Source organism: Streptomyces sp. NPDC094032 (assembly GCF_040303965.1).
Taxonomy (GTDB): domain Bacteria; phylum Actinomycetota; class Actinomycetes; order Streptomycetales; family Streptomycetaceae; genus Streptomyces.
Genome location: NZ_JBEOUE010000029.1, coordinates 1 through 56,446 on the forward strand (window position 1 = coordinate 1; position 56,446 = coordinate 56,446).

A 56,446-nucleotide genomic window follows, 5' to 3' on the forward strand; every position below is an offset into this window, starting at 1 on the left:
GCTGAGGCTGCTTTGAATGTGTTGGTGGGGCGGCATGAGATGTTGCGTGCGGTGGTGCGGGGGGATGGCCGGCAGGAGATTTTGGAGTCGGTTCCGCCGGTGGTGATCGGTGTGGAGGATCTGTCGGGTCTTGAGGCTTCGGTTGCTTTGGGGCGGGTTGCTGAGGTGCGGGATGGGTTGTCGCATGAGGTGCGGGAGGCGGATCGGTGGCCGTTGTTTGAGGTGCGGGCGCAGGTGTTGGGGGGTGGTGTGTGGCGGGTGCATTTGAGTTTGGATTTGTTGGTGGCGGATGCGGGTTCGGTGCAGATTCTTCTTGAGGAGTGGGGTCTGTTGTATGCGGATTTGGGGGTGGTGTTGCCGGAGATTGGTTGTTCGTTCCGTGATTATGTGCGGGCGTTGGAGGGTGTGGAGGGGAGTGCGGGGTTTGAGCGTGCTCGGGAGTTTTGGCGTGGGCGGTTGGGTGGTATTGCTCCGGCGCCTGAGTTGCCGTTGGTTTCGGGTGGTGGGGGTTCGGGTTCGGGGTTTGTGCGTCGGTCGTTCGTTTTGGATGGGGGTGGTTGGGCGCGGTTGCGTGAGCGGGCTGCGGGTTGGGGTGTGACGCCTTCGGCGGTGTTGGCGGGTGTGTATGCCGAGGTGTTGGGGGTGTGGTCGAAGTCGTCGCGGTTCACGTTGAATTTCACGGTGGCGGATCGTTGGCCGTTGCATGGTGATGTGGGCCGGCTGGTGGGTGACTTCACGTCGGTGTTGTTGGTGGGTGCGGATGTGTCGGCTCCGGTGGGGTTCGTGGAGCGGGTGCGTGGATTGCAGCGTCAGGTGTGGGAGGGGCTGGAGCATCGGGCGTATGGGGGTGTGCGTGTTCTGCGTGATCTGGCGCGGGAGTTCGGTGCCGAGCGTGCGGTGATGCCGGTGGTGTTCACCAGCGCCATCGGCCGGACCGTCCCCGAGGACATCCCCGGACTCGGCCGGCAGGTGGAGGCGATCTCCCAGACCCCCCAGGTCTCCCTCGACCACCAGGTGTACGAGCGTGGCGACGGACTCGTCACCGCCTGGGACGCCCGCGCCGACCTCTTCGAACCCGGCCTCCTCGACGCCATGTTCACCGCCTACGAGCAGCTCGTCCGCCGCCTGGTCGACGGCGCCGACGAGGACTGGCAGGCCACCGACCTCGTCCCGCTGCCCGCCGCGCAGGTGGTGGTGCGTGACGAGGTGAACGACACGCGGGGTGTGGTCCCGGGCGGGCTGCTGCATGAGCGGGTGTTCGCGGCGGCGCGGCGGGTGCCGGAGCGGGATGCGGTGGTGTGGTCGGGCGGCGGCCGGATGTCGTTCGGCGAACTGGCGTCGCGTGCGCTGCGGGTCGGGCGACGGTTGCGCGAGGGCGGCGTCGGGGTCGGTGAGCCGGTCGTGGTCAGTGCGCGGAAGGGCTGGGAGCAGGTCGTCGCGGTGCTCGGTGTGCTGGCGGCGGGCGGAGCCTATGTCCCCGTCGACCCCGACCTGCCCGAGGAGCGGATTCAGAAGCTCTGCGCCCGTACCGGAACGCGATTCGTCCTGACCCAGAGCTCCCTGGCGCGGCGGATCGCCTGGCCGCAGGACGTCTCCGTGTGGTCGGTGGACGAGGAAGCGGAGTGGTCCGGGGTCTCGGATGAGCCGCTGGCGTGGGTGCAGGCGGCTTCGGACCTGGCGTATGTGATCTTCACGTCGGGTTCGACGGGTGAGCCGAAGGGCGTGATGATCGACCATCGGGGTGCCGTGAACACGGTCGTCGATGTGAACGAGCGGTTCCGGGTGGGTGAGGGCGACCGCGTCCTGGGACTCTCCTCCCTCAGCTTCGACCTGTCGGTGTGGGACATCTTCGGCGTCCTTGCCGCGGGTGGTGCGCTGGTCCTTCCGGACGCGGACAAGCTGCGCGAGCCCGCGCACTGGGTGGACCTCGTCCGCGACGAGCGGGTGACGGTGTGGAACTCGGTTCCGGCGCTGTTCGAGCTGTTCACCGAGTACGTGCATACCCGTGGCGCGGAGGGTGTGGGGCTGCGGTTGGCGCTGCTGTCGGGTGACTGGATTCCGCTGGGCCTGCCGGATCGTGCGCGGGACCTGGTGGACGGCCTGGCGGTCGTATCCCTGGGCGGTGCGACGGAGGCGTCGATCTGGTCGATCGCGTACCCGGTCGGGGAGGTGGATCCGTCGTGGCGGAGCATTCCGTACGGCCGGCCGATGGTGAACCAGACCTTCCACGTCCTCGACGAGTCGATGCGACCGAGGCCCGACCTCGTGCCCGGGGAGCTGTTCATCGGCGGAGTCGGTGTCGCGCTCGGGTACTGGGGTGATGAGGAGCGGACGGCGAAGTCGTTCGTCATCCACCCCGTCACGGGCGAACGCCTGTACCGGACCGGTGACTTGGGGCGGTACCTCCCGGACGGCACGATCGAGTTCCTTGGCCGCGAGGACTTCCAGGTCAAGATCGGCGGCTACCGGATCGAGCTCGGCGAGATCGAGGCCGCCCTGCTGCGCCAGCCCGGCGTGGAGACCGCGGTGGCGCATGCGCTCGGCACCCCGGGCGGACCGCGCCGCCTCGCGGCCTATGCCGTTCCCGCGCCCGACTCGGACACGGACCTGGACACCGACCTGCTGCGGGCCGAGCTGGCGAAGGTGCTTCCCGCCTACATGGTCCCGCCCACGATCACCGTCCTCGACTCCCTCCCCCTGACCGCCAACGGCAAGGTCGACCGTAAGGCTCTCCCCGACCCCGGTCAGGCCTCCGCCCGTCCCTTCGTCCCGCCCACCACCCCCGAGGAACACACCCTCACCACCATCTGGACCGACCTCCTGGCCCTGGAGAAGCTGGGCGTCCACGACAACGTGTTCGAGCTCGGCGCCGACTCCCTGCTCGCCCTCCGGGCCGTCGCCGCCATGGACTCCGCTGGGCTCGGCCTCGAACTCCGTACCGTGTTCGACCACCCGACCGTCGCCGAGCAGGCCCTCCGCACCACGCGGGGCAGGACCGTCGCCGACCAGGGCGTCGTCAGCGGACCCACCGGTATGACGCCCAACCAGCTCTGGTTCCTGTCCCAGGACCTCCCGGAGCGGCACCACTGGAACGACGCGTCCTTCCTGCTCTCGCTGCAACGGCCGCTCCAGGCGGACGCCCTGCGCAAGGCCACGGCCCGGATCCTGGAGCACCACGACGGACTGCGGCTGCGCTTCGCCCAGGACGGGCCGGCCGACGGATGGGCGGCCTCGGTCGCCGAGCCGGACCCGGACGGGGTGCCCCTGTCGTTCCACGCGTTCCCGGACCTCACCTCCCGCGAGCAGAAGGAGGCCGTCACCCGCACCGCGGACCGGTTGCAGCGGAGTCTGGACCTCGCCGAGGGCCCGATCGTCCGGCTGGCCTACTTCGACCTCGGGGAACGGCCGCACTGCCTGCTCGTGCTCGGACACTGGCTCGCCGTCGACCACTACTCGGCCCGGCTGCTCCTGGAGGACCTCCTCTCGGCGTACCTCCAGTACGAGGAAGGCGCCGACCGTGCCGTACTGCCGGCGAAGACGACGCCCTTCCCCGCGTGGACCGAGGCCCTGCGCCGGCACGCCGAGGACACGGCGACGCAGGCCGAGCTCACGTACTGGCGCGACCGCGACCCCGGGACGCGGCTGCGGTACGACCGTGAGGACGGGCCCAACCGCCTGGAGAGCCTGCGGACGCTCACCCTCCGGCTCGACCACGACCTCACCGACGCCGTCCTGAGGGAGATCCCCGCCGCCCGCGACACCGACATCCTCGACACGCTGCTCGTGGCGCTCGTTGGCGCGCTGCCGGTCGCGGACGGCCCGGGGTCGGGCGAGCGCGCCGTCCTCGTCGACCTCGAACGCCACGGCAGGGACATACCGCTGCCCGGTCTCTCCGTCGCCAGGACCGTCGGCCGGTTCTCCACGATCACCCCGACGCTCGTCACGGTCGACCCGGACGCCCCGGCGGCCGAACGGCTCGACGCGGTCCACGCCCAACTGGCCGCGGTGCCCCAACAGGGCGCGGGATACGGCCTGTTGCGCCATCTGCTGCGTGAGCCCGCGCTGGTGGAAGGACCGGCCGCCCCGGTCGGCCTCAACTACGTCGGCCAGGTCGACGAGGTGTTCCTCAGGTCCGACCTGCTCAGCGTGCCGCGGATGTCCTTCGGCGAGCAGCACTCGGCGACCGGCACCCGCTTCCGCGACCTCGACGTCCTGGGGTACGTGGTGGGCCGCAGGCTCACGTTCACCATCGGGTACAGCGCCCACCGCTTCGACGACAGCACCATGAGCGCCTTCGCCGAGGCCCTGGAGCGGAACCTCGCGGCCGTCGTCAAGGAGGTGTCCACGGAGACGGACGAGGACTGAGACGCCCATGGAGCCGCCCGGTGCCCGCCTGCCAAGGTGGGCACCGGGCGGTATGCGTCATGCGTCACGCGTCATGCGGACGGAAGGGCGGATGGAAGGGCGGAGGGTGTCGGCGGAATCCCACGGGATGCTCAGGCGCGGCGGCGCCCTCCTCGTGCTGCTGTCCCAGTACCTGGCGCTCGCCGAGATCCTGTGCTGGGACACCGTACGCGGCATCTGGCTGCTGCCCCGGATCGCCGCACTCGGCCTGTTCCTCAGCGGACCCATCGCCGGGGCGCTGGGAGCGGCCGCCCGCGCGCTGGACACCGCTCTGCGCCTGCGCCGGCGGCTCAGGGACGCGTCGTCGTCGCGGTGCGCGTGCTTCGAGGCGCTGATCCCGGTGGTGCGACGCGCCGGTCTCCTCGACCGGGTCACGCTCCTCCACGACGACCGGCCGGTCGCCCTCACCCTGGGGCTGGTGCGCACGTACGTCGTCGTCAGCACCGGTCTCGTCCGGCGGCTCTCGCCGCGCCAACTGGAAGCGGTGCTCCGGCACGAGCGCTGCCACGCGGAGCGCCGCGATCCGCTGCGCTACCTCTGCTTCTACCTGGCCCGCTCGATGTTCTTCCACGTACCGGTCGCCGAGCGGGTGCTCGGCAGCATGGCGCTGCACCGGGAGCTGGACGCCGACGCGGCGGCGGTACGGGCCTGCGGCGTGCCCGCCGTGGCCGGGGCCCTGCTCGTGACCCTCGGCGGCGGCCGGCTCGTCGGCCGCGGCTCGGAGCGCCTGTTCCCCTGGCTCGTCCCCGGCGGTGCGGGCTGCCTCCTGGAGCACCGGCTCACCCAGCTGGAGACGGGACTGCCGCCCGAGGTCGCCCCCGTGTCCTTCGCCCGGATCGTCTTCAGCCTCCCCGGACTCGCGGCCCTCGGCGCCTTCGCCCACGTCCTCACGCACCTGCTGCCCGCCGACGGGTTCCTGCCGGTCTGCTGAGCCCGGACACGCACCTGCCGCCGGCAGAGGGCGGGGGCGGCCCTCTGCCGGCGGCAGGAGATCAGTGCGCGGCGACGCGCGTCCCGGTCAGGGACGCTCGAACCACTTCTCGAACTTGGAGGCGTAGAACGTGTCTCCGGAGATCCGTACGCGTCCGGTCAGGAACGCCTGCATGCTGTGCAGCTTCCCGGTGACGAGCCGCAGGAAGTCGGGCACCTTGACCCGCATGGTCACCTTGGGCGCGGCGACCGTGCCCCGGCCCCACCGGCACGTGCCGTCGGCGACGGAGAGGAAGTACAGGTACTCCTCGTCGCCGCCCAGCCGCAGCACGTACTGGAAGTCGGCCCGCTCTCCCGCCGCCTTCTCCGGCAGGAAGGCGTTCGTCATGTTGGTGAAGACGTCGTCCAGCAGCCCCTCCGGGCCGCCGTCGTGCTCCCGGGCGTACGCGACGAGCCCGTCGCCCTTGCGGTCGGCGACCACTTCGGCGAGCCGGTCGAACGCGGTCCTGTCGATGGCCATGGCCCACTCTCCTCCGCGCTCACGCGTCGGCGCCGGCGCCCGCGCCGACGTCGATGGTCGTCTTCACCTGGGCGATCCGCTGCGCGTCGATGGCGTCCGCGGCCTCCTCGTCGTACGCCATCACCGCCTCCAGGTCGATGTCCTGGTAGCCGAGGACGTCCATCTCGGCGAAGGCCCGCTGCACCTTGGGCCCCATCATCCCGATGTCCTTCAGGGTCGGGACGATGCGGGTGAACAGCAGCGACCGGAACAGCTGGAACGCCTCGCTGCCGTTGATGTGGGCCACGGCCTCGGCCGGCGCGAGGTCCAGGTGCTCCCAGATCTCCTCGCCGAGGAACCGGTCCCGCAGCAGGTAGCAGGCCTCGACGCAGAACTCCTCCCGGTCCGCCAGCTCCGCCGAGGTGAGCTCCTTGTAGTACTCGCGCAGCGCCAGCCGGCCGAAGGCGACGTGCCGGGCCTCGTCCTGCATCACGTACGCGTTGAGCGCACGGGCAAGCGGCTCGCGCGTCTGGTCCCGGGTCACCCCGAACCCGGCCAGGGCGAGGCCCTCGATGAGCACCTGCATGCCCAGGTAGGTCAGGTCCCAGCGGCTGTCCTGGATGGTGTCGTCGAGGAGCGCCTGGAGACTGCGGTTGATCGGGTAGGCGAAGCCGACCTTCTCCCGCAGGTAGCGGGAGAAGACCTCGACGTGCCGCGCCTCGTCGACGACCTGCGTCGCCGCGTAGAACTTGGCGTCCAGGTCGGGGACGGTCTGCACGATCTTGGAGGCGCAGATCAGCGCGCCCTGCTCACCGTGCAGGAACTGCGAGAACTGCCAGGACGTCACATGCTGCTTGACCCGCTGGCGGTCCTCGGTGCCGAGCCGGTCCCACAGCCGGGACCCGAAGATGGGGACGTACTCGTCGGGCACGAGGTCGGGGCTGTCGAGGTCCACCTCGATCGACCAGTCGATGCGGTCGGAGGCGTTCCACTGCTTCGCCTTGCCCTTCTCGTACAGACTGAGGAGGCGGTCGCTGCCCTCGTCGTAGTCCCAGGTGAAGACGGTCGTGTTGCCGCTGGGCACCTTCCATTTCGTCTGTTCGATGGGCAGGGTGTAGATCCGGTCGCTCAAGGGGACTCCCAGGTGTCGTCGGACGGCGTCAGCGGACGGACGCGGTCCCGCTGGCCTGTCGGCAGAAGCTGTCGAGAAGTTCGGCGACGAGCGCGGGCTGCTCGCACTGCGGGGTGTGACCGCAGTGCGCGACCTCCACGAGCCGCGCCTGCGGCAGGAGCGGAGCCCAGGCCCTGGTGACTCCGATCCGGATGGGAATGTCGGAGGCCCCGTGCAGCACGAGGGCCGGGACGTCGATCTCGGCCAGCCGCCCGGAGATGTCCCCGCGCCCGAACACCGCGTCGCAGGCCTGCTCGATGTCCGCGCCGCACAGGGTGGTGAAGTGCTCCAGCCACCCGCGCCCGCGCGGTGTCGTGAGGAAGCCGGGGTGGAAGTTGAGCCGCCCGATGACCTCGGCGAGGTCCGCGTCGATGCCCCACGTGCGGGCCGCCTCCACCATCGCGTAGTACGGGCGGGCCGTGCGCTCCGGTTCCTCGTACGGCTGGGTGGAGACGAGCACGAGCGCCGAGACGAGCTCCGGGTGCCGCAGCGCGACCCGGAGCGCCTTCATCCCGCCCATGGAGTGCCCGGCCCAGACCATCGGTCCGGTCAGACCCAGCCCCGCCAGCGTCGTGGCGACGACGTCGGCCTCCTCCTCCAGGGTGTACGGCCCCGGCCGGGCGGGGCTGCCGCCGTGGCCGGGGGCGTCGACCAGGATCAGCCGGTACCGGTCGCGCAGCCGCGCCACGACCTCGTCCCAGGCGCGCGCGTCCGTCAGCAGCCCGTGCAGCAGGACGACCGGCGGGCCCTCGCCCTCGACGCGTACCCGCAGGTCCCACGGGCCGGCCGTCACCTCGGAGGAGACGGCCGGCGCGGGCGTACCGCCGCTCACGGGGCGGTCGTCCCGGCCGCCAGGCCCGCCCCCTGGGCCTCGTCCGCGAAGGACGTGGTGCCGGAGGCGGCCAGGTTCACCAGGGCGTTGGCGGCGCGTACGTAGCGCAGCAGGGTCGGCAGGTGTCCGGTGACCGCGAGGTCCCCGTCCAGCATGGACTCCATCGGATCGACCTCGCCGAGGATGATCTGCTTCCACAGCGAGTACGGCCCCTGGAGCACGAACTGCGACTCGCGGCCCTCCTCCGGTCCCACGTCGTACTTCCACCACAGGCACTTGCCGCCGCCCACGCCGGCGCGCGCCCAGACGTCCCGCTGGTGGCCGAGCTCCGGCTCGGCCTCGAACACGTAGGAGATGTCCGCTTCGAAGGTCCGTGCAGCATCCGCGAACTCGGGAGACGAGTTGATGCGCTCGACGTAGTCGTCGAGCCACTCGCCGCTCGGGAAGACCGCCATCATCACTCCCTTGACGTAATCGGTGAGGGCCAGCCAACTCCTCGGCGACGGTGCGGAAGAAGGTCCGTCGGACGGGCCGACCGGGCCGGGCGGGGCACTGCCCGTCCGGGTACTCCGAGCTGCCGGTCCGCTCCGGGGGCGTCCGCGGCGGCCGCCGGCGACACCCTGGGCGGACCATCCATCCACGGGAGGAACGATGAGGAACCCGACGGCCCTCAGGATCACCATGGCGGCGGCACTCGTCGTGGAGTTCGGCGGCTTTCTCTACGACAGCTTCTGGCACAACCAGCACCTGTCGGAGGTGGCGATCCCGCCGAGCGAACTGCTGACCGTCCACGGCGGCATCTACGTCGGCCAGTTGACCGTCCTCGCCATGGCGGTCATCGTGCTCGCGCGGCGCACGGCGGACAGCCCCACGGCCCGCGTGCTGTGGGCCGTGCTGTGTGGCGGTCTGCTCCAGACCCTGGGCGGCGCCCTCGACATGTGGAGCCATGGGCACGGGTACGAGAAGGATCTCTACCACAACATGATCTACGCGGGAGCGGCTGTGACCGTCATCGGGTATCTGCTCCTGGAGGTGGTCGGACGGCGGGCGGCGAACATCCGGGAGCCCCACACGACGGACGCGGGGGCGGCGACGGACAGGCAGGCTTCCGCCGAGCGGGCGGAATCCGCCTCGCACGTCGGCTGACCGGGTTGCCGACCCCGTGACGATCCTGGAGGGCACCGGCCAAGCGCCCCATCACGCACGGCTCTTCGGCTCCTTCGGGGCGCCCGTGCTGCCCGACGAGCTCGCGGCGGCGGCGGGACGGCAGCGGCACGGCGGGCGGGGCGGCACCGGTCTGCTGCACGGCGAGCGATGGGCGCTCGGCAGCAACCGGCTCGCCGCCGGCACCCCTTCGGCGGACTGCCGGCCCTGCCGGCTCCCCTCCGTGCCCGGTGTCGTGGCCGTCCTCGACGGCGAGATCTACAACCACCGCGAACTGCGGCGGCGGATGCGCGGCCGGGGCCACGTCGTGCCGGACACGGGAGCGGGCGCACTGCTCCCCGCGCTCTACGCCACGTACGGAACGGAGTTCGCGGCCGAACTGGACGGCATGTTCGCGGTCGCCGTCGTCGACCTCCGGGGCCCGGGCCGGCTGGTCCTCGCCACCGACGGGCAGGGCGCCAAGACCCTGTACCACCACTCGGCCCCGGACGGCGCCGTGCACTTCGCCTCCGAACTGCCGGGCCTGCTCGCCTTCTCCCACGTACCCGCCCGCCCGCGCGAGCTCTCCCTCGACGACGTCCTGACGCTCGGCCCACCGCGCGGCGACCGGACACACCTCGACGGCATCACCGCACTGCCGGCGGGCGCCGTCGCGGTGGCCACGGGGACGAGCGGGCTGCGGGTCCGGGTGGGGCGCCGGGGCGGCGGCGGGGCGGCGGATCCCGGGGAGGAGACGCGTCGCGTCCTGCCGGCCGACGGCAGGGTGTGCGTGATCGGTCCTGACGACGGGACCCCCGGCGACCTCGCGGTGTCGGCGGCCCGCCACCTGGCGGAGCTCGGCCATACCCGCCTGCACACCTTCCACTTGGTACGCAGAGGAGCCCGCAGGCCGTCGAGCGGCCCCCGCCCGCTCACCGACCGCAGGGTCCGTGTCGTCCGGCACCCGATCGTGGCCGACCCGAGGGAGCTGGCGGACCTGCTGCCGCGCACCATCTGGCACCTCGGCCAGCCGGACCCGGATCCCGCCGCCGTCGAGACCTCCCTCCTGCTGCGGGGCGCGGTGCGGGCGGGCTTCTCCGTCGCCCTCGCGGAGCGGACGCGACCGGGGCACGTGCGCCCCATGGGCGTCCCTGCCCGGCTCCGGGAATCCCTCTACACGCCGGAGTACGGCGCGTACGTGCGCGCGCACGCCGAGGGCCGTGAGCGGTCCGCGCCCCTCCGCGACGGGCAGCTACGACGACTCGACCACCTCGGCGCGGCCTGGGGGGTCGAGGTCCGCGTACCTCGGCGCGGCGCGCGGGACGCCCGGCCGCCGCTGGCACCTCCCGCTCCGGTACCGCTCCTCACGCGGGGCAGTCCGCTGACGGCCCTCGCCCGCGACGTCCTCGCTCCGTCCGACCTCACCCGGGACGGCCGCCTCGACCCCCGTTCGGTGGAGGCGTTCCTGACCGCGCAGCACCGCACCCCGACCCCGGAGGGGTCCCGGGCGGTCCTCTCCCTGCTGTCCCATGAGCTCTGGCTGCGGGAGCTGCGGGCCCTCCGTCCCGTCACGTCGCGGAGCGGGGTGCGCGACGCGGTGTTCGCCGCCTGACCTACGCCCCTTCGCCGCCGCCGGCGGCGTGCCGCCGCAGCCACGCCGCCTCCGTGGGCGTCAGGTTCGGGTCGCCCAGCTTCGCCTCGGCCACCTCGCGCAGGCGAGCCGCCGGATCGGTCCGGCAGCCGCCGCGCAGGCCGCGCAGCAACAGCCCCCGCCCGAGGCGGGCGGCGAGGCCCGGCACGTCCGCACCGCCCACGGTCACCATGGTCATCGCGACATCGGCGGCCGGATCACCGGCGCCCGCGTTGCACCAGTCGATGACGACCGGGCCCCGCCCGGTCAGCATGACGTTGCCCGGGTGCAGATCCAGATGCAGCACCCGGTCGTCACCCACCGTGCCGAACCGTTTCGGCAACCACTCCGGTGCCGGCAGCGCGTGCAGCCGCTCGTGCAGCCGCCCGAGCTCACGCCCGAGCGAGCCCACCTGCCACGGGCGCCGGGCCAGGGCGTCCATCATCGTCGGCCCGGCCAGCCGCTCAAGGACCATGTCGGTGCCGGTGACTTCGTACACCCGTGGCACCGGATAGCCGCATGCCGCGAGGTGCGTCATCAGCCGCGACTCCAGACCGGTGGGCCCCCCACGCCGGTACCGCCGCAGCACCCTGGACTCGTCCAGGGCGTACACATCGGCGTCCCGGCCCCGCGCGATCAACTCCATGCGGTGCAGTGTGCATGGCCGGCCCACCCGTCGCCAACAGGGAAAACGTCGTTCTGTTCGACGGTGGATCGATAAGCGGACTCCCGTGGGCGGTGCGCGGCCGGTCCGGTTCGACTGGGACGCGCCCGCGACCTGGGACGAGGCGCTCGACCACGCCGACCGTGTCTACCTCGTCCCGCCCATTGGCTCCTCGGACCCCGCCACGGTCATGCTGCCCTTCCTGCGCCAGGCCCGTGCCGCGGGTGTGCGCCGTGCCGTACTGCTCGGCTCGTCGGCGATCCCGGCGGGCGGTCCGGCGGTGGGGCAGGTGCACGCGGCGCTGCCCGGTCTGTTCGAGGAGTGGGCGGTGCTGCGGCCCTCGTGGTTCATGCAGAACTTCGTGGGCCGCACGCCCCACGCGCGCAGCATCCGCGAGGACGGTGCGATCCGGACCGCCACGGGGGAGGGGCGCGTCGGGTTCGTCGACGCGGACGACATCGCCGCCGTCGCCGTACGCGCCCTGACCGACGAGCGGGTGCCCGGCACCGACCTCGTCCTGACCGGGCCGCAGTCCCTGAGCTACGACGATGTCGCCGCGCTCATCGCCGAGGTCACCGGTCGGCCCGTCACCCACCGGCGGCTGACCTTCGAGCAACTGCGCGACCGCTGGGCCACCGAGATAACGCTGGAGTTCGCCACGATGCTGGCCGGCATGGACCGGGCCATCGCCAAGCGACAGCCCTCGTAGCGTGTCCATGGACGACATCGCCGCCGCCGTGGGGGTCGGCAAAGGCACCCTTTTCCGCCGCTTCGGCGACCGCGCCGGCCTGATCGCCGCCGTCATCGCCTCCCGTGACGAACCCCTGAAGCAAGCCGTACGGGACGCCACCGGGTCCTCACCACGGCAGCGGGTCCTCGACCTCCTCGATGCCGCGCTGCGCTTCAAGATCGAGAACCGGCATCTGATGTCGGCCGCGGAGGACGCCGGGCTCAGCAGCCCGTACGAGGCCGGGCACTACGGCTGGTGGCACGAGACCCTTCGCGCGGCACTGGACGACGTGCCCGGCGTCCATGTCGCGGACTTCACCGCCCATGCCCTGCTGGCCGCGATCCGCGCCGATCTCGTCGCGTATCTGATCGACGATCAGGGGATGACGGCGGAGGAGCTGCGATCGTCGCTCGCGGCGCACGTCGAAGCCGTCCTGGGCGACGGGCCGAAGGGCTGACGGCCCGAGCCGACGGCGCCCCACCGAAAGCCCCACCGCCACCGCGCCGACCGGCCGTCAGGGCGTCAGGGCGTCCGGCCGGGGTCGTTGGGGTGGGCTTCGAGCGCGGTCACGGTGATCGTCATCCAGGGGCGGAGCGGCAGCGTTCCCAGCACCTTGTCGTGGAGTTCGGCCTCGTCGGCGGCGCGCCAGACGCCGATGCTGCGCAACTCCCCGACGGGGCGCCACAGGCGGGCCAGATGACCCGTGGCGGCCAGTTCGCGGGCGCGTACCGCCTCGGCGGCGCGGCGGCGGTCGACCTCCTCGGCGGGGGTGCCTTCGGGGATGGTGGTGGTGATCTCGACCAGGTACTCGTTCTCGTTCATGGTGCTCCGCTCCCTTCGCGGGTCTACGTGCTGTGCCGGGCGGCGCCGGTACGGGGCGCTCCGCCGTGCTCCCATGGTGTGCCCGCCGCCGGGCCCGCGCCACGACCGGAGTCCTCCCTGCTGAGAGGCGGAGCCTCCTACCGGCCCTACCCTCGGGGGCGTGGAGCTTCGCCAGTTGCGGTACTTCGTCGCGGTCGCGGAAGAGCTGAACTTCGGCCGGGCGGCCGCCCGGCTGCTGATCGCGGGTCCTTCCCTGTCCCAGCAGATCAAGGCGCTCGAACGGGATCTCGGGGTCGCCCTGTTCGACCGTGACCGGCGTTCCGTGGCCCTGACCCCGGCGGGTACGGCCCTGCTGCCGCATGTACGGTCCCTGCTGGACCGCGCCGACGACCTCAAGCTGCGGGCGGGGCGGCTGGCGGGCTCGCAGCCGGTCCGGCTGGGCTACGTCAACTGGCTGCCCACCGATCTCGCCGCCCGTACGGCGGGGGCGGCCCGGGTCAACGTCGACGCGTGGGTCGCGCCGTCCCACACCCAGGCGGCCCGGGTCGCCGACGGCAGCCTCGACCTCGCGGTGTGCTGGGTCCGCCGGGAGGACCTGGAGCGGCTGGGCCTGACGGCGCGTCTGATCGGCGCGGACCGTCTGTACGCCGTTGCCCCCGGGTCCGCGACGGGGCCGGTGCGCGCCCAGGACACCGCCGTACTGCTGGACGGGGACGCCACGTCCTGGTCCTCGTGGAACGACTACGCGGAGGAGCTGGCGCGGGACACCGGTGCCGTGCCGGAACGGATCGCCGATGGTGGGGTGACCGGCCCCGCGTTCTTCGACCACGTCCGCCGCCTCGGCCGGCCGGTCCTGAACTCGCCGAAGGGCCAGACCGCCGCCCTCCCGCCGGACCTGGTGCACCGTCCGGTGGTGGCGCCGCAGGTGTACTGGACGTGGTCGCTGGTGCGGCGCGCGGACGAGGAGCGTCCGGGGTTGCTCGCCGTGGTCGACGCGCTCTGCGACGGGGTCGGCGACCTCGGGCTGCGGGCGCCGGACGTCTGGCTCCCGGCCGGGGACCCGTACGGGCCGGAGCCCGGCGAGCCGAGCTGACCCGCGGAGCAGGGGCGGAGGGGCTGACCAGGCCTGGAAGTCCAGGCCTTCCAGCAAGGAGGAATCCGGTCCCGGGGGAGGGCCCGTCCGGCGTTGCCCGGTGCCCGCCGCGCTGCCTACTGTCGAGGAGTCGACCGGAAGCCGGCGGCCGGAAACCCGGAGCCGACGTCGACGAATCCTCCCCCGAGCGCGTACCCGTGCTCGCCCACACCCAGGAGTCCTGTCATGAGCATGCTCACGCCACAGAAGGTCGCCGTCGTCACCGGAGCCTCGCAGGGCATCGGCGCCGGTCTGGTCGAGGCCTACCGCAAGCTGGGTCACGCCGTCGTCGCGACCTCGCGCACCATCGCTCCCGCCGACGACGCGGGCGTCCTGACCGTCCCCGGCGACATCGCCGACCCGGCCACCGCCGACCGCCTGGTCTCCGCCGCCGTCGAGCGCTTCGGCCGCATCGACACGCTGGTCAACAACGCCGGCGTCTTCGTCGCCAAGCCGTTCACCGACTACACCGAGGAGGACTACGCCGCCGTCCTCGGCGTGAACCTCACCGGCTTCTTCCGCCTCACCCAACTCGCCGTCGGCCAGATGCTCGCCCAGGGCGGCGGGCACATCGTCAACGTCACCACCAGCCTCGTCGACAACGCCGACGCCCGCGTCCCCTCTGTACTCGCCTCGCTGACCAAGGGCGGCCTCCAGTCGGCCACCAAGTCCCTCGCAATCGAGTACGCGGGTCGCGGCATCCGGGCCAACGCGGTCTCCCCGGGCACGATCCGCACCCCGATGCACGCCCCCGAGACCCACGCGTTCCTCGACGGACTGCACCCGGTCGGCCGCATGGGCGAGATCTCCGACATCGTCGACGCCGTCCTCTACCTGGAGAACGCGCCCTTCGTCACCGGCGAGATCCTCCACGTCGACGGCGGCATGAGCGCCGGCCACTGAACCCGCCCCCCACCCCAGGAGACCCGCCATGCACCGCGCCACCACGACCACCACGGACGACGAAAAGATCCTGCACAGCGTGCTCGACGGCTGGAAGACCGCCGTCGACCGCCACCAGCCGGACCAGGTCGCCGCGCACTTCACCGAGGAGGCCATCTTCCAGGGCCTGCACCCCTACACGGTCGGTCGCCCCGGCGTCGCCGCGTACTACGACGCGCAGCCCCTCGGCCTCACCGCCGACTACCGCATCCTGGAAACCCGGCGTCTGGCCGAGGACCTCCTCCTCGGCTACCTGACGGTCGACTTCTCCTTCACCGACCGCCCCACCCTCACCGTCAGCCTCGGCCTCCTCCTCCAGCACACGGACCACGGCTGGGCCATCGCCCACTACCAGGTGTCCCGCTGAGCCCCGCCCTTACGCCGTCCGGGTCAGGTGGGCGAGGGTCTGACGGGCACTGTCGGGGGCGAAGGCTCCGGCGATGCCCTCGGCGGCGCCTTCGGCGGCTTCGGCGGACCGGGGCAGGAGGATGTCCTCGTAGGCGGTGATCGCCTCGTCGACGGTGGGGTGTGCGAGGAGAGCGGCGGCGAGATCGGCGCCGTCGCGCATCGCGAGGTTGGCGCCCATGCCGGAGAACGGGGACATCAGGTGGGCGGCGTCGCCGAGGAGGGTGACGCCGGGGGTGTGGGGCCAGGTGTGCGGGACGGGCAGGGCGTACAGCGGGCGGTTGACGTAGCCGGTGTCCGTGTCGGTGATGAAGCGGAGCAGGTCGTCGCTCCAGCCGGTGAACGCCTTCAGCAGCGCTTCGCGGAGGGCGGGACCGTCGTCCCCCCGGTGCCAGTCCTCGCCGGTGCGCATGCCGATGTACGTACGGATGTGGCCGCCGCTGTTGCGCTGGGCGACGAAGCCTCGGCTGTCGTCGAGCGCCATCATCGTGCCGTCGCCGGTGAGGGCGGCGAGCCCCGGGTGGCGGTGGTCGGCGTCGTCGAAACCGGTCTCGACGAAGGTGACGCCGGTGTAGACGGGTGTCGCGTCGGACAGCAGGCGGCGGGTGCGGGACCAGGCGCCGTCGGCGCCCACGACGAGATCGACGTCGGCGGTGCAGCCGTCGGCGAAGCACAGGCGGTGGCCGCCCGCGCCGAGCGGTTCGGCGTCGGTGAGCTTGTGGCCCCAGCGCACGGTGCCGGGGGCGAGGGAGTCCAGGAGGAGGCCGCGGAGCTGCCCGCGATCGATCTCGGGGTTGCCCTGGCCGCCCTCGGCCGGCGCGGCGTCGAACACGATCCGCCCGTCGCGGCCGACGAGACGCATCCGCTCGCCCTCGGGGCGGGAGAGCGCGCTGAAGGCGTCCCACAACCCGGCCTCGCGCAGGGCGTGTTGGCCGGTGGCCGGGTGCATGTCGAGGGTGCCGCCCTGGTCGCGGGCGGCGGGGGAGGCGTCGAGGTCGTGGACGGTGACCGGGATGCCGTGCCGCTGGAGGCCCCGGGCGCAGGTCAGTCCGCCGGGCCTGGCTCCGATGACCGCGATGCGGGGGGTGGGGGCGCTCATGGTCGGTCTCCTTGGTTCGTCTCCCTGGTCGAGGCTGAGGCCGGGGCCAGGGCCGGGGCCGCCACTCGCCAGGCGCTGGCCGACACCGCCCTGGACCTGTTCCTGGAGCACGGCTACGACCGTGTCACCATCCGCGACATCGCGGACGCCGTGGACGTGTAGACCACGACGCTGCTCAAGTACTTCCCCACCAAGGAAGCCCTGGTCTTCGACGAGGACACCGCGCAGGAGGCCGCCCTCGTCGCCGCCGTCCGCGACCGGCCGGAAGGCCAGAGCATTCCCCAGGCCCTGTGCGCGCACATCAAGCGGACCCGCGTCGACGCCCGCGACTCCGACCCGCGCTTCGCCGCCTTCCGTCGTCTCGTGGCCGACACGCCCGCCTTGAGGCCACCGGTAGTCGGCCCGACGACTACACGCGTGCGGCCCTCGCCCATCGCGCCGACGATTCCGAGCGCGCCCTGGTCGCCGCGTTCGGCCTTCGGGAGTCCGGCTGGGGCGCCGCGTAACCCCTGCTACGGAGCGCGCCAGACGTTGTCGAATGCCGCCTGCTCGATCGTGCGCCGCTGCCGTACGGCCGCCAGCTCGGTGACCGCGTCCTCGACGGCGGCCAGGACGGTCCGCTCCGGGCCGTCCGTCCGACCGGGCTCTTCCGGCGCCGTCCCGACGGTGGGCCCCGCCTCGATCCCGGCGGCCGTCGCGAGGTCGACGAGGACCGGCTCGCCGGCGTCCAGGCGCTCCTGGGCGCGCCGGTGGTCCGGCGAATCCGACACGACGACCCGGCCCGTGGTGAGCGGTGCCCAGCGGCGCCGCTCCTGGATGAGCCGGCCCTCCATGGTGAAGGCGGCCACATAGGCCCCGGCCAGATCGCGCCCGCGCCGCCACAGCCAGTCGTCGACGTACTCGTACGGTGCCTCCCGGACGAGCGACGCCGCCCCCTGGGCCAGAAGCGCGTCGTCCAGGCCGATCGCGTCCGCCGGGACGATCACGTCGCGGTCGAGGGTGACCGCCCCCTCCGCGAGCAGGTCGACGAGCTCGGCACCGGCCAGCGCGAGCGACAACTCGCCCTGGCGCACCGACCCGTCCGGCGCCGCGTCCAACGCGATGGTCAGCAGATCGCGGGCGGTGCTCATCGGGCGGCTCCCCGTCATCGACGCTTCCTCGCGTACGAGTCTAGAAGGGCGGGCCCCGGATCGGCTGATTTTCGGGCGAGCGGAATACCCCCCTGGGGTATATGGTTGTGATCGTCGCCGGAACGGACGGCCGTCGGAAGACGCATCGGACGCATCACGCCAAGGGAGATGTCATGAACAACCACGCGGGCCACGACCACACCGGCCACGGAGGTCACGCCGGTCATGGCGACCACACCGGCCACACCGGCCACGCCGGTCACGATGCCCACGCCGGTCACGCCGCCCACGGCGGAGGCCGACCCGGTGGTCTCTCGGTCTCCGAGGACGGGTACACCCTTGAGCTCGACTCGACGATCCTCGCCGCGGGCGTGCAGCCGGTCCACTTCCGGGTGATCGGCTCCGACGGGCAGGTGGTGACCGAGTTCCAGCCGGAGCACGAGAAGGAACTGCACTTCATCGCCGTCCGCCGCGACACCGCGGGCTTCCAGCACGTGCACCCGGTGCGGGACGAGAAGGGCACCTGGAGCGTCGAGCTCGCCCTGGAGCCGGGGGACTGGCGCTTCTTCGCCGACGTCCACCCGGTCGGACACGAGGGGACCCTGACGCTGGGGATCGACGCGGCGGTCGCCGGATCGTACGACCCGAGGCCGCTCCCCGAGGTCACCGGGACCGCGCGGATCGGCGAGTACACCGTCGCGCTCGACGGCGCGCTCCTGCCCGGCGAGGCGAGCCGGCTGACCTTCACCGTCAGCCGCGACGGGCAGCCCGTCACCGACCTCCAGCCCTACCTGGCCGCCTACGGGCACCTGGTGGCCCTGCGCGTCGGCGACCTGGGCTACCTCCACGTCCACCCGGAGGGCGAGCCCGGTGACGGCACCACCGCGCCGGGCCCCGAGATCGCCTTCATGGCGGTCGCCCCCACGGCCGCCACCTACCGCCTGTACCTGGACTTCCAGCACGGCGGCGTCGTCCGGACGGCCGAGTTCACGGTGCCCACCACCACGCACCACTGACCCCGCAGTCACAGTCATCCGTATCCGAAGGAATGTCATGACCCGCCTGAACAGGGCCCGGCAGGAGTGTCGACGGTGTCGTCGCGACATCGCGCTCGCCCTCCCCGCCAGAGACACCCCCGCCTGTACTCGCGGGGCGCGGCCACCACCCCGGGGCCGCGCCCCGCCGCATGGATACGGAAGGAACCTGCCATGCGTCTGTTCGCCAACCGCGACTACCGGCACCTGTTCGGTGCCCAGGTGATCGCCCTGTTCGGTACCGGTCTGACCACCGTGGCCCTCGGACTGCTCGCGTACGACCTCGCGGGCGCCCGCGCCGGCATGGTCCTCGGCACCGCCCTGACCATCAAGATGGTCATGTACGTGGTCATAGCCCCGCTGGCCGCCGCGTACGTCGACCGCCTCCCCAGAAGGACCCTCCTGGTCGCCCTCGACGTGGTCCGCGGCGCGGTCGTCCTGGCACTGCCCCTGGTGAGCGAGGTCTGGCACATCTACGTGCTGATCGGCCTGCTCCAGGCCGCCTCGGCGGCGTTCACGCCGACGTTCCAGGCCGTCATCCCCGACATCGTGACCGACGAGTCCGACTACACCCGGGCCCTGTCCGCCTCCCAGGTCGCCTCCACCATGGAGAGCCTGCTCAGCCCCGTACTGGCGGCCGTCGCGCTGACGTTCATGAGCTTCAACTGGCTGTTCCTCGGCACCTCCGCCGGATTCCTCGTCTCCGCCCTGCTCGTCCTGTGGACACGTATCCCCAATGCCCGTCCCACCGCGCACACCAAGGCGTGGGACAAGGCGACGTCGGGGATCAGGACCTTCCTCAGGACACCGCGCCTGCGCGGCGTCATGGCGCTCAACCTCGTGGTCGCGGCGGCCGGATCCATCGTCGTCGTCAGCACCGTGAACTACGTCCGTGACGAGCTAGGCGGATCGCAGTCGGACGTCGCCTGGATGCTCGCCGCCTCCGGCGCCGGAACCCTCCTCGCCGCCCTCGCCCTGCCCCGCGTACTCGACCGGGTCGCCGCCCGCACCGTCATGACGACCGGCGCCGGAGTCCTCGTCGCCGGCACCACCGCCGCGGTGACGCTCATCGCGACCGGCCTCGCCACCTGGACCGGTACGGCGATCATCTGGACCGTGATCGGCATCGGCATGGCGCTGGTCATCACGCCGACCGGCAAGGTCCTGCGCGGCTCCGTCGGGCGGGACGAGATCCCCGGGGCGTTCGCGGCCCAGTTCTCCCTGTCGCACCTGGCCTGGCTGATCACCTACCCGGTCGCCGGATGGCTCGGCACCGAAGCGGGCTTCGTCGTCACCTGGTCCGTCCTCGCGGTCCTCGCCGGCGTCGGTGCCGTCAGCGCCCTCCTCCTGTGGCCGCGCCACGACGGAGGAGGCGCCGTGACCACCCTGCCGACGTCGCCCGTCGCCCAGGCACCCCGGACGGACCGGTCCACCCTGTCCAAGGCCGCGTGACGCGGTCCGGTCGGCTCCTTTCGCATCGGCTCCGCCGTCCGGCGGGGCCGATGCGACGTCGTTCAGAGGGTGATGGTCCGGGAGCTCGCCGTGGCGTGGACGCTGATCGTCCTGATCGCGGCCCTGGCCTGGGTGCTCACCGTCGACCAAGGCCCTTGGCGCGGGGGTCGGTCCCGGCACGATAGGGATGCCGCTGCCGCTGTTCCTCCTGCTGTGGCTCGCCATGATGGCGGCGATGATGCTGCCCTCCGTCGCCCCCGTCGCGGTGACCTGGGCCCGAGGGATCGCCCGGCAGTCCGGTGGTGTCACGCGGGCGCTGCGCACCGGTGAGTTCCTCGTCGGCCACCTGGTCGTATGGACGGCGTTCGGCCTGCTCGCGTACGGCGGGCTGGCGCTCACGGGCGGTCTTGTCGAGCGGCACCCGGACGCCGGGCGGTGGATCGGGGCGTCCGCCTTCGCGCTGGCCGGGCTGTACCAGCTCGGGCTCCTCAAGGACATCTGCCTGCGGCACTGCCGCGGCGCGATGGCCCAGCTGATCCGGTACACCGCGTACCGGCCGCCGCTGCGCGATCTGCGGGTGGGGCTGCACCACGGCGCGTACTGCGTCGGCCGCTGCTGGGCCCTGATGGTGGTGCTGATCCCCCTGGGCGTCATGAACATCGCGGCGATGGCGTGGCTGGCGGCCCTGATCTTCCTGGAGAAACTCTGGTACCGGGGGCCGCGGTTGGCCCAGGTCGCCGACGGCGCGTTCCTGCTGCTCGCGGTGTTGGCCGGTCTCGGGGTGTTCCCGGACTGGCTGCTGCCGGGTCTGCGGGGTTCGATGACGCCGATGTGACCCGGCCTCGCGGCCGCGCGCGCGGCTACGCCTGGGTGCGCCGGGCGTACGCGCGGGCGGCGCGGGCGCGGTCGCCGCAGCGGGTGGAGCACCAGTGGCGGCGGCCGTGGCGCAGCAGGTAGCGGTTGCAGGGGGAGGAGCCGCAGCCGGTGAGGCGGGCGGCCTCGGGACCGGTGAGGAGGTCGGCCGCGTCGGCCGCGAGGGTCGCCAGGGCGCGGCCGAGGATCTCGTCGGTGGGGCAGGGCGCCGCGCGGTACGGGCCGTTCTTCTCGTCCCAGTACAGCAGGGCGGCGGTCGGGGCCTTGCACAGCGCGTCGTTGACGGCGGACAGCGCCATGGGCAGGGCGGGCACCCCCGCGACCCGGGCGGCGAACAGCGACCTCAGGTGTTCGCGCAGCGAGCGCAGCTGTGCCACGCACATCTCCTGCACCGGCGTCCCGGCGGGCGCGAGGCCGTGCTCGAAGAGCCATCGGGCGGTGGCGCCCGGCGTGCCGAGGAGGTCGGCGAAGTGCCCTCCGGGCAGGGCGACGGCGCTGTTGACGAAGTCCAGCGCCAGGTGGTCCTCCGCTCCCGGAGCGGGCGGCGGCATGGACTCGACGGTCGGGGTCTCCCTCATGGTTGTCATGGTACGGCTTGCCTTCATCCGTGAGTCGTGCGCTAGGGTCTCTCACGGATAGCGCAGCACTTATTCGTGAGAACATTCGTGAGAATCAGAGGTTCTGATGACTGGCACCCGCATGCCCGCAGACCAGCGGCACTTTCCCGTCCGCGTCCTCGGCGGCCCCACCGCGCTCTTCGAGTACGGCGGCCTGCGATTCCTGACCGACCCCACCTTCGACGCGCCCCGCGACTACCCCGTGCCGGGCGCCCTGCTGACCAAGACGGCGCCCGCCTCCGCCGCGCCGGCCGACCTCGGGCGTATCGACGTGGTCCTGCTCTCCCACGACGAGCACCCCGACAACCTCGACGACTCCGGCCGGGCGCTGCTCGCCGACGTCGCCCTGACCCTGACCACCCCTGGGGGCGGGCAGCGCCTCGGCGCGGGCGCCAAGGGGCTGGCCGACTGGGAGTCGACAGCCCTGGACCGCCCCGGCGGCGGCACGATCACCGTCACGGGCGTGCCGGCCATCCACGGGCCGGGCGCCCGCGAGAACGTCGAGCCGTTCACCGGCCAGGTCGTCGGCTTCGTCCTGACCGGCGAGGGCCTGCCCACGGTCTACGTCAGCGGCGACAACGCCTCGCTCGACCTGGTCCGGGAGATCGCCGACCGGTTCGGCCCGGTGGACACCGCCATCCTGTTCGCCGGGGCGCCCCGCTTCCCCGTCCTGTTCGGCGGCGCGGTGATCGTCCTCGACAGCGCGCAGGCCGCCGAAGCCGCCCGGATCCTCGGCGCCCGCCGGGTGGTTCCCGTCCACTACGACAGCTGGGCGCACTTCACCGAGGGCCGTGACGACCTGGTCGCCGCCTTCACCGAGGCCGGGCTGCTCGACCGCCTGGACCTGGGGCACCGGGGCTGACCGCACCACCGGGCGGGCGGCGCGGGCCGGGCCGTGGGCGTGGCCGCCCGGCGGAGGGGACGTCCGGCGGAGGGGCGCCCGGCGGAGGGGACGGTTCCGCGTACGGCGGGGCGAGTTCGTGCCAACTCCTATGCGTTTACGCCGAGTTGGGCCATCCTGTTGCGTGTCCTGGGGCTCGTAGCGGTTCCTGGCCCGTCTCGGAGGTCCGATCGATGCGCAGACGCATCCGCCCCCTCGCCGGAGCATTGCGGCGCTCCCCGCTGCTCATCTCCTTCGCCCTCGGCTCGACGCTCGTCGGGCTCACCCCCTGGCTGGGCGTGGCGAGCACGGCGCCGGGCGGCCACGGCCCGGCGCCCCGGCCGGCCCCGGGGGCCTTCACGCAGCAGACGGCGAAGCAGTCGCCGCACCACGGCGTGGCCCCGGCGGAGGCCATGGAGCCGACGGCCCCCGTGCTCGACCGGACCGGGTGGACGGTCACGGCGAGCGACCAGGAGACCGTCGGCGAGAACGGGCGCGCAGCCAACGTCCTCGACGGCGACCCGGCCACCCTCTGGCACAGCAAGTGGACGGGCACCCCCGCCCCGCTGCCGCACAGCATCACCCTCGACATGCATCGCACGGCCGTGGTCTCCGCCCTCGTCTACCGGCCCCGCGCCACCGGTACCAACGGGCGCGTCGGCGAGTACAGCATCAGCGTCAGCGCCGACGGCACGCACTGGGGCAGTCCGGTCGCCACCGGCACCCTCGCGGACGACGGCAGCGCCAAGACCCTCGGATTCGCCCCGCAGGGCGCCCGGTTCGTCCGGCTCACCGCCGTCAGCGAGGCCGGCGGGCGCGGCCCGTGGAGCTCCGCGGCGGAGCTCGACCTGCTCGGCGACCCCGGCACCCCGGCGGCCACCGTCGACCTGCCCAGGACCGGATGGACGGCCACGGCGGGCGACGAGGAGACCGCCCGGGAGAACGGCCGCGCGGCCAACGTCCTCGACGGCGACGCCGCCACCATCTGGCACAGCAGGTGGTCCGGCACCCCGGCCCCGCTGCCGCACACCATCACCCTCGACCTGCACCGTACGACGGCCGTCTCCGCCCTCGTCTACCAGCCCCGCAAGGACGGCCCGAACGGGCGCGCGGGCACGTACTCCATCACCACCAGCACCGACGGCACCACCTTCGGCGCACCGGTCTCCACGGGCACCTGGCGTGACGACGACACCGTCAAGACCGCCACCTTCACCCGTACCGTCAACGCCCGCTCCGTACGCCTGACCGTGACCCGCGAGGCCGGCGACCGCGGGCCCTGGACCTCCGCCGCCGAGATGCGCCTGAGCGGACCGGCCGACCCGGCCGTCCACGGCTCCTGGAGCCGGATCACCGGCTTCCCCCTGGTGCCGGTGGCCACCGCCGTCCTGCCGGGCGACAAGCTGCTGGCCTGGTCGGCGTATGCGGTCGACCGCTTCGGCGGCAGCAACGGATACACCCAGACCGCGATCCTGGACCTGAAGACCGGCAAGGTCACCCAGCGCCGCATCGACAACACCGGCCACGACATGTTCTGCCCCGGCATCGCGATGCTCGCCGACGGCCGGGTCCTCGTCACCGGCGGCAGCAACGCCGAGAAGGCCAGTATCTACGACCCGGCCACCGACTCCTGGTCCGCCACCACCAGCATGAACATCGCCCGCGGCTACCAGGCCATGACCCTGCTCTCCACCGGCGACGCCTTCGTCCTCGGCGGATCCTGGAGCGGCGCCGCGGGCGACAAGGCCGGCGAGGTCTGGTCCCCGGACACCCGCACCTGGCGCAGGCTGCCGGGCGTCTCCGCCGTCCCCGCGATGACGGCCGACCCCCGTGGCGCCTACCGCGCCGACAACCACATGTGGCTGTACGCCACTTCGGGCGGCAAGGTGCTCCAACTGGGCCCGAGCAAGCAGATGAACTGGATCACGACCACCGGGGACGGGAGCATCACCTCCGCCGGCCCCCGGGCCGACAGCCAGGACGCCATGACCGGCAACGCCGTCGCGTACGACATCGGCAAGCTGCTCACCCTCGGCGGCTCGCCCGCGTACGAGAACACGCCCGCCACCCGGCGCGCGTACACCGTGGACATCGCCGGCGACCAGGTCCGCGCCGCGCGCACCGGCGACATGGACCACGCCCGCGCCTTCGGCAACAGCGTCGTCCTGCCCGACGGCAAGGTCGCCGTGTTCGGCGGCCAGGCCTACCCCGTACCGTTCAGCGACGCCACGTCCGTACTGACCCCCGAGATCTGGGACCCGGCGACCGGGCGCTTCACCCCGCTCGCCACCATGGCCATCCCGCGCAACTACCACAGCGTGGCGAACCTGCTGCCCGACGGCCGGATCTTCTCCGGCGGCGGCGGCCTCTGCGGCGACTGCGCCACCAACCACGCCGACGGGGCCGTCTTCACCCCGCCGTACCTGCTCAACACCGACGGCTCGGCCAAACCCCGCCCCGTCATCACCGACGGCGTACCACCCCGCGCCGCCGCCGGCACCACACTCACCATCAGCACCGAGAAACCGGTCACCTCCTTCGTCCTGATGCGAGCCGCCGCCGCGACCCACTCCACGGACAACGACCAGCGCCGGGTCCCCCTGACGTCCAGTCCGACGAGGGCCGGCACGTACAAGGTCACCATCCCGTCCGACAAGGGCGCGGCCCTGCCCGGCACTTACATGCTCTTCGCCCTGGACGCCCATGGGGTGCCGAGCGTGGCCCGGTTCATCACCGTGTACTGACGGCGTGCATCAAGAGGGCGCGGAGGTCGGCGGTCGCCAAAGCGGCATGGGCCGGGTGGTGCGGGGGCAGCTCGTCGATCAGCTGGTGCCAACGGGACGGCGTGACCCCTTCGTTGGCTGGGAGCGACGCGTCCCACTCCTCCCGGGGGACGCGGTCCAGGAAGCGCAGCGGCAGGGGCGGTGCGTCGAGGTCGACCTCGACGGTGACGTCGTCTTCCGGCACGGGCACCGCCACGAAGCCGTGCAGGGTCCTCGCGGAGGCTTCGAGGGCCATCCAGTACCGGGTGCCCGGGCCCGCCCGTACCACCACCGGCTGGCAGAGCGCGCCGTCCGTGAGACGGCGGGCCGGAGGGGCGGGGTGGTCCGCGATCTCCAGCTCGATCTCCAGCCGCCCGCCTCCGGCCACGGTGACGTCCAGGCGCCGCGTCAGGGCGACCGGTCCGACGGGGCGCAGCCCGGTCAGCCGCTGCGACGCCAGCCGCCCGGCGTGGTGCAGCGCCCGGTCCGCCTCACCGAGCGCGCCGGCGAGCCCTGCCAAGGCCTGCCGGGTGCGGACGGGCAGCCGTGCGGGCTCGGCGGCGAGGAGGCCGTTGAGCAGGTTTCCGGCCTCCCGGCCGAACCAGGGGCCGGGCCGCTCCGTGCGCAGACCGGCTTCGAGGACCTGGAGGGGCCCCGCGAGCGACGCCGCGGCCGGGGTGAACCAGTGGCGCAGCTCCCCGTCCGGTGCCGTGCCCGGAGTGTCGTGCCCGGCGTGCAGCAGGGCGGCGGCCGAGCGGGCCGCGGCGTCGACGCGCTCCCAGGGAAGGCAGTGGAAGAGCTCCGGCGGCGGAAGCGTCTCGCGGGCGAGCCGGTGGAGGAGGAAGTAGCGCAGGGCGAGGCTCTCGGCGCGCAGGGCGCCGACGGTCTCCGCGTCGGCCGGGGGCCCGGACCACTCCTCCTCCAGCCGGGCGACCAGAGCGGTGCCCGGCTCCGAGACGGCGACCGGCGCACCGTGGTCGTCGAGTTCGACGGCGACGCTCCCGTCGGGCGCCCGCAGCGCCAGGGCGCGGTACGGCTCGCCGGCCCGCTCGACGACCAGGCTGGTCCGCGTCCAGCGCTGGACGCGGAACCGTGGCAGCGTACGGGCGTCGGCCCGCTCGTCACCGTCGTTGACGGGCCCAAGCACGGGCGGCCGCCCCGGCGCGCCCGGCAGGACACGGGCGATCCAGTCGCTGAGCGGCCGGTGCGCGGGCACGGCGGCCTCCTCGGGGTCCGGCCCGGTCATCCGGCGGCCTCCTCGCACCGTGCGCGCAGCCGGACGGCGACGGGACCGAGCCGCCGGACGGCTGCCTCCAGGGCGGGGGAGCCAGGGTCGGGGACGCACTGCGCCCAGAGCCCCGCCAGCCGGTGCCAGGTCGCCCCGCCACGCCGGTCGAGCCGGTCGGGCAGATCGTCAGGCAGGGCCAGGGCCCACGCGCGCAAGGGGCCGTCGTCCAGGGCGAGTCCGTCCCAGCGCAGCAGGAACTTCAGCGCACGCAGGAGCACTTCGGCCTGCGCCAGCGGATCGGCCGAGGTGTCCACGGGGACGAGACGGCGTGTCCCCTCGGGGGTGGCGAGATCGTCGAGGGCCGCACCCAGCGGGTCGACGACCAGGTTCCGTACGGGGTCGTAGAGCAGCGTGTTGACGGTGAGGTCGCGCTGCCGGGCGTCCTGGAGCAGGTCGGTGCCGGTGGCCGGGAAGGGCATCCCGTCGCGCGCGAGGCCGAGCCCCCGGTAGTCCAGGCTCGGTCCGCCGCCACGGGCCACGGGGTCGAGGACCGAGCAGACGAGGGTGTCGGGGCTGAAGCGCTGGGGGTGCTCCGCACTCATGCCGTCCAGGTCGAGCACCTGACGGGCCGTCTCGGTGAAGGCCCCGGCGGGTGCGGTGCCGGTCAGGTCCAGGTCGTTGACCTCGTCGTAGGCGGCCCCGGACAGCAGGTCGCGCGGGGCGCCCCCGCTCAGCCAGACGTGGTGACCCGACGCGGCCAGGTGACCGATCAGCGCCGTGGTGAACAGGGGCGCGCGCGGGCCCTGGATCAACTCCCGGAAGCGGTCCGCCAGACCGGGGCCCAGGTCGTCGGGCCGATGGGTGCGGACCGGCTCGGTCCGCGTCTGCCGGCCGGGGCGCCGGCCGGTGCGGAGCAGGCTCGGCTGGTCCACGGGGTCGGAGCTCCGCAGGGGCGGCCCGCCGGCCCCCTCGTCGCCCCGGAGCACCAACTGGTCGTCGGCGGCGACCGGCGCCGCCCGTGCCGTACAGGCGAAGCCGAGGACCGGCCGGCCCTCGACGGTGTCGCCGGTCAGGATCGGCCCCGTGGCCCCGGTCTCCGGCGCCTGGCAGGGAACGAGCGGTGTGGCGGCGGGGCGGGTCACCTCTTGGCGGTCCTGGTCCATCGCGCGGTTCCTCCCTCGTTGCGCAGGGCGGGCGGTTCAGACACGACGTCTGCCACGGACACCCGGTCGCGGGCGCGGACGGCGGGAGTCGCCGCCCGAGGCGTCAGCAGCTGGTGCAGGGGCGTGTCCCCGCATCGTGGTCAGCAGGGCGGCGATGTCCGTGTCCACGGAAGGCCGTTCGGCCACTGCGTCCCCCCGCTCCCCCCGGCGTCAGCGCCGGGGCGGTCCCGTGGGCACATTGTGGCAAGGGGGGACCCCGATTTCATGCGGATCGGGAGATCCGGCCTCCGGCAGGGAGCCGGAGGGGTGTCACAGGCGCTTCTCCAGGAGGGTGAAGGACTTGGGGGCCGCGCCGGGCTGCGGCTTGGCCTCCTTGTGGCCCGTGACCTCGTAGCCGGCCGCCCGGTAGTAGGCGGTGAGCGGCGTGTTGGTGGTCAGGCAGTCCAGGCGGGCGTGGGTGCGGCCGGTCGCCGCCACCCGGGCTTCGGCGGCCTCCAGGAGGCGCCGTCCCGTGCCTGGTGCGGCGGTGGCCCGGTCGACCATCAGCCGGTGTACGTACCCCGCCACCGGCGGCTGGGGTCCCCACGCCGACTCGTCCTCCCACCACAGCTCCCAGGCGCCGACGACCGCCCCGGAGCTCTCCGCCAGCCACACCTCGTCCCGCTCCATGACGCGACGGAAGTGGTCCTCGCCCAGCTCCCCGGGGCGCCACTGGCCCGTCACGCCCCGGGCCAGCATCCAGCGGGCCGCCTCGTCGCGCAGGCGGACGAGGGTGGAGAGATCGGCCTCCTCGGCCGGACGTACGCGCAGATCATTCATGCCGGGATCCTCGCACGGGGCGTGGCGGGACCGGGAGTTCAGCGCGAGGGCGGGCGGAGCCTGCGGAGCAGGAGGGCGTTGAACGTGACGATGATGGTCGACGCGCTCATGAGGAGGGCCGCCCACTCCGGGCGGAGCTGGATCCCCCAGGCGGGGTACAGGACGCCCGCGGCCACCGGGATGGCCAGCAGGTTGTAGATCGCGGCCCAGAACAGGTTCTGCTTGATCTTGCGGCGGGTCGCGCGGGCCACGGTGACGGCGTACGCGACGTCGGCCGGGTCGTCGTGCACGAGCACCACGTCGGCGGTCTCCACGGCCACGTCGGTACCGGCTCCGATGGCGATGCCCACGTCCGCCTGGGCGAGGGCCGGAGCGTCGTTCACCCCGTCGCCGACCATCGCCACCCGCGCCCCGCCGTCCTGGAGCGCCGTGACGTTGGCGGCCTTGTCCTCGGGGAGCACCTCGGCGATCACCGTGTCGATGCCGGTCGCCGCCGCGACGGCCTCCGCCGTGCCCCGCTGGTCGCCGGTGAGCATCACGGTCCCGATGTCCTGCGCGCGCAGGCCGCTCACCGCGACCGGGGCGGACGCGCGGACCGGGTCCGCCACCGCGATCAGCCCGAGCGCCTTGCCGTCCGCCGCCACGTACATCGCCGTCTTCCCGGACGCGGCCAGCTCGGTCGCGGTGCCGGTCAGGGCCGAGGCGTCGACGTGCTCGCGCCGCATCAGGCGCAGGTTGCCCACGAGCACGGTCACACCCTCGACCAGCGCCGTCACTCCGTGACCCGGCACGGAGTCGAAGCCCGACGCCTCGGCCACGTCCAGGTCACGGGCCCGCGCCGCGCCCACGATCGCGTCGGCCAACGGGTGCTGGGACTGCCGGTCCACCGCCGCGGCCGCCGCGAGCACCCGCTCGTCCGACACCCCGGGCGAGGCCACGATGTCCGTGACCGCCGGCTTTCCCTCGGTCAGCGTGCCCGTCTTGTCGAACACGACCGAGGTGATCCCCGCCGTGTTCTCCAGCGCGGTCGCGTTCTTGAACAGCACACCCCCGCGCGCCCCCTGACCGATGCCGACCGTGATCGCGGTCGGCGTCGCCAGCGCCAGCGCGTCCGGACACGCGATCACGATCGCCGAGACCGCCGCCGTCACCGCGAAGCCGATGCCGTGGTCGCCGCCGAAGACGCTCCACGCCAGGAACGTCAGCACACCCGCCCCCAGCGCCACGAAGACGAGGTAGCGGCCCGCCTTGTCGGCCAGGCGCTGCGCCGGGGCCTTGGACGCCTGCGCGTTGCGGACCATCTGTACGATCCGGGCCAGCGCGGTGTCCGCGCCCACGGCCGTCGCCGTGAACGTGAACGCGCCGGTGGTGTTGATGGACCCGCCGACGACCCGGTCGCCCGCCGCCTTCGCCACGGGCACCGGCTCACCGGTGATCATCGACTCGTCGACGTAGCTGGTCCCGTCCCCGACCGTGCCGTCGACCGGGACCTTCTCCCCGGGCCGCACCAAGACCGCGTCACCCACCACGACCTCGTCCAGCGGCACCTCGCGCTCCGCCCCGTCGCGCCGTACGCGCGCGGTCGGCGGCGCCAGGGTCAGCAGCGCCTCCACGGCCCGGCCGGTGGCGAACCGGGACCGCATCTCCAGCCAGTGCCCGATCAGGCTCAGCGTGGTCAGCATCGCCGCGGCCTCGAAGTACACGTCCTCCTGCCCGGCGAAGGTCGCGAACACCGAGTACAGATATGCCACCAGCACGCCGACGGAGATCAGCGTCATCATCGTGACGTCGCCGTGGCGCAGCGACCGCGCCGCCGACGACAGGAACGGCCAGCCGCCCCAGAAGACCACCGGCGTGGCCAGGATCAGCCCGAACCACGCCATCGACATCCCCAGCGGCCGCTCCACGTCGACGCCGAGACTGTGGCCGATCGGCGAGAACACGACGATCGGGATCGTCAGCACCGCACAGACGACGAACCTGCGGAGCATGTCGTTGACGGCCGCCGCACCGTGGCCGGCGTGTTCGTCGTGACCGGAACCGTGCCCGGAGTGCTCTGTGTGGTCGCCGTGCTCCATGTGCTCGCCGTGCTCGCCGTGGTCCTCGTCCCCCACCCCCACCGCCGGATGTCCCGGCTGGCAGCAGGAGTCGGGGCAGTCCACGCAGTCGCAGGGGTAGCCCGCTTGCTCCAGGTCCCCGGCCAGGCGGTCCGCGCTGGTCACCGAAGGGTCGAAGGCGAGGTGGGCCGTCGCCGTGGTGCGGTCGATCGTCGCCGAGCGTACGCCCGGGCGGCCCGCGAGGTGCTGTTCCAGGCCGGCCATCTCGCCGGCGCAGAAGCACGCCCGCAGGGCGATCTCCGCCACCTGCGTGCCGGGTGTCTGTTCGCGCATGCCGCGTCCTCCTCGCAGTCCGGTCCAGTCCACACCGCCGGTACCGGGCGCGACCTGCTCACTTCGGCCGAACGGGTGACGGCCGGGTCAGGCCCCCGCCCCGCGCCGGTGGGCGCGCATCGGGAGGCGGCCGCAGGAGAGGGAGAACAGCGGGGTGGGGGCGACGGCGGCGGTGGTCAGGGGGCGCAGGCGCCAGCGGGCGGCCAGGGTGGCCAGGACGATGCTCATCTCCGTCCAGGCGAACCTCTCGCCGAGGCAGCCGTGCTGGCCGAGACCGAAGGGCAGGTACGCGGCGGGCGTCACCTCGGCCGCGCGCTCGGGCAGCCAGCGGTCGGGGAGGAAGCGGTCCGGTGCCGCGAAGAGCCGGGGATCGCGGTGGAGCGCGTACGGGGAGAAGAGCACCGTGGTTCCGGCGGGCACCGCGTAGGGGCCGAGCCGGGTGTCGCGGAGGGCGGCGCGGGAGAGCAGGTAGCCCGACGGGTAGAGCCGCATCGTCTCGGTGAGCACCCGCCGGGTGTACGGGAGGCGGGGCAGGTCGTCGAAGCCGGCGGCCTGTCCGGCGAGCACGGCGTCCACCTCGGCGTGCAGCCGCTCCTCGGCCTCGGGGTGCCGGGCCAGCAGGTACAGGCACCAGGAGAGGGTGCGGGAGGTCGTCTCGGCGCCGGCGGTCAGGAGGGTCATCACCTCGTCGTGGACCTGCCGGTCGGACATCCGCTCGCCGGTCTCGGCGTCGGTCGTGCCGAGCAGCCAGGTCAGCAGGTCGTCCGGGGCCCGCTCGCCCAGGCCGTGCCGGTGCGCGATGACGGCGTCCACCAGGGTGTGCAGCGTGTGCGCGGCACGGGCGAAGCGCCGGTTGACCCGGGTGGGCAGCTTCGCCAGGAACGGCAGCGGGTCCGATCCGCGCGCCCCGACCCAGGCCATGACGTCGGTCATGGCCTCGACCACGGACGCCGCCTCCTCCTCGGTGACGCCCTGGGTGAAGAGGCTGCGGACCACGAGGGAGGTGGCGAGGTGGCCGAACTCCTCGTCCACGGCCACGGTCCGCCCGTCGCCCAGGCCGTCCGTCCAGGTCCGGGCCAGCTCGGTCATGTGCGCCGCGTAGTGGCGGACCCGGGTGTGCCGGAAGGCCGGCCGGATGAGGCGGCGCTGACGCCGGTGGAAGGCGCCCTCGGACAGCAGCAGCCCTTGGCCGGTGACCGGCTCCATCAGCCGGTACTGCGGACTGGGGCCGAAGTCGTCGGCCCGCTGGACCAGGAGCTCGCGGACCAGCTGGTGGTCGGTCGCCATCAGCATCCGCTCCGGTCCCAGGCGGAGGGCTACGAGACCGTCGTCGAGCCGCTGGAGCCGCTCCAGGAGGGCGAGCCGGCGGCGCTGCATCGCGAGGCCGTGGCCCAGCAGCGGCACACCGCCCGGTGCCTGGCGGGGGACGAGGACGGCGGGCCGCGCGGTCACGCTCATCGCGCACCGCCCCGCGCGCCCGGGGCGCCGGTGGCGTGGGCCAGGGCCAGCAGGACGAAGACGTCCGCCAGGGCCGGCACGTCGTACAGCAAGGGCCTCGGTCCCGCCTGGTCGGGGCGGCTGCGGTAGCCGCCGTCGGGGTGCTGGCGCGCGATCAGGTAGGCCAGCGCCCGGTCGAGCGGCCCGCCGGGGCGGAGCGGCCCGCCGGAGGCCAGGGCGATGACGGCGTAGGCCGTGCTGATCGGGTCGCTCGGCTCGGTGTCGGCGTGGCCCCAGCCGCCGTCCGCGTGCTGGGTGGCGGCGAGATGGGCGAGCGACCGCTCGGCCGCGGCCGCCCGGGACGCCCGCTCGGGCCCGTACGCCTCGATGCCGTTCAGCGCCAGCACCGCGCGGAACACGGCGTTGGTCGCGTTGCGGCTCCAACTGCGCTCGAAGGTGCCGTCCGGCCGCTGGTTGCGCACCACGTAGCGCACGGCCTCGGCCACCACGTCCCGCAGGCCGGGGTGGGGTGCCAACGCGCTCGCCGCCGCGGCGGTCATCGCGATCTCGGAACTCGTACCGCGGGCGAAGGTGGGGAAGCCGCCGTCGGGATTGCGGACGCCGAGCAGATAGCCCTCGGCCTCCGCGACGGCCGCCCGGTGCCGGTCGGGCGCCGCGCGGCGGAGGAACTCCAGGACGTAGCAGGTGTCGTCGACGTCGCTCTGCGCGACGCCGGAGTGGAAGCCGTAACCGCCGTCGGGATTGCGGCGCAGCGCGAGGGCGTCGGCCATCGGCGTCACGCACGCCGGGGGCGCGGGCAGCAGCGAGAGGGCGAGGCCGGCGGCGGCGGTGGTGAAGACGGTCATCCCGTCGATGAACGGCACGCCGCCGTCGGGCCGCAGCCGGCCCGCGACGTGCTTGAGCACGTCGCCGAGGGCGCGGCGGTGGCGGGGGGAGTGGCGCAGGGCGAGCAGCGCGAGCAACTGCGCCAGGTTGTTGCGCTCCCACGCGGGGCCGGGGTCGAGGGCGGGCAGGAGGGCGTGCCAGTCCTCCGCGCGCACGACCTCGGGGCGGTGCGTGCCGTACGCGGCGAGCACCTTCAGCGCCTTCATCTCCATGTGCAGCCAGCTCTGTTGGGGCCGCGTGTCGTACGCCTCCCAGGGCACCGCGGGGAAGGCGCTCGCGCCGAGCGCGGCGAGCACCGTCCCGAACATCAGCCGCTTGCGCCCGGCGGTGAAGTGGTCGAAGCCGTCGAGACCGGCGTCGGGCGCCACGTCCGCGTCGCCGCCGCCACCGAGGACCGCACGGGCGACGGCGCGCTGGAAGGGGTCGGGCGGGCTGGTGCGCAGGGTGGTGCGCAGGTACGCGGTGAGGCGGGCGGTCGCGTCCCGCTCGGCCCCCTCCGCCGTCAGGAGGGCCAGGGCGAGGGCGGACTCCAGCACCCGGCTCTCGCACGGGGCGGGCAGCAGACCGTCCGGGCCGACTCCGGCGACGACCCGCCGGGCCAGCAGCGTCCGGCAGCGCACGACGGCGGGGACGGCGGAGGAGGCGGGGCCGGCGGGGGAGGGCAGATTCGTGGGGGCGGTGGCCGTCGGCGTCGGTGATGCGTTCGCGGTGTTCACGGTCTTCACGGTGTTGACGGTGGCCTTCTCACGTCGGACGGGCGGTGGGGGTGGTGGTGGGGAGGGGCCCGTTCAACAGCAGCCCCTGGTCGAGGAGTCGGGCCAGAACGCGGCGGCCTTCGGGGACGAACGGGGACGGCGGCCGGTCCAGGAGCTCCCGCGGCGGGACGAAGAAGTGGGCGGCGATCTCCCCCGGGTCGACGCTCGACGGCGCCGGGATCTCCGCCACGTGCACGGCGAGCCAGCAGCGCCCGACCGGGGACGGGCGCGGCTCGTGGAGCACCAGGCGGGGCGCGGCCGGCACGCCCAATTCCTCGCGCAGTTCACGGGCCGCGGCCTCCGCGTAGCCCTCGCCGGCCCGGGGGCAGCCGCCGATCAGGATGTCGTGGTGGGCCGGATAGACCGAGGCCCGGGCCGACCGGCGGTAGACCAGGAGGCGTCCGGCGGAGTCCGCGCAGACGGTCGCGGCCACCCGGTAGTACAGGCCGCGGGCCGCGGCCCCGCCGCGTGGTCCGCGCGTCACCGGACGGTCGTCCGCGTCGACGTAGTCCACCGTTTCGTGCGCCGTCACGCTTCCCCTCCTGGACCGGTGATCCTGCCGCCGAGGGAGACTACCGTACGTAACTGCCCGCGTTCGCACGGTAATATCCGGTCGGTTCGCACCGCGGTGCCGTACGCGCGGCAGCCGCCCTCCCGCACGATCCAGGAGCGCCATGACCTTCGACGAGCTCAAGAGCACCCTCATCGGCATGGGTATGCCGCCGGAGGAGTTGAAGCCGGACGCCCTGCGGGACGAGGCGGGCCTCGACTCGCTGTTCGCGGCCGAACTCGCCCTGATCCTGCGCCAGGAGAAGGGCATCAGGATCCCCGAGGAGGAGATCCTGTCCGCGGCCACCCTCGCCGACGTGGCCACGGCCGTGGGGCAGCACGCGGGAGCGGGGCGGTGACCGACGCCGCCATCACCGGGGTCGGACTGCTCACACCCGCGGGGGACGGGCGCGCGGACAGCTGGCGCCGGGTGTGCGCGGGGGAGCCCGCGGCGGCCCTCCACCGGAACGCGCACGGTGCGTTCGTGGTGGGCCGGGTGCCGGAGTTCGACCCCGCGCGTCTTGCCGGGGCCCGCCGCTGGAAGCCCGACCGGGCCGGTCAGTTCGCCCTGCTGGCCGCGCGGGAGGCGCTGGACGACGCCGGCCTCGACCCGGCGGCCTGGGACGGCGCCCGGGTCGCCGTCCTCGTCGGCTCGGGAACGGCCGGCGCGGAGACGTACGAGCACTATCTCCCGCTCCTCGACACCGCACCCGACGACGTCCCGCCGCTGGCGCTGCCCAGCAGCCTCTCCAACTCGCCCGCCGCGCTGGTGTCGATGGCCTTCGGCGCGCGCGGCACCAGCGCCGTCGTCAACACGGCCTGCGCCTCCGGCGCGACCGCCCTGGCGATGGCCTGCGACATGCTGGCGCTCGACCGCTGCGACATCGTCCTCGTCGGGGGTACGGAGGCCGGCCTCACCCCGTACCACCTGCGTGGCTTCGACCGGCTCGGCGCCCTGTCCCGCCGGTACGAGGACCCGCTCGGCGCCTCCCGTCCGTTCGACGCGCAGCGGGACGGCTTCCTCATCGCCGAGGGGGCCGGCTTCCTCGTCCTGGAGCGGCCGGGGCACGCCGCCGCCCGTGGGGCCAGGGTCAGGGCGCGGATCGTCGGGCACGGGTCCGCCTCCGACGCCCATCACGCCGTCGCCCCCCACCCGGAGGGCACCGGCATCGCCGCCGCCGTCGACGACGCTCTGCGCGACGCGGGTCTCCAGCGGCGCGACATCCAGCACGTCAACGCGCACGGCACGAGTACACCCCGCGGTGATGCGATCGAAAGCGCCGCGCTGGCCCGGGCGTTCACCCACCGCCCCTCCGTCACGTCCACCAAGGGGGTCACCGGGCATCTGATGGGGGCGGCGGGTGCGGTGGAGGCCGCGCTCACCGCGCTCTCCCTCCAGAAGGGGGTCGTGCCGCCGACCGCCAACCTCACCGTGCCCGGTCCTGGCATCGAGGTCGACGTGTCCGGCGCCGGGCGCGCGGCGCGCATCGACGCCGCCCTGTCGCTCTCCGTCGGGTTCGGCGGCCACAACGTGGCCCTCGTCCTCGCCGCCGCATGACCGCCCGCACCCGCGCGAGGGCCGTCCGCGTCCCCGCGCCGCGCGTCGGCCCGCCCCCGCCGCCCCGGATCGCCCTGACGGACCGGGACCGGATCACCCTAGAACTGGCCCGCCACGGCGGCGACATGATCCTCGGCGCCGTGCTGCGCCTGGACGGGCCGCCGCCCGCCGCGAGCGAGCTGGCCGAGCATCTGCGCGCGCGGATCCGGAGCGTGCCGGAACTGACGTACCGCCCCTACGGTCTCTCGGGCGGGCGCCCCTACTGGGCCCAGGACCCCGACTTCGACGTCGCCCGGCACGTGTACGAGGTGGCGCGCCCCGCGCGGCCCGCCCACGCGGCGGACGCCGACCTGGCGGCCGTGCTCGACCGCCCGCTCCCCGAGGACCGGCCGCTCTGGGGCGTGTGGCTCGTCCGGCCGAGCGGACCGGGGGAGACGGGGTACGCGCTCTGCTACCGCGTCCATCACGCGTTCCAGGACGGCCTCGCGGCGATGGCCGCCGTCGAGGCGCTCTTCGGGCCGGAGCCGGGTGCGGCACCGGTGCCGCTCGCCGAGGGGGACCCCGACTCCGAGCGGCGCGGTGCCCCCGAAGGCGACCCCGAAAGCGCCCCCGACGGCACCCCCGGCAGCCTCGTCACCCTCCGTCTCGACACCGCCGTCCTCTTCCGCGCCGCCCGCGCCGCCGGGGCCTCGCTGCACCAGCTGTGTCTCGCGCTCGCTACCGCCACGGCGCGGGAATGGGCCCCGCTCGCGGGCGTCGTGCCGCTCCGGGCCAACCTCGGGATCAGCCTGCGGCCGCCGGCGACGCCCGTCCGGCCGGTCGGCAACCAGGTCGGCGTGCTGAGTGTCGAACTCCCCGTCGACGAGCCCGATCCGCTCGCGCGGCTGCGGTGCCTGGTCCAGGGCGTGCCCGGGGAGCGGCTGGTCGGGCGCGGTCTGCGCGCGCACCGGCTGCGGGCGCGCTGGCCCCTGCTGGACCGGTTCGCCCTGCGACGCGCCATCGACCCGCGCACGGCGGCGCTGAGCGTTGCCGACGTCCGGCTGCGGCGGGTCCTGGAGTTCGCCGGGGCCCCGGTGCGCCGGGTGTACCCGATCCCCGTCCTCGTACCGGGGCAGCGTCTGTTCATCGCCTGGACCTCGTACCGGGGGCAGTTGCACGTCACCTTCCGCACCGACCGGCCGACGCCGGAGCTCGACCTGCTGCCCCGGCTGTGGCGGTCCGCCGTGGACGACCTGCGCCGAGCCCTCGACAGCTGAACCCCGCCCACCAGGAAGGCACTCGTGACCACCCTCGCCGTTCCCGGCCCCACCCCGCCCCCGGCCGCCCCCGGTGTCGTCGACCTCCTGCGGGAGGCGGCGCAGGCCGGGCCGCTGACCGCGCTGCGCATCGGCGACCGGCCCTTCGTCCTGGCGACGGGCCCCGACCAGACGCAGGAGATCCTGGCCAGGCGTCCGGAGGTGTACGTCAAGCACGGGCACCGCGCGCGTGCCCTGCTGGGCGACGGCCTCATCTCCGCATCGGGCGACGCGTGGAAGCGTCAACGCAAGCTGCTCCAGGCCCGGTTCACCGTCGCCGGGACCCGGCGCTGGGCCCACCACATCACGGCGGCGGCCGAGCGGATCGCCGCCCGCTGGGAGACGGCCTCGCTCGCCGGGGCGCCGGTCGACATCGGGCGGGACATGCGCTTCTTCGCGCTCGACACCATCTGGCGCACCCTGACCGGCACCGCCCTCGACGAGGCGACGGAGCGCGAGCTGTCGGCCGTCGACACCGTGGTGGCCTCGCTGCCCACGCTCGCCGGGGCCCGCCCCGATCCCGGGCTCGCCGTCGACGAGGCGCTGCGGCAGATCGATACCACCGCCCACCGCGTCATCGGCCTGGCCCGCGCCCGCCGCGCCGACGCGCGGCCCGACGGCCCGCCCCACCTGCTCGATCTGCTCCTGGACACCGCCGAGACGGAGCCCGCGTACACGGACCGGCTGATCCGCGACGAACTCGTCACGCTGCTCGTGGCCGGGCACGAGACGACCGCCCAGACCCTGTGCTGGCTCTTCGTCCTGCTCGACCGGCACCCCGACGTCCACGACCGGTTCCTCACCGCGTACGAGGCGGCCGACGGCCCCGCCGCTCGCGACGCGCTCGTTGGCGCCCTCGTGCAGGAGACGCTCCGGCTCTACCCGGCCGTCTGGCTCGTCCCCCGGCACGCCGCGCGCGACGACGTCCTCGACGGTGTGCCGATCGCCGCCGGCACCAGCGTCCTGGTCTGCCCCTATCTCACCCACCGCGTCCCCGAGCTGTGGCCGGACCCGGAGCGCTTCGATCCCGGGCGCTTCCTCCCGGGCGGGCACCGCCCGCACCACCCGGCCGCGTTCCAGCCCTTCGGCGTCGGGGCGCGCGCGTGCCTCGGACAGTACTTCGCGCTCCAGGAGACGCTCACCCTGCTGCGCCTCCTGCTCCCGGCGTACCGCCCGTCGCTGACCACCCCGCCGAGGGGCGCCGTCTTCGGCGCCAACCTGCGGCCCGACGGACCCGTACGGGGGATCCTCACCGCGCCCCGGCCGTAGCGCCCGTACGCACTCGGTAGCACCCCTCCTCGGCCGCGCGGCGGAGCCGGTCCGGCCCACCGGGCGATCCGGGGGCGGCGTCCCGTACGCGACCGTCGGGGGTGTGCGGGCCGTCCGGCCCGTCGGGACGGAGGGACCCTGATGAAATCGCCCGCGCACCCCGAGGAAGCCGCCGCCCGGCCCGGGCGGGTCCGTGCCGCGTGGCGGGCGGCGCACGAGCCCGTCGCGGGGGTGTCACGGCGGACCCGGCTGGCCGCGTACGGGGTGGTGCTCGCGGTGCTGCCGTCGAGCCTGTGGCGGCTGCCGGCCGCCTTCGACCGGGGCATCGGGGCCGGTGAACGGGTGTACGTGGTCTTCCTCTCGGTCCTGTCCGAGGCGCTCGCCCTCACCTTCCTGTGGACGCTGCTGACCCCCGCCACCCAGATCACCGGGAGGACGATCAGGGGCGACGCGCTCCCCGCCGACTTCCCGAGCGAGGCCGGTGGCTGGGAGGCGGCCTGGTTCTATGTCTGCTATTCGCCACTCGTTCTGTGGGGACCGCTGCTCGCCGTGTTGACGGTGGCGTACGCGCGGCGCCGCCGTGCGGCGGAAACGACGGCCGCGACGGGCTGACAGCCTGTCAAGTCCTTTTCGGGCGGCGAGGAAAACCCTTGGACGGCGCCGGCGTCCGCGCGGAACACTCCCCAACCTGTCCACTCAAGGTCCGACAAAGCAGGGTTGGGATGGGTACGTCTGCAACACCCGGAGGTGCGCCGACGAAGGCGCCCGGGGAATCACCCGCCAGGGGCCCGGTGCTCCTGGCACTCCGCTACTACGCACGGGAGCTGGTCGGACTCCGACGTCTGACCGTGCCCGCGATGCTGCTCCCGGCGCTGGGCAACATCGCGATCTACTACATCGCGCCGCTGCTCGTCGCGAAGCTGGTCGGCCGCCTCGCCGGAGGCTCCGGCGGCGGTCTCGGTCCGGTGCTGCCCTACGTCCTGGGCTTCGCCGGTGTGCTGCTGCTCGCCGAGACGCTGTGGCGGCTCGGACTGCACTGTCTGAACCGCCTCGACGCCCTCGGCATCGAGCGGCTGTACGTCATCGGCATGGACGAGCTCTTCGCCAAGGACGCCGCCTTCTTCCACGACAACTTCGCCGGAGCGCTGACCAAGCGGGTCCTGAGCTTCGCCTCCCGCTTCGAGGAGTTCGCCGACACCCTCACCTTCTCGGTGATGGGCAGCCTCGTGCCGCTGCTCTTCGCCTCGGTCGTGCTCTGGACGTACGAGCCGCTGCTCGTCGCCGGACTCCTGGTGATGATCACCCTCACGGGTGTCTGCGTACGGCCCCTCATCCGCCGCCGGCAGCTTCTGGTCCGCGACCGCGAGGAGGCCATCGCCCGGGTGTCGGGGCACGTCGCCGACAGCCTGATGAACATGGACACGGTACGGGCGTTCGGCGCCGAGGGGCGCGAGGCCGCCGAGCACCGGTCCCGCGTCGCCGAGTCGCGGCGGCTGACGCTGCGCTCCTGGGACTTCGGCAACCTGCGCATCGACACGCTCGTCGCGCCGATGTCGGTGCTGACCAATGTGCTGGGACTGGTCCTCGCCCTGTCGCTCGGCGCCGGGGACCACGGCGTGGAGGCGGTCGTCGTCGCCTTCACGTACTACTCCAACGCCACCCGGATCATGTTCGAGTTCAGCCAGGTCTACCGCCGCCTTGAGAGCTCGATGACGGAGGCCGCGCAGTTCACCGAGCTGCTGCTCACCCCGCCGACCGTGCGCGACCCGGAGGTGCCCGAGCCGCCGCGCTCCCGGGAGGCCGATGTGCGCTTCGAACGGGTGACCTTCGCCCACGGCGGCGGCGACCCGCTCTTCGACGGGCTCGACCTGGCCGTGCCCAGCGGCACGAAGATCGGGCTCGTCGGGCGCTCGGGCGGCGGCAAGACCACGCTCACCCGGCTGCTGCTGCGGATGAACGACATCGACGCCGGGCGGATCCTCGTCGGCGGCCAGGACATCAGCCGGATGCGCCAGTGCGACCTGCGCGGCCTGATGGCGTACGTCCCGCAGGACCCGGCCATGTTCCACCGCACCCTGCGGGAGAACATCGCGTTCGCCCGGCCGGACGCCACCGAGGCCGAGGTCCGGCGCGCCGCCGAGGCCGCGCACGTCACGGAGTTCGCCGACACCCTGCCGGAGGGCTTCGACACGATGGTGGGCGAGCGCGGGGTGAAGCTCTCCGGCGGGCAGCGCCAGCGGGTCGCCCTCGCCCGCGCGATCCTGCGCGACGCGCCGATCCTGCTCCTCGACGAGGCCACCAGCGCGCTGGACTCGGAGAGCGAGATCCTCGTCCAGGACGCCCTGTGGCGCCTGATGGAGGGGCGGACGGCCTTCGTGGTGGCCCACCGGCTCAGCACGGTCGCGCACATGGACCGGCTGATCGTCCTGGACCGGGGCCGGATCGTCGAGCAGGGCTCGCACCACGAGCTCCTGGAAGCCGACGGTGCCTACGCCAAGCTGTGGCAGCACCAGTCGGGCGGCTTCCTCGACGAGTCGGCGGAGCGGGCGGGGGTGCGCTGAGCACCCTCATGAGCGCGGGGCGCGCGGGCCCGTACCCGCACGCCCGCGCCGGACTGCGGGCGGATCCGGGCCCGGCTACGCTGGGCCCGGATCCTGTGCCCGCTTTGCGCATTTCATCCCCCTCTCAGGGAGTCCCGTGGTCACCCCGCAGCCCGTTCTCGCCCCTCCCACCAAGGCCGCCGTGTTCCTCGTGGCCACCCTGAACCCCGGCGGCGAGAGCGTGGCGCGCGACGCCCTGGACGGGCTCGCCGGCCTGGTCCGCACCGTCGGCTTCCGCGAGCCCGAGGCGGGCCTCAGCTGCGTGACCGGCATCGGCGCCACCGCCTGGAGCAGGCTCTTCGAGGGCCCGCTCCCGCGCGAGCTGCACCCCTTCGTCCCCCTGGAGGGCCTCCGCCACCGCGCCCCCGCCACACCGGGCGACCTGCTCTTCCACGTACGCGCCCAGCGCATGGACCTCTGCTTCGAGCTGGCCCGGCTGATCGTGGGGAGCCTGGCGGGCGCCGTGACCGTCGTCGACGAGGTGCACGGCTTCCGCTACTTCGACGACCGCGACCTGCTGGGCTTCGTCGACGGCAGCGAGAACCCCGAGGGCGGGGCCGCGGCCGAGGCCGTCTTCGTCGGGGACGAGGACCCCGGGTTCCGGGGCGGCAGCTATGTGATCGTGCAGAAGTACCTGCACGACATGACGGCCTGGCAGGAGCTCACCGTCGAGGAGCAGGAACGCGCGATCGGCCGCCACAAGGCGGACAACGTGGAGCTGCCCGAGGACGTCAAGCCGGCGAACTCGCACGTCGCGCTCAACACCCTCGTCGACGAGGACGGCAACGAGCGGCAGATCCTGCGCGCGAACATGCCGTTCGGGAGCGTCGGCAGCGGTGAGTTCGGCACGTACTTCATCGGCTACGCCCGCACGCCCGCCGTCACCGAGCTGATGCTCTCCCATATGTTCCTCGGCGACCCCCCCGGCACCACCGACCGCATCCTCGACTTCTCCACGGCCGTGACCGGCTGTCTCTTCCACGTGCCGAGCGTCGACTTCTTCGACGACCTGCCGGGCCCGCCGACCGCGGCGGCCGCCAGGGCGGCGGTCCACGCGGCACCCGCGCCGCCCGTCCGTACGGACACGGACACGGACACGGACGCGGGCCTCGGCCTCGGCATCGGCAGCATGAAAGGAGCGTGACCCGGCATGACGCCCACCATCGACCCGGCCGGCACCACCAACCTGCACCGCGAACTCGCCCCCGTCACCCAGGCCGCCTGGGAGCAGATCGAGGAGGAGGCCCGGCGCACCTTCCGACGTCATGTCGCGGGCCGCCGCGTCGTGGACGTGCCCGACCCGGCGGGCCCCGGCCTCGCCGCCGTCGGCACCGGACACCTCACCGGGATCGCCCCGCCCGCCCCCGGCGTGACGGCCCGGCTGCGCGATGCGAAGCCGCTGGTCGAACTGCGGGTGCCGTTCACCGTCAGCAGGGCCGCCGTGGACGACGTCGAGCGCGGTTCCAGCGACTCCGACTGGCAGCCGGTGAAGGACGCGGCGCGGGCCATGGCCTTCGCCGAGGACCGGGCGATCTTCGACGGCTACGCGGCTGCGGGCGTCGAAGGGCTGCGGGCCCGCACCTCGAACCCGGTGCTCGACCTGCCCGCCGAGCCGCGCGACTACCCGGACGCGATCAGCCGCGCCCTGACCGCGCTGCGGCTCGCCGGTGTCGACGGGCCGTACACGCTGCTGCTCGGCGCCGACGAGTACCGGGAGGTCAGCGAGACCTCCGACCACGGCTACCCGATCGCGGCACACCTGGCCCGGATGCTGGACGGCCCCCCGCTGTGGGCCCCGGCGCTCAGCGGCGCGTTCGTCCTGTCCACCCGGGGCGGCGACTTCGAGCTGCGGCTCGGCCAGGACGTCTCCATCGGCTACACCTCGCACGACGCCGAGGGCATCGAGCTGTACTTCCAGGAGACGTTCACCTTCCTGGCGTACACCGACGAGGCCGTCGTCGTGCTGACCCACTGAGCCCGTGACACGCGAACGGCTGCCGCTGGCAGCGGTGCCCCGGCTGGTGGGCTCGGTCGTCCTCGGCGTGGTCGTCGGCCTGGTGGTCGCCGGGCTGGCCCGGGTGTCGCTGGGCGCGCTTGCCGGGATCGCCGCCGCCGAGGCGGTGTTCGTCGTCAGCGGCTGGGTGGTGCTCTGGCCCATGGACGCCGCCACCACCCACCGCAACGTACGCCGCGAGGACTTCCGGCCGCTCCTGGCGGAGATCGTGGTGGTCTCGGCCGCGCTGAGCGGCCTGGTCGCGATCGTGCTGCTGCTCCTGGGCGCCGACCCCGGCACCGGGCACGCCGCGGCGGCGACCGCGCTCGCCGGCGTCTTCCTGGCCTGGGCGGCGCTGCACCTGATGTACGCCGCGCGCTACGCGGACATGTACTACGGGGAGCCCGGCGGCGGGATCGACTTCCACTCCGACGAGCCGCCCCGCTTCAGCGACTTCCTCTACTTCAGCTACAACCTCGGCATGACCTACCAGGTGTCCGACAACGACGTCGACAGCACGGCGGTCCGCGCGGTGGTGCTGCGCCACTGCCTGCTGTCGTACATCTTCGGCGCCAGCATCCTGGCCACCACCATCAACCTGGTGGCCAGTCTTGTCACCAGCCCGCACTAGGCCGGCGGGGCCGGCGGCCCGAGGGACACCACCGTCGCCGTCGTGGGGCCCTCCGGCGCCCGGTACGTGACGGTGTCGCCCGCGCCGTGCCCCAGCAGGGCGCGGCCCAGCGGGCTGTCGGCGGTCACCAGGTTCAGGTCCGGGGCCTCGGCGAGCTCGCCGACCGTGACGGTCGACTCCGCGCCGTCCGCGAAGCGCACGGTGACGGTGCTGCCCAGGCCCACCGTGTCGGCCGGCGGCGGTCCCGCGACGGGCGCCGTGCGCAGCCGCGCCTCGATCTCGGTGATGCGTTGATCCAGCCGGGTGACCTCGGTGGCCCGGTCCAGCTCCTCGGCCGCGTCCGCGTGGTCGCCCACCATGTCGTCGTCCGGCAGGGTCGCGGCGACCTTCCCGCGTGCGGCGCGGAGCTCCGTGAGTTCCCGCTCCAGCTCGCGGAGGTCGTCGGCGCTGATGGGCTCGGGGCCGTCGGTCATGGCTGCTCCCGCGTCACTGGTGGGGCGGATGGGGATACGGCGTTCCCATTACCGCACCACCGGGCGGACCCGGCAAACGGGACCCGCACCGCCCCGGCGCGGGCCCCGTCCCCGTCCGGGTCAGGCGGGCGCGGGTCCCGTGGAGGCGCGGATCACCAGCTCCGGGTCGAAGAGGAGTTCGCCCGTGGGGACCTCGCGGTTGCTGACCAGGGCCAGCACACCGCGGCCCACCTCCAGGGCGAGCCGGTCGGCGGGCTGGCGGACCGTGGTGAGGGCCGGGTCGGTGAACTCGGTGACCGTCGAGCCGTCGTAACCGACCACCGACACGTCGCCCGGCACCGAGAGGCCCTGCCGGCGGATCCCCCGGACGGCGCCGAGCGCCATGAAGTCGCTGGCCGCGACGATCCCGGTGGCACCGAGGCCGACCAGCGAGGAGGCCGCCGACTGGCCGCCCTCCACGCTGTACGACTGGCGGACCACCCAGCGCTCGGCGTCGTCGATGCCACGCCGCGCCATGGCGGCCACGAAGCCGCGCACCCGCCGGTCCGCCGGACGGTTGCCCGCCGGTCCTGAGGCCATGCCGATCCGCCGGTGCCCCAGCCGGTGCAGATGGTCCACGGCCAGCTCGGCCGCGAGGGCGTCGTCGGTGGAGAAGACCGGGGCGGGCACCCCGTCCGCGAACTCGCCGTTGATCCCGACGTACGGCACCCGGCGCTGGCGCAGCAGCTCGTAGCCTTCGGTGTCCGCGCCCTCCACGGTGTTGGACGCGGAGAGGAAGACGACGGCCGCGATGCCCTTGTCGACGAGCGAGCTGAGGAAGTCCAGCTCCTGCACGCCGCCGGGGAAGACCGGGCACAGCACCGTCTTCAGGCCGTGCGGGGCCAGCGCCGACTCGATCCGCTCGGCGACGTCCGCGAAGAACGGGTTCGACACGAACTCGGTGACCACGGCGACCAGTTGACCCTGGGTCTGCCGCTCGTAGCCGAGCTCGGCCATGGCCTGCTCGACGGCTTCGCGGGTCTTCTTCGACACCCCTTGCCGCCGTTTGATCACCCGGCTCACGGTGGCCTCGCTGACCTGTGCCCGGGCTGCGACGTCGGTGATGCCGACCTTCATCGCGGTCCTTCCGTGAGTGCGAGCGAAACCAGACCGCCGCGCGGTACGGCCAGGGAGCGGGGCCCCTGGGGCGGGAGCGGCGGCGGATCATCCATCATACGGCCGTCCGGCCCATGGACCAGGGCCGTCACCCCCGGCCCGCCGCCCCGGACCTCCACCATCAGCCGGTCCCGGTCCGAGCCGTTGACCAGGTGGAAGCGGCGGTACGCGGTGAAGTCGAGCTCCGTCACCCGGTCGCCGTGCACGCTCACCAGGCACTCCTCGCCCAGCGCCGCGGTCACCACCGGGTACAGCTCGTCCGGCCTGCCCGGCTCGACCCGCCCGTCCAGGAGCGGCGCGCGGTGCCGCAGCCAGCGCCCGAGCCAGAACCGTACGGCCGCCAGATGCGCCTCCGGCAGCTCGTCCAGGCGTACGGAGATCTGCGGCACCGCGTGCAGCGCGCCGATCAGCTGCCGGGCCACCGCCTCGACGGGTGCGGTGCGGGACCACATCAGCATGTCGGAGTGGACCGCCCCGCCGACCGCGAGCAGCGCGGTGTCCAGCGTCCGCACCCGGTTGGCGGTCGCGTCCGCGGGGCAGTCGAAGGAGCGCAGCATGTTCCCGTACGGCGCCATGCCGGGACCGGCGTACGGCTGGCGCAGTTCGAGCAGCACCCCGGGCCGTACGGATTCCAGCGCGGCCCGCAGTTCGGCGAGGAGCCCGGTCATCGCCCGGCCCACGTCCTCGCCGCCGTCGCCCGCGTACACCGCGGCCTCGTCGAGGAAGTCCAGCTTGAGCCCGTCGAGTCCGTACTCCGTCACGAGGGAGACGCACAGGTCGACGACGTGCCGGCGCACCTCGGGCAGCCGGGGGTCGAGCACCCGGGCGCCCGGCACGGTGGCCGGGTGCGGCGCGGCGTCGGCCCAGTGCCCGAAGCAGTCCGCCTCGGGGCCGAGCAGCAGCGGCGCGACCCACAGGAGGTAGCCGAGCCCGGCGGCGCGCACCCGCTCCACGTGCTCGGCCAGGTCGGGGAACTTCGCCCGGTCGGGCCGCCAGTCCCCGCAGCCGGCGTAGCCGCGCCCGTTGCCGTACGCCTGCCAGCCGTCGTCCAGGATCAGCGTCCCGCAGCCGAGCCCGGCGGCGACCCGCGCCTGGGTCTCGACGGCGGCGGCGGAGACGTCCTGGTTGAAGGCGTACCAGGTGGAGTAGACGGGCAGCCGGGCCGCGTCCGGCACGGGCATCGGCGGGCGGTCGGCGGCGAACCAGGCGCGCAGCGGGCGCAGGGCGGCGGCGACGGAGGGGGCGCGCGGCACGAACAGCAGCCGGTGCGGTGCGGCGGCGGCCGGCAGGCTCAGGTGGACGACATGGGTGTCGTTCTCCTCCGACACCCCGAAGCGGAGGGAGACCTCGGGGACCGGGTCGGCGGCGGCGAAGGCGAGCAGGGTGGCGCCGGTGTGCTCGTACAGGCAGCCGACGGCGGCCCCGTCGACCAGGCTGACCCGGCCGCCGCCCTCCCAGTCGGCGACCAGGGTGCGCCGCCAGCCGCCCTGCGGATGCCAGTAGCCGGCGGCGTCGGCGAGCGGGACCGAGAGGCGGATCTCCACGGGCCTGCCGTCGGCGGCCACTTCGAGGATCCGGACGCCGTCCGTGAGCGGGCCGAGGGTCCAGCGGGGGCGCGCTCCCGGGTGGCCGGGGGTGAGCACGGCGACCGACACGGAGTCGAGCAGCGGCTCGGCGGCGGCGGGCGCGAGGTGGGCGGTGGTGACCGCGGGGGCGGGCGGGGGAGTGGTGGGGCTGGGCTGGCTCATGTCGCTTGTCCGGTTCATTCCTTCACGGCGCCCGCGAGGAGGCCGGAGACGAAGTGCCGCTGGAGGGCGAGGAAGACCACCGCCATGGGGACGGCGGCGAGGGAGGTGCCGGCGAGGATGGCGCCGTAGTCGGTCTCGTCCAGGCCCTGGAGGGAGGCGAGCGCGACCGGGATGGTGAAGGAGCTCTCGTCGCGCAGCACGATCAGCGGCCAGACGAAGTCGTTCCACTGGTAGAGGAAGAGGAACAGCGCGAGGGCGGCGAGCGCCGGGCGCATCGGCGGCAGCGCGACCCGCCAGAACAGCCGCAGTTCGCCGCAGCCGTCCATCCGCCCCGAGTCGAGCAGCTCCTGCGGCAGGGTGCCCATCGACTGGCGCATGAGGAAGATGCCGAAGGGCAGCGCCAGGTTGGGGGCGATCACGGCCTGGTAAGTGTTCAGCCAGTGGAGCTCGGCCATCATCTTGAACAGCGGGACGAGGGTGATCTGCGCGGGCACGACGAGCCCGAGCATCAGCAGCCCGAACAGCGGCTCGCGGCCACGGAAGCGGTAGGTGGCGAAGCCGTATCCGGCGAGGGTGCAGACCGTGCCGGCGAGCAGCGTGTAGACCACCGCGATGCCCAGGGAGTTGAGCACCACCCGGCCGAAGTCCGCGGTGTCCTGGAGGGTGGCCAGGTTCGCCCCGAGGTGCCCGCCGGGCAGCAGCGGCGGCGGGCTGTCGAAGATCTCCGCCGAGCTGTGGGTGGCGCCGACGGCCAGCCAGTAGAAGGGGACCACGACGACGGCGAGCGCGAGGGCGAGCGCGGAGGTGAGCAGGATGCTCCGCCCGGGGTTGCGGGCGCGGCGGGCGGTCACGGCTTCTCCCCGAGGAGGCGGAACTGGATCAGGCCGAGCAGCCCGACGAGGACGGTGAGGGCGTACGCGAGGGCGGAGGCGTAGCCGAAGTCGAAGTATTTGAAGGCGTTCTGGTACAGGTACACGCCGATGGTCAGGGTGGCGTTGTCCGGGCCGCCGCCGGTCAGCACGTACGGCTCGTCGAAGAGCTGGAGGGTGCCGATGGTGGACAGGACGGTGGTGAGCAGCAGCGCGGGGCGCAGTCCCGGCAGGGTGACGTGGCGGAAGGCGGAGAGCGCCCCGCCGCCGTCCACGGCGACCGCGTCGTAGAGCTCGCGCGGCACCGTCTGGAGCCTGGCCAGCAGGATGACGGCGTTGTAGCCGGTGTAGTGCCAGGTCAGCGCGAGGCCCAGGGAGATCCGCGCCCACAGCGGATCGGTCAGCCACGGCACCGGGTCGGCGCCGAAGAGCCCGAACACCCAGTTGACCAGGCCGTAGTCCTTGTTGAGCAGGACGGAGAAGACGATGCCGTACGCGACGAGGCCGGTGACCATCGGCAGGAAGAAGCCGAGCCGGAAGACCGGCCGGGCGCGCAGCAGCGTGGAGTCGAGGGCGACGGCGAGCCCGGTCGCGAGCGCCAGCATCAGCGGCACCTGGACGGCGAGGATCAGGAGGGTGTTGCGCAGCGCGGTCCACAGCAGCGGGTCCTCGGCGAGCCGCAGGTAGTTGTCGGCGCCGACGAAGGTCTCGGCGCCGCCCACCGTGCGGTGCAGGCTGATCACGAAGGACCAGATGATGGGGTAGAGCTTGAATCCGGCGAAGAGCAGGAGGGCCGGCAGCACGAAGAGGTACGGGGCGGCCCGGCGGCGCCGCCCGGGGGCGGCGACCTGCGTCATCGGGCGGCCTTCCGGCCCGTCTGGCGGGCCAGTTCACCCGCCGCCGTGGCGAGCACCTTGGCCGGGTCGGCGCCCTTGAGGAGGACCTGGGACTGGGCGTCGGTGACCAGTTTCAGGGCGCGGGCGTAGTCGGAGGTGTAGTTCACGGCGGGGCTGGGCGCCTTGAGGGCGGAGAGGAACACCTCGCCCTTGCGCTGCCCGCTGAAGAACGCCGACGGCTGGTGGAAGGCCGGGTCGTCGTACGCCTTGAGCAGGGCGGGCGCGATGCCCTTGCCGCGGTAGATGCTCACCTGGGACGCGGGCCGGGTCAGCGCGAACTCGATGAAGGTCCAGGCGGCCGCCTGGTGCGCGCTGCTGCCCGCGACGGCCAGGTGGGTGGAGTTCACGGTGGCGGCGGTGGGCCCGCCGCGGCGGACGGCCGGGGGCAGCCGCACCTTCCACTTGCCGGCCTCGGCGGGCACCTGCTCCTCGATGATCCCGCCGAACCAGGTGGGCCAGGGCAGCACGGCGGCGGTGCCGCGCTTGAGGGAGCTCATCAGGGCGTTCCAGCCGCCGGCCAGGTCGCTGACCAGACCGGCGTCGTTCATGGTCTTGATGAGCGTCATGGCCCGGACGGCCTCGGGGGAGTCCAGGGTGACGCGGCCCTCCAGGTCGAAGTAGAAGGCGCCCTGGAGCTGGAGGAGCATCTGGAAGAAGTTGGCGGCGTCGGGCTGCGAGGCGGGCTTGTCGATGCCGAGCAGATGGGCGCCGGTGCGGGCCTTGAGCTGCTTGCCGGCCTCGATGGTCTCGTCCCAGGTCCCCAGCGCGCCGACGTCGACCCCGGCCCGCTCGAAGAGGTCGGACCGGTAGTAGAAGCCCGCCGAATTGGCCTCCCAGGGAAGGGCGTTCACCCGCTTGCCGTCGGGGCTGACGGTCTGCCAGAGCCCGGCGGCGAAGGCGTCCTTGTGCGCGGTCGCGCCCAGCGGGGCCAGGTCGGCGAGGCCGCCGGGGAAGCGCTCGACGTACCCCGGCAGGTAGTCCACGCCGATGTGCAGGACGTCGGCCAGGCCCTGGCCGCCGGCGGCCAGACCGGCCGTGATCTTGTCCCAGATCGCCGGGTTGCCGATGTCCTCGACGGTCACCTGGATGTCCGGGAACTCCTTGTTGAACACCGGTATCAGGGCCTTGAGTTCGGCCGCGGGTCCCTGCCAGGACCACACCGTGATCTTCCCCTTGCGGGGGTCGCCCTTGGTGCCCGAGCCCCCCGCGTCGGCCGCGCCGCTGCCGGTGCAGGCGGCGAGCGCGAGGGCCAGGACCCCGCCGCCGCCCATCTGGAGGAGGTGTCGCCGGGAGGGGAGTCGTGCCGGGTCTCTGTCTGTCATGGGGCGGGACGCTACAAGCAGAGCTGACGGAGTTGCAACCTGTCATTGAAAACTTTCAGTTTGATACGTCAGTGAATGTTGCCCGATCCATTGCAAGGCGTCCGGGCGGGTTGCTAGCGTGCCGCGCGCCGACCCGACCCGATCCGGGAGACACCCTCATGACCCGCACCCGCCTCACCCTGCTCTCAGCCGTCGCGCTGCTCGCCACGCTCGCCCCCCTCACCGCCGCGCACGCCGCCCCCGCGCGCCCGACCGCGCCGACCGCCCCCGCCCTGCTCGCCGTCGCCGACCCCGGCTTCGAACAGGGCGGCAAAGGCTGGGAGTTCACCCCCGGCACGGGTGTCGCGAGCAACTACCCGCACGCCGGCGGACGGCTCGCCTACCTCGACGCCGGCAGCGGCATGAAGGTCTCCCAGACCGTGACCGCCACCGGCCACGGCGGCTATCTGGTCTCCGCCTGGATCGCCACCGGCGGCCCCGGCGGCCGCTACGTCCTACGCGTCAACGGCGCCGTCGCCGCCGAGCAGCCCCTCCCCGACGGCGCGAACTACCGCCGGCACACGCTCGGCCGGATCGCCCTCGCCCCCGGCGACCGGCTGGAGATCGCCTTCGAGTCCGGCCAGGGCTGGATCAACATCGACGACGTGATGGTCTCCCCGGCGGCCCCGGCCGACCCCCGGGTCACCTCAAGCGACCCCGAGATCGTCGCGATGTTCGACTGGGCCAAGCACAAGGCCAACAGCTGGGTCCACCTCCCCGGCACCCAGGGCCCCCTCGACGCCGACGAACGCCAGACCGGCGGCACCGCCACCGGCGTCTACGGCCCCTCCTACTGGGCCGGCTACGCCAACCGCAGCGGCTACTACTCCCGCGACATGGCCCACCAGCTCGCCGGCGCCGGCGTCCTCGGCCTGCACGCCGAGAACAAGGAGATGCTGCGCGCCTTCGCCACCACCGCCACCGCCGAGCACGCCTACTACCCGGTCTGGGCGCTCAACTTCGACAACCGCAGCCCGCTCTCCATCGACTACCGCGGCCCGAACCTGTTCGTCCGCGAGGTCCCCGCGCCCTTCGAGCTGGTCCAGAAGGCCGAGGAGGCGTACCGCTGGAGCGGCGACCCCGCCTACCTCGACGACCCCGCCCTGTGGGACTTCTACCGGCACACCACCGAGGAGTTCGTGAACCTCCACGACGGGCGGAAGGACAACGGCCCGGTACGGGTCGCCGAGGGAACCGGCCACGGCATCTTCCAGGGCACCGCCAGCTACAACGAGCAGAGCGACGAACCGCTCGCCGAGGCGGGCGACGCCATCGGCTCCCAGTACCAGGCCTACCGCGCGATGGCCTCCCTCGCCCGCGCCAAGGGCGACACCGCCACCGCCGCCCGCTTCGACGGGCGCGCCCGCGCGCTCAGGAGCTACTTCAACACCACCTGGAGCGGGACCGGTTCGGGCGCCGACATGGTGCGCGGCTACACCACCGACGGGCGCGCGCTGACCGGCTGGGGCAAGGAGAACAGCTGGTTCATGCCGATGAAGCGGATCATCGAGCCCGGGGCCCGCCGCGAGGCCTACCTCGACTACGTCGACGCGCAGGCCGAGGGCGCCGGACGCCCCGACAACATCGAGGCCCTGACGTACCTCCCCGACACCTTCCTCACCGACAACCGCGCCGACACCGCCTGGAAGTGGATGCGCCGCATCTACGCCGAGAAGGACGTCCAGCACGTCAACACCCGCCAGGGCACCAACGGCGACTACCCCGAGGTGTCCTTCACCCTCGTCGCCCAGACCGTCCAGGGCCTCATGGGCGTCACCCCCGACGCCCCCGCCCGCACCCTCACCACCCAGCCGCGACTGCCCTCCGGCATGGACTGGCTGAGCGTCTCGGACCTGCGCGTCGGCGACTCCGCCTTCACCCTGCGGCACGACGCCGACCACCGCTCGACCCTCACCCACACCTCAGGCGCCCGCCCCTACACCTGGGTCGCGCGCTTCCCCGGCGCCCACGCCACCGCCCTGGTCGACGGCGTGCCCCGCCCGGCCCGCACCGAGGTCGTCGACGGAGTGACCTACACGACCGTCCGCACCCGGGTCGCCCCCGGCCGCACGGTCACGGTGGAGGTCCGATGACCCTCCCGGGAAGCGGGCCCGCCACCGAGCCCGGCGAATTCCCCGGCGGCGCCGAGCTGTTCCGGCTCGACCCGGCCGTGGCGCACCTCAACCACGGCTCGTACGGCGCCGTCCCCGTCCCCGTCGCGCGGGTCAGGCGCCGGATCGAGGAGGCGGCGGACGCCGACCCGGACCGCTTCTTCCTGGAGGTCCCCGACCGGATCGCCGAAGCCCGCACCCGCGTCGCCGCGCACCTCGGCACCGCACCCGAGGGCCTCGCCCTCGTCGCCAACGCCACCGAGGCGGCCAACCTCGCCCTCGACGCCCTGCGCCTGGACCCCGACGACGAGATCCTGGTCACCGACCACGGCTACGGCACGGTCGTCGCGGCCGCCGCCCGGCGCGCCCGGCTCACCACCGTCGCCCTCGACCCGGCCCTGCCGGACGAGGACGCGCTGGTCGCCGCCGTGCTCGCCGGGATCACGCCCCGGACCAGGGTGGCGCTCCTCGACCAGATCAGCTCGCCCACCGCACGCCTGCTCGCCACGCCCCGGCTGCTCGCCGAGCTCCGCGCCCGCGGGATCACCACCGTCGTGGACGGCGCCCACGCGCCGGGGATGCTCGCCGATCCCCTCGCCGGGCGGCCCGACCTCTGGTTCGGCAACCTGCACAAGTGGGCCTACGCCCCGCCCGGCACCGCCGTCCTGGCCGTCGCCCCCGGCCACCGGGCCGAGGTCCCCGCACCGGTGCCCTCCTGGGAGGCCGCCCGCGGCTTCCCGGGCGCCGTCGAGTTCCGGGCCACCGCCGACTACACCGGCTGGCTGGCCGCGCCCGAGGGCCTCGACCTGCTGGAACGCCTCAGCGCCGCGACCGTACGCGCCCACAACAGCGCCCTGGCCGCCCACGGCGCCGCACTCCTGTCCCGGCTCCCCGGCGTCACGCCCCTCCCGTACGACGAGGGGCTCGCGATGCGGTCCCTGCGGCTGCCCCGGGGCCTGGCCAGGACGCAGGCCGAGGCGAGCGCGCTGCGCGAGGAGATCGCGGACCGGCTCGGCTGCCGGACCCTCGTCTGGGCCTGGCCGGACGGCGGCGGCATCCGGGTCAGCGGGCAGATCTACAACCGGCCCGACGAGTACGAGCGGCTGGCCGCCGGGCTCGCCGGTCTGCTGGACGGCCGCTAGCCGCCGGGGCCCCGGCCTACTCCGCCCGCGCGAAGAAGGCCGTCAGCTCCTCCACGTACCGCTGCGGATGGGTGACGTGCGGGACGTGGCCCGCGCCCTCGAAGACATGGGCGCGGGCCCCGGGGAGCGCCCCGGCGACCCGTTCGAAGATCCCGCCGAACCAGCGCGGGCTCAGGGAGCCCCGCGTGAGCAGGGCGGGGGCGGTGCAGCGGCGCAGCCCTTCGAGGTCGAGGGCGGCCCACTCCGGGTCGCCCTGCTCGTCGAGGAAGGTGGGGGCGTTGACGACGAAGGTGTCCTTCAGCGCCTGCGGGAAGCGCTCCCACGCGCCCGGCCCGAAGGCCACGGTGTCGACGAAGGCCCGGGCGGCGGCGAGGGCGTCCCCCTCCCGCAGCAGGGCGGAGACGCCGTCGATCCGCTCGCGCGTCGCGGCCACCTCCTCGCGCCACTCGGGCAGGTCGGCCACGACGTCGAGGAGCGGCGGCTCGTGGACCGCGAGGGCCCGGAACAGCTCGGGGCGCCGGGCGGCGAGACCGAGGGAGAGGGACGCGCCGAAGGAGTTGCCCACCACGAAGGCGGGCGCGAAGCCCAGCGTCTCAAGGAGCGCGGCCAGGTCCTCCTCGTCCTCGAAGCGCGACCCCGGCCCGGCCGGCCGTTCGCTCGCGCTGTGGCCGCGCCGGTCGTAGACCAGCACCCGGTGGCGCAGGGCGAACGCGTGGACGACGGCGTCCCAGTCGTGGTGGTCGCCCCAGGAGCCGTGCACCAGGACCAGGGGGTCGCCGTCGCCGCCGGTCTCGTAGAACAGCCTGACGCCGTTGACCTCGACCTCTGCCATGCGTGCTCCCTGCGACGTTCCGGCACGGGCGTTCATTCTCCGGGCGCCGTACGGCCCGGGGCCGGGAGAACACGCGGGCCGTGCGGGTGGCACACTCCGCCCATGGGGTTCGAACTTCTCGCGGCGACAGGCGTGCTGGCGCTGCTGACGATGGTGCCGGGACCGGACATGGCGATCGTGACCCGCCGGGCCGTGGCCGTCGGGCGGCGGGACGGGCTGCTGACCGTCGCCGGGATCACCACCGGGCTGCTGGTCTGGGGCGTCCTGTCCGTGGCCGGACTCGCCGCCGTCCTGGCGGCGTCGGCCGTCGCGTACACCGTGGTCAAACTGGCCGGCGCCGCCTACCTGGTGTTCCTCGGGGCGCAGACCCTGTGGCGGAGCAGGCGCGGCGGCGGGGCGGCGCCCGAGGACGCGCGGCCGCCCGCCGGGAACCCGTGGCGGACCGGGCTCGTGGGCAATGTCCTCAACCCGAAGATCGCCGTCTTCTACACCGGCCTGCTGCCGACCCTCGCGCCGTCCGGGCTCTCCCCGCACACCGGGATGGCCCTCCTCGTCCTGGTCCACGCGGCGCTCACGGTCCTGTGGCTCTCCGGCTACGTGCTGCTGCTCGCCGGCGCCCGCACCTTCTTCGCCCGGCCCCAGGTGCGGGGGGCGATGGAGCGGGTCACCGGTGTGGTGCTGATCGGCTTCGGGGTGAAGGTGGCCACGGCGACGTCGTAGAGCTTTCCCGTGAGGCCGCCGGAGTGGATCTTCCCGCGCGTCTTCGCGTCGCACGGCCGCGTGCGCGTCGTACGCGGAGAATCCTGGAGCTGTGATCCGTCCCGGCAACTCCGCGCCGCGCCTTCCGCATGTGCTGTTACTGCTCCTCTTCCTCCTCGCCCTCGCCGCGGGGGGAGAGGCCGACGCCGCCGAGAGCGCCCCGTTCGACTGCCGGGCCGACCAGCTCAGGAAGGCCAAGGTCTCGGCGGTCGCCGAGTTCCAGCACCGAGGCCAGGACTACAGCATCGTCAGAAGCACCACGGACGTCGACGTGCCCGCCGACTGGGCCCACGCCTCCGCGCTGCTCCTGGACCGGCACTCCCCGGACTACCGCGCGGCGCTGAGGTGCCTGGTGGGCAAACCCCTGGGGGAGCAGCGGGACTTCCGCGACTTCGAGTGGCGGTTCAAGCCGGTGTCCGTGCGGGCCGAGGCCGACAGTCACTTGGTCAAGGTGCACCACGAGGCCGCCACCTGGTTCCAGTACTCCGCCGTCGACGCCGTCGGCCCCTGGGTGCTGACGGTGACGAAGAAGGACTGGCGCATCGCGCTCAGGCCTCCGCCCGCCCTGAAGGCCGCGAACTGGGACAGCGTCCGGGTCGACCTGGGCGGACGGGGAGCCCTGACGGCCGCCCCGCCGCCCACCTTCGGCGCGGGCGGAACGAGTCTGAGCTGGCAGCACCCGCCGCCGGACCGGAATCCCACGGTGACGTTCCGCCCACCCGCGGCACAGCACTGGTCCTTCATCACCACCTCGTCGGAGGACACCTGGAGGAAATGGGAGGTCTGGGGCGTCTACAGCGCCTCGGGAGCGTTCTGGTACGTGGCGTCAGGGGCGTTGCTGCTCGTGGCGGGGCGGCGGATGAGGCGCGGTCTGGCCGGCAAGACGATGCCCGAGGAGTCGCGAGCGCTGGGCTTCCTGCGCTGGTGCGCGCTCCTCCTGATGTTCCTGGGCCTGCTCGTCTACCTCGGCGACAACCTCTACGCGCTGCTCGACCGGCTGGTGGGATGGCAGCACGACTACGCGCAGACCGTTTCGGTGTTCAGCCTGGCGGCCATGGGGCTCGCCCTGTGTTTCCTCGGCAGTCGGTCGACGCGCTTTCGTCTGGTGGTCGGCGTCCTCGTCCTGGGCGTGCTGGAGGCGTACGCGGTGTCGGAGGTGTACGACCTCACCCTGCTGCCCACGGCCGACCGGGTGCTGTCCGGCGCGGGCTGGACCGCGACAGCGGTGGCCTCGACCGTGCTGATGGCGGTGTGCTGGCTCGGTGTGATCGTCACCGGGCAGCGGGTCCTGCTGATGGGAGAGACGCGGATCCCGGTGCGGGTGATGGCCGTCGTCGCCGGAGTGGCGGCGGTGGC

General features: G+C 73.6%; 49 protein-coding genes and 2 pseudogenes (1 of these 51 cut by a window edge). 28 read left to right on the forward strand and 23 right to left on the reverse strand.

The genetic code is table 11. The features are described 5' to 3' along the window. Positions 1–12: 12 nt before the first annotated feature. On the forward strand, positions 13–4,365 hold the full coding sequence (locus ABTZ54_RS30270; RefSeq protein ID WP_351669222.1) for a non-ribosomal peptide synthetase: 4,353 nt from the start codon (positions 13–15) through the stop codon (positions 4,363–4,365). 106 nt (positions 4,366–4,471) lie between these two features. After that, complete coding sequence (locus tag ABTZ54_RS30275; RefSeq protein ID WP_351669224.1) at positions 4,472–5,335, forward strand: M56 family metallopeptidase; 864 nt, start codon at positions 4,472–4,474, stop codon at positions 5,333–5,335. A gap of 87 nt (positions 5,336–5,422) precedes the next feature. Here the strand turns inward: ABTZ54_RS30275 and ABTZ54_RS30280 are convergent, their stop codons facing one another. Genes ABTZ54_RS30280 through ABTZ54_RS30295 form a run of 4 tightly spaced genes read right to left on the reverse strand, consistent with a single transcriptional unit; the run spans position 5,423 to position 8,291 of the window. After that, on the reverse strand, positions 5,423–5,854 hold the full coding sequence (locus tag ABTZ54_RS30280) for an SCP2 sterol-binding domain-containing protein (protein WP_351669226.1): 432 nt from the start codon (positions 5,852–5,854) through the stop codon (positions 5,423–5,425). A 19-nt stretch (positions 5,855–5,873) separates the two neighbouring features. Then, positions 5,874–6,965 (reverse strand): ferritin-like domain-containing protein, encoded by a 1,092-nt coding sequence (locus tag ABTZ54_RS30285; RefSeq protein WP_351669228.1) that lies wholly within the window; start codon positions 6,963–6,965, stop codon positions 5,874–5,876. A gap of 28 nt (positions 6,966–6,993) precedes the next feature. Next, on the reverse strand, positions 6,994–7,836 hold the full coding sequence (locus tag ABTZ54_RS30290) for an alpha/beta fold hydrolase (RefSeq protein WP_351669230.1): 843 nt from the start codon (positions 7,834–7,836) through the stop codon (positions 6,994–6,996). After that, the gene (locus tag ABTZ54_RS30295; RefSeq protein ID WP_351669232.1) at positions 7,833–8,291 is read right to left on the reverse strand and encodes an SCP2 sterol-binding domain-containing protein; all 459 of its coding nucleotides are present in this window, start codon (positions 8,289–8,291) and stop codon (positions 7,833–7,835) included. The genes ABTZ54_RS30290 and ABTZ54_RS30295 overlap by 4 nt, the downstream gene beginning before the upstream one ends. Before the next feature lie 196 nt (positions 8,292–8,487). Between ABTZ54_RS30295 and ABTZ54_RS30300 the strand changes: the two genes are divergently transcribed. Both ABTZ54_RS30300 and ABTZ54_RS30305 read left to right on the forward strand, forming a co-directional pair. Further along, a complete protein-coding gene (locus tag ABTZ54_RS30300) occupies positions 8,488–8,982 on the forward strand; it encodes a hypothetical protein (protein WP_351669234.1) in 495 nt (164 codons plus the stop codon). A 16-nt stretch (positions 8,983–8,998) separates the two neighbouring features. Further along, positions 8,999–10,591 carry an asparagine synthetase B family protein gene (locus ABTZ54_RS30305; RefSeq protein WP_351669236.1) on the forward strand — a complete coding sequence of 531 codons (1,593 nt, stop codon included), beginning with the start codon at positions 8,999–9,001 and terminating at the stop codon, positions 10,589–10,591. Between the two features lies 1 nt (position 10,592). Here ABTZ54_RS30305 and ABTZ54_RS30310 read toward each other — a convergent pair whose 3' ends face one another. After that, entirely contained in the window at positions 10,593–11,255 is a 663-nt protein-coding gene (locus ABTZ54_RS30310) for a phosphotransferase (protein WP_351669238.1), read from the reverse strand. Here ABTZ54_RS30310 and ABTZ54_RS30315 point away from each other — a divergent pair. After that, positions 11,254–11,964: pseudogene (locus ABTZ54_RS30315) on the forward strand (Rossmann-fold NAD(P)-binding domain-containing protein); the annotation flags it as partial. The gene ABTZ54_RS30310 and the pseudogene ABTZ54_RS30315 overlap by 2 nt on opposite strands. 25 nt (positions 11,965–11,989) lie before the next feature. After that, on the forward strand, positions 11,990–12,460 hold the full coding sequence (locus tag ABTZ54_RS30320; protein WP_351669240.1) for a TetR/AcrR family transcriptional regulator: 471 nt from the start codon (positions 11,990–11,992) through the stop codon (positions 12,458–12,460). A 65-nt stretch (positions 12,461–12,525) separates the two neighbouring features. Here ABTZ54_RS30320 and ABTZ54_RS30325 read toward each other — a convergent pair whose 3' ends face one another. Continuing rightward, positions 12,526–12,825 carry a muconolactone Delta-isomerase family protein gene (locus tag ABTZ54_RS30325; RefSeq protein ID WP_351669242.1) on the reverse strand — a complete coding sequence of 100 codons (300 nt, stop codon included), beginning with the start codon at positions 12,823–12,825 and terminating at the stop codon, positions 12,526–12,528. A 160-nt stretch (positions 12,826–12,985) separates the two neighbouring features. Here ABTZ54_RS30325 and ABTZ54_RS30330 point away from each other — a divergent pair, with 160 nt between their 5' ends. From ABTZ54_RS30330 to ABTZ54_RS30340, 3 genes are all read left to right on the forward strand, one after another. Next, entirely contained in the window at positions 12,986–13,918 is a 933-nt protein-coding gene (locus tag ABTZ54_RS30330; RefSeq protein ID WP_351669244.1) for a LysR family transcriptional regulator, read from the forward strand. Between the two features lie 231 nt (positions 13,919–14,149). After that, positions 14,150–14,860, forward strand: coding sequence for an SDR family NAD(P)-dependent oxidoreductase (locus ABTZ54_RS30335; RefSeq protein ID WP_351669394.1), 711 nt, complete (start codon positions 14,150–14,152; stop codon positions 14,858–14,860). A gap of 28 nt (positions 14,861–14,888) precedes the next feature. Then, entirely contained in the window at positions 14,889–15,266 is a 378-nt protein-coding gene (locus ABTZ54_RS30340; protein ID WP_351669246.1) for a nuclear transport factor 2 family protein, read from the forward strand. Between the two features lie 9 nt (positions 15,267–15,275). Here the strand turns inward: ABTZ54_RS30340 and ABTZ54_RS30345 are convergent, their stop codons facing one another. Continuing rightward, complete coding sequence (locus ABTZ54_RS30345) at positions 15,276–16,403, reverse strand: FAD-dependent oxidoreductase (RefSeq protein ID WP_351669248.1); 1,128 nt, start codon at positions 16,401–16,403, stop codon at positions 15,276–15,278. Between ABTZ54_RS30345 and ABTZ54_RS35745 the strand changes: the two genes are divergently transcribed. Beyond that, a complete protein-coding gene (locus tag ABTZ54_RS35745; protein WP_502997341.1) occupies positions 16,323–16,565 on the forward strand; it encodes a TetR/AcrR family transcriptional regulator in 243 nt (80 codons plus the stop codon). The two genes, ABTZ54_RS30345 and ABTZ54_RS35745, sit on opposite strands and share 81 nt — an antisense overlap. Positions 16,566–16,915: 350 nt before the next feature. Here ABTZ54_RS35745 and ABTZ54_RS30355 read toward each other — a convergent pair whose 3' ends face one another. Beyond that, a complete protein-coding gene (locus ABTZ54_RS30355) occupies positions 16,916–17,533 on the reverse strand; it encodes a GPP34 family phosphoprotein (RefSeq protein WP_351669250.1) in 618 nt (205 codons plus the stop codon). A gap of 173 nt (positions 17,534–17,706) precedes the next feature. Here ABTZ54_RS30355 and ABTZ54_RS30360 point away from each other — a divergent pair, with 173 nt between their 5' ends. From ABTZ54_RS30360 to ABTZ54_RS30370, 3 genes and pseudogenes are all read left to right on the forward strand, one after another. After that, on the forward strand, positions 17,707–18,549 hold the full coding sequence (locus tag ABTZ54_RS30360; RefSeq protein WP_351669252.1) for a DUF8832 domain-containing protein: 843 nt from the start codon (positions 17,707–17,709) through the stop codon (positions 18,547–18,549). 192 nt (positions 18,550–18,741) lie between these two features. Continuing rightward, positions 18,742–20,019 (forward strand): MFS transporter, encoded by a 1,278-nt coding sequence (locus tag ABTZ54_RS30365; RefSeq protein ID WP_351669290.1) that lies wholly within the window; start codon positions 18,742–18,744, stop codon positions 20,017–20,019. A 72-nt stretch (positions 20,020–20,091) separates the two neighbouring features. Beyond that, positions 20,092–20,854: pseudogene (locus ABTZ54_RS30370) on the forward strand (DUF2182 domain-containing protein). Positions 20,855–20,879: 25 nt separating this feature from the next. Here the strand turns inward: ABTZ54_RS30370 and ABTZ54_RS30375 are convergent. Further along, on the reverse strand, positions 20,880–21,470 hold the full coding sequence (locus tag ABTZ54_RS30375) for a CGNR zinc finger domain-containing protein (protein WP_351669292.1): 591 nt from the start codon (positions 21,468–21,470) through the stop codon (positions 20,880–20,882). A 106-nt stretch (positions 21,471–21,576) separates the two neighbouring features. Between ABTZ54_RS30375 and ABTZ54_RS30380 the strand changes: the two genes are divergently transcribed. Together ABTZ54_RS30380 and ABTZ54_RS30385 are read left to right on the forward strand one after the other, a co-directional pair. Continuing rightward, positions 21,577–22,371, forward strand: a complete 795-nt coding sequence (locus ABTZ54_RS30380) for an MBL fold metallo-hydrolase (protein WP_351669294.1) — start codon at positions 21,577–21,579, stop codon at positions 22,369–22,371. Positions 22,372–22,583: 212 nt separating this feature from the next. Then, positions 22,584–25,133, forward strand: coding sequence for a galactose oxidase family protein (locus ABTZ54_RS30385; protein WP_351669296.1), 2,550 nt, complete (start codon positions 22,584–22,586; stop codon positions 25,131–25,133). On the opposite strand, the gene ABTZ54_RS30390 is transcribed toward ABTZ54_RS30385, so the two are convergent. The 7 genes from ABTZ54_RS30390 to ABTZ54_RS30420 all read right to left on the reverse strand — a co-directional run bounded on the left by ABTZ54_RS30390 (position 25,120) and on the right by ABTZ54_RS30420 (position 34,381). Next, on the reverse strand, positions 25,120–26,397 hold the full coding sequence (locus ABTZ54_RS30390; protein ID WP_351669298.1) for a hypothetical protein: 1,278 nt from the start codon (positions 26,395–26,397) through the stop codon (positions 25,120–25,122). The genes ABTZ54_RS30385 and ABTZ54_RS30390 overlap by 14 nt on opposite strands. Continuing rightward, positions 26,394–27,542, reverse strand: coding sequence for a nucleotidyltransferase family protein (locus tag ABTZ54_RS30395; RefSeq protein ID WP_351669300.1), 1,149 nt, complete (start codon positions 27,540–27,542; stop codon positions 26,394–26,396). The genes ABTZ54_RS30390 and ABTZ54_RS30395 overlap by 4 nt, the downstream gene beginning before the upstream one ends. A gap of 309 nt (positions 27,543–27,851) precedes the next feature. Next, positions 27,852–28,361 (reverse strand): GNAT family N-acetyltransferase, encoded by a 510-nt coding sequence (locus ABTZ54_RS30400; RefSeq protein ID WP_351669302.1) that lies wholly within the window; start codon positions 28,359–28,361, stop codon positions 27,852–27,854. Between the two features lie 38 nt (positions 28,362–28,399). After that, complete coding sequence (locus ABTZ54_RS30405; RefSeq protein WP_351669304.1) at positions 28,400–30,751, reverse strand: heavy metal translocating P-type ATPase; 2,352 nt, start codon at positions 30,749–30,751, stop codon at positions 28,400–28,402. A gap of 87 nt (positions 30,752–30,838) precedes the next feature. After that, complete coding sequence (locus tag ABTZ54_RS30410; protein WP_351669306.1) at positions 30,839–32,209, reverse strand: cytochrome P450; 1,371 nt, start codon at positions 32,207–32,209, stop codon at positions 30,839–30,841. After that, on the reverse strand, positions 32,206–33,819 hold the full coding sequence (locus tag ABTZ54_RS30415) for a drimenyl diphosphate synthase (protein ID WP_351669308.1): 1,614 nt from the start codon (positions 33,817–33,819) through the stop codon (positions 32,206–32,208). Before ABTZ54_RS30415 ends, ABTZ54_RS30410 begins: the two co-directional genes overlap by 4 nt. Before the next feature lie 19 nt (positions 33,820–33,838). Continuing rightward, positions 33,839–34,381 (reverse strand): NUDIX domain-containing protein, encoded by a 543-nt coding sequence (locus ABTZ54_RS30420; RefSeq protein WP_351669310.1) that lies wholly within the window; start codon positions 34,379–34,381, stop codon positions 33,839–33,841. Positions 34,382–34,523: 142 nt separating this feature from the next. Here ABTZ54_RS30420 and ABTZ54_RS30425 point away from each other — a divergent pair, with 142 nt between their 5' ends. The 9 genes from ABTZ54_RS30425 (at position 34,524) to ABTZ54_RS30465 (ending at position 43,744) form a co-directional block, all read left to right on the forward strand. Further along, on the forward strand, positions 34,524–34,757 hold the full coding sequence (locus ABTZ54_RS30425; RefSeq protein WP_351669311.1) for an acyl carrier protein: 234 nt from the start codon (positions 34,524–34,526) through the stop codon (positions 34,755–34,757). Then, positions 34,754–35,956: a beta-ketoacyl-[acyl-carrier-protein] synthase family protein gene (locus ABTZ54_RS30430; protein ID WP_351669312.1), complete on the forward strand. Its 1,203-nt coding sequence runs from the start codon at positions 34,754–34,756 to the stop codon at positions 35,954–35,956. The genes ABTZ54_RS30425 and ABTZ54_RS30430 overlap by 4 nt, the downstream gene beginning before the upstream one ends. Beyond that, positions 35,953–37,212 carry a wax ester/triacylglycerol synthase domain-containing protein gene (locus tag ABTZ54_RS30435; protein WP_351669314.1) on the forward strand — a complete coding sequence of 420 codons (1,260 nt, stop codon included), beginning with the start codon at positions 35,953–35,955 and terminating at the stop codon, positions 37,210–37,212. The genes ABTZ54_RS30430 and ABTZ54_RS30435 overlap by 4 nt, the downstream gene beginning before the upstream one ends. Positions 37,213–37,236: 24 nt before the next feature. Then, positions 37,237–38,520 (forward strand): cytochrome P450, encoded by a 1,284-nt coding sequence (locus tag ABTZ54_RS30440; protein ID WP_351669316.1) that lies wholly within the window; start codon positions 37,237–37,239, stop codon positions 38,518–38,520. A gap of 141 nt (positions 38,521–38,661) precedes the next feature. Beyond that, positions 38,662–39,132 carry a hypothetical protein gene (locus ABTZ54_RS30445; protein WP_351669318.1) on the forward strand — a complete coding sequence of 157 codons (471 nt, stop codon included), beginning with the start codon at positions 38,662–38,664 and terminating at the stop codon, positions 39,130–39,132. Between the two features lie 110 nt (positions 39,133–39,242). Continuing rightward, entirely contained in the window at positions 39,243–41,081 is a 1,839-nt protein-coding gene (locus ABTZ54_RS30450) for an ABC transporter ATP-binding protein (RefSeq protein ID WP_351669320.1), read from the forward strand. 136 nt (positions 41,082–41,217) lie between these two features. Continuing rightward, positions 41,218–42,264 carry a Dyp-type peroxidase gene (locus tag ABTZ54_RS30455; protein WP_351669322.1) on the forward strand — a complete coding sequence of 349 codons (1,047 nt, stop codon included), beginning with the start codon at positions 41,218–41,220 and terminating at the stop codon, positions 42,262–42,264. Positions 42,265–42,270: 6 nt separating this feature from the next. Next, complete coding sequence (locus tag ABTZ54_RS30460) at positions 42,271–43,095, forward strand: family 1 encapsulin nanocompartment shell protein (protein WP_351669324.1); 825 nt, start codon at positions 42,271–42,273, stop codon at positions 43,093–43,095. Between the two features lie 4 nt (positions 43,096–43,099). Beyond that, on the forward strand, positions 43,100–43,744 hold the full coding sequence (locus tag ABTZ54_RS30465) for a DUF1345 domain-containing protein (protein WP_351669326.1): 645 nt from the start codon (positions 43,100–43,102) through the stop codon (positions 43,742–43,744). Here the strand turns inward: ABTZ54_RS30465 and ABTZ54_RS30470 are convergent. The 6 genes from ABTZ54_RS30470 to ABTZ54_RS30495 form a co-directional block, all read right to left on the reverse strand. Then, positions 43,741–44,217, reverse strand: coding sequence for a GreA/GreB family elongation factor (locus ABTZ54_RS30470; RefSeq protein ID WP_351669328.1), 477 nt, complete (start codon positions 44,215–44,217; stop codon positions 43,741–43,743). The genes ABTZ54_RS30465 and ABTZ54_RS30470 overlap by 4 nt on opposite strands. Before the next feature lie 120 nt (positions 44,218–44,337). Next, the gene (locus ABTZ54_RS30475) at positions 44,338–45,333 is read right to left on the reverse strand and encodes a LacI family DNA-binding transcriptional regulator (RefSeq protein ID WP_351669330.1); all 996 of its coding nucleotides are present in this window, start codon (positions 45,331–45,333) and stop codon (positions 44,338–44,340) included. Beyond that, positions 45,330–47,120 carry a glycoside hydrolase family 36 protein gene (locus ABTZ54_RS30480; RefSeq protein WP_351669332.1) on the reverse strand — a complete coding sequence of 597 codons (1,791 nt, stop codon included), beginning with the start codon at positions 47,118–47,120 and terminating at the stop codon, positions 45,330–45,332. The genes ABTZ54_RS30475 and ABTZ54_RS30480 overlap by 4 nt, the downstream gene beginning before the upstream one ends. A gap of 14 nt (positions 47,121–47,134) precedes the next feature. Then, complete coding sequence (locus tag ABTZ54_RS30485; protein WP_351669334.1) at positions 47,135–47,971, reverse strand: carbohydrate ABC transporter permease; 837 nt, start codon at positions 47,969–47,971, stop codon at positions 47,135–47,137. Then, positions 47,968–48,846: a carbohydrate ABC transporter permease gene (locus tag ABTZ54_RS30490; protein WP_351669336.1), complete on the reverse strand. Its 879-nt coding sequence runs from the start codon at positions 48,844–48,846 to the stop codon at positions 47,968–47,970. The genes ABTZ54_RS30485 and ABTZ54_RS30490 overlap by 4 nt, the downstream gene beginning before the upstream one ends. Beyond that, on the reverse strand, positions 48,843–50,207 hold the full coding sequence (locus ABTZ54_RS30495) for an ABC transporter substrate-binding protein (RefSeq protein WP_351669338.1): 1,365 nt from the start codon (positions 50,205–50,207) through the stop codon (positions 48,843–48,845). The genes ABTZ54_RS30490 and ABTZ54_RS30495 overlap by 4 nt, the downstream gene beginning before the upstream one ends. A gap of 158 nt (positions 50,208–50,365) precedes the next feature. Here ABTZ54_RS30495 and ABTZ54_RS30500 point away from each other — a divergent pair, with 158 nt between their 5' ends. After that, the gene (locus ABTZ54_RS30500; protein ID WP_351669340.1) at positions 50,366–52,339 is read left to right on the forward strand and encodes a carbohydrate-binding protein; all 1,974 of its coding nucleotides are present in this window, start codon (positions 50,366–50,368) and stop codon (positions 52,337–52,339) included. After that, positions 52,336–53,499, forward strand: a complete 1,164-nt coding sequence (locus ABTZ54_RS30505; protein ID WP_351669341.1) for an aminotransferase class V-fold PLP-dependent enzyme — start codon at positions 52,336–52,338, stop codon at positions 53,497–53,499. Before ABTZ54_RS30500 ends, ABTZ54_RS30505 begins: the two co-directional genes overlap by 4 nt. Positions 53,500–53,515: 16 nt before the next feature. Here the strand turns inward: ABTZ54_RS30505 and ABTZ54_RS30510 are convergent, their stop codons facing one another. Continuing rightward, complete coding sequence (locus ABTZ54_RS30510) at positions 53,516–54,331, reverse strand: alpha/beta fold hydrolase (protein ID WP_351669343.1); 816 nt, start codon at positions 54,329–54,331, stop codon at positions 53,516–53,518. 102 nt (positions 54,332–54,433) lie between these two features. On the opposite strand from ABTZ54_RS30510, the gene ABTZ54_RS30515 reads away from it, so the two are divergent. Further along, positions 54,434–55,051 carry a LysE family translocator gene (locus tag ABTZ54_RS30515; protein WP_351669345.1) on the forward strand — a complete coding sequence of 206 codons (618 nt, stop codon included), beginning with the start codon at positions 54,434–54,436 and terminating at the stop codon, positions 55,049–55,051. 91 nt (positions 55,052–55,142) lie between these two features. Continuing rightward, positions 55,143–56,446, forward strand: partial view of a DUF6185 family protein gene (locus ABTZ54_RS30520; protein ID WP_351669347.1) — the 5' portion only. The gene runs 1,204 nt beyond the window's last position; the window shows 1,304 of its 2,508 coding nt (coding positions 1–1,304); its start codon is at positions 55,143–55,145; its stop codon lies off the right edge, out of view.

Excerpts from the sequence above, each read along its gene's own strand:
- ABTZ54_RS30280 (WP_351669226.1), bottom strand. The coding sequence starts at position 5,854 with ATGGCCATCGACAGGACCGCGTTCGACCGGCTCGCCGAAGTGGTCGCC.
- ABTZ54_RS30295 (WP_351669232.1), bottom strand. The coding sequence starts at position 8,291 with ATGGCGGTCTTCCCGAGCGGCGAGTGGCTCGACGACTACGTCGAGCGC.
- ABTZ54_RS30300 (WP_351669234.1), top strand. The coding sequence starts at position 8,488 with ATGAGGAACCCGACGGCCCTCAGGATCACCATGGCGGCGGCACTCGTC.
- ABTZ54_RS30310 (WP_351669238.1), bottom strand. The coding sequence starts at position 11,255 with ATGGAGTTGATCGCGCGGGGCCGGGACGCCGATGTGTACGCCCTGGAC.
- ABTZ54_RS30320 (WP_351669240.1), top strand. The coding sequence starts at position 11,990 with ATGGACGACATCGCCGCCGCCGTGGGGGTCGGCAAAGGCACCCTTTTC.
- ABTZ54_RS30325 (WP_351669242.1), bottom strand. The coding sequence starts at position 12,825 with ATGAACGAGAACGAGTACCTGGTCGAGATCACCACCACCATCCCCGAA.
- ABTZ54_RS30335 (WP_351669394.1), top strand. The coding sequence starts at position 14,150 with ATGCTCACGCCACAGAAGGTCGCCGTCGTCACCGGAGCCTCGCAGGGC.
- ABTZ54_RS30340 (WP_351669246.1), top strand. The coding sequence starts at position 14,889 with ATGCACCGCGCCACCACGACCACCACGGACGACGAAAAGATCCTGCAC.
- ABTZ54_RS30345 (WP_351669248.1), bottom strand. The coding sequence starts at position 16,403 with ATGAGCGCCCCCACCCCCCGCATCGCGGTCATCGGAGCCAGGCCCGGC.
- ABTZ54_RS30355 (WP_351669250.1), bottom strand. The coding sequence starts at position 17,533 with ATGAGCACCGCCCGCGATCTGCTGACCATCGCGTTGGACGCGGCGCCG.
- ABTZ54_RS30360 (WP_351669252.1), top strand. The coding sequence starts at position 17,707 with ATGAACAACCACGCGGGCCACGACCACACCGGCCACGGAGGTCACGCC.
- ABTZ54_RS30365 (WP_351669290.1), top strand. The coding sequence starts at position 18,742 with ATGCGTCTGTTCGCCAACCGCGACTACCGGCACCTGTTCGGTGCCCAG.
- ABTZ54_RS30375 (WP_351669292.1), bottom strand. The coding sequence starts at position 21,470 with ATGAGGGAGACCCCGACCGTCGAGTCCATGCCGCCGCCCGCTCCGGGA.
- ABTZ54_RS30380 (WP_351669294.1), top strand. The coding sequence starts at position 21,577 with ATGACTGGCACCCGCATGCCCGCAGACCAGCGGCACTTTCCCGTCCGC.
- ABTZ54_RS30385 (WP_351669296.1), top strand. The coding sequence starts at position 22,584 with ATGCGCAGACGCATCCGCCCCCTCGCCGGAGCATTGCGGCGCTCCCCG.
- ABTZ54_RS30390 (WP_351669298.1), bottom strand. The coding sequence starts at position 26,397 with ATGACCGGGCCGGACCCCGAGGAGGCCGCCGTGCCCGCGCACCGGCCG.
- ABTZ54_RS30395 (WP_351669300.1), bottom strand. The coding sequence starts at position 27,542 with ATGGACCAGGACCGCCAAGAGGTGACCCGCCCCGCCGCCACACCGCTC.
- ABTZ54_RS30400 (WP_351669302.1), bottom strand. The coding sequence starts at position 28,361 with ATGAATGATCTGCGCGTACGTCCGGCCGAGGAGGCCGATCTCTCCACC.
- ABTZ54_RS30405 (WP_351669304.1), bottom strand. The coding sequence starts at position 30,751 with ATGCGCGAACAGACACCCGGCACGCAGGTGGCGGAGATCGCCCTGCGG.
- ABTZ54_RS30410 (WP_351669306.1), bottom strand. The coding sequence starts at position 32,209 with ATGAGCGTGACCGCGCGGCCCGCCGTCCTCGTCCCCCGCCAGGCACCG.
- ABTZ54_RS30425 (WP_351669311.1), top strand. The coding sequence starts at position 34,524 with ATGACCTTCGACGAGCTCAAGAGCACCCTCATCGGCATGGGTATGCCG.
- ABTZ54_RS30435 (WP_351669314.1), top strand. The coding sequence starts at position 35,953 with ATGACCGCCCGCACCCGCGCGAGGGCCGTCCGCGTCCCCGCGCCGCGC.
- ABTZ54_RS30445 (WP_351669318.1), top strand. The coding sequence starts at position 38,662 with ATGAAATCGCCCGCGCACCCCGAGGAAGCCGCCGCCCGGCCCGGGCGG.
- ABTZ54_RS30450 (WP_351669320.1), top strand. The coding sequence starts at position 39,243 with ATGGGTACGTCTGCAACACCCGGAGGTGCGCCGACGAAGGCGCCCGGG.
- ABTZ54_RS30460 (WP_351669324.1), top strand. The coding sequence starts at position 42,271 with ATGACGCCCACCATCGACCCGGCCGGCACCACCAACCTGCACCGCGAA.
- ABTZ54_RS30470 (WP_351669328.1), bottom strand. The coding sequence starts at position 44,217 with ATGACCGACGGCCCCGAGCCCATCAGCGCCGACGACCTCCGCGAGCTG.
- ABTZ54_RS30475 (WP_351669330.1), bottom strand. The coding sequence starts at position 45,333 with ATGAAGGTCGGCATCACCGACGTCGCAGCCCGGGCACAGGTCAGCGAG.
- ABTZ54_RS30480 (WP_351669332.1), bottom strand. The coding sequence starts at position 47,120 with ATGAGCCAGCCCAGCCCCACCACTCCCCCGCCCGCCCCCGCGGTCACC.
- ABTZ54_RS30490 (WP_351669336.1), bottom strand. The coding sequence starts at position 48,846 with ATGACGCAGGTCGCCGCCCCCGGGCGGCGCCGCCGGGCCGCCCCGTAC.
- ABTZ54_RS30495 (WP_351669338.1), bottom strand. The coding sequence starts at position 50,207 with ATGACAGACAGAGACCCGGCACGACTCCCCTCCCGGCGACACCTCCTC.
- ABTZ54_RS30500 (WP_351669340.1), top strand. The coding sequence starts at position 50,366 with ATGACCCGCACCCGCCTCACCCTGCTCTCAGCCGTCGCGCTGCTCGCC.
- ABTZ54_RS30505 (WP_351669341.1), top strand. The coding sequence starts at position 52,336 with ATGACCCTCCCGGGAAGCGGGCCCGCCACCGAGCCCGGCGAATTCCCC.
- ABTZ54_RS30510 (WP_351669343.1), bottom strand. The coding sequence starts at position 54,331 with ATGGCAGAGGTCGAGGTCAACGGCGTCAGGCTGTTCTACGAGACCGGC.
- ABTZ54_RS30515 (WP_351669345.1), top strand. The coding sequence starts at position 54,434 with ATGGGGTTCGAACTTCTCGCGGCGACAGGCGTGCTGGCGCTGCTGACG.